We start from the raw sequence: 55134 nt of genomic DNA, 5'->3' as shown, positions 1-55134 counted from the left end.
AATCCAGGCCAGAGACGGCGGGAATGACACGGCGCACCTGAGAATAGACGGGTTCAAGCAGGCGGTTCAGACCATCCCAGAGCTGGGCCACCAGAGGCTGCCGCAGGTTCAGCACCTGAAAGTTGATCAGCCAGCTCATGATGACATGCGCCAGGATGATGAAATAGGCGATGTCCAGGACCAGCATCAGGATCTGGTAGATCGACGTCATTTCGGCCTCATGCGTGCAGGGTTGGCCGTTTCGTAACCCGCGCCCCCCGGAAGGGCAATGGCCTACGCCGGGTCAGGCTTGACGCCGGTCGCCGCACGCGGCAGGCGAGGGGCAGTTTGCCGGAGACGCCGATGTATCCCTATCTGCGGATGATCAAGGAAATCGTGAAATACCGAAACGCCCCGCCTCTGGGGGCGTTCGAGACGCATGTCAGCCACCACATCTGCTGGCCCTGGGACATTGACCCCTGGCTGGAACTGAACAACGGCCGCACGCTGACGCTGTATGATCTGGGCCGCATCCCGATGGCCACGCGCACCGGGCTGGACAAGATCGCCCGGGCCAAGGGCTGGGGGCTGGCGGTGGCCGGCGCCTCGGTCCGCTATCGCAAGCGGGTCAAGACCTTTGACCGGATCGAGATGCGGACACGGCTTATGGGGTGGGACGCGCGTTTCGTCTATATGGATCAGTCGATGTGGGTGCGCGGGGAATGCACCTCGCAGGCGCTGTTGCGGTCGGCCATCACGCAAGGCAAGCGCGGCATCGTGCCCCCGGCCGAGATGGCGGTTGCGCTGGGGCTGCCGCCGGAAAGCCCGCCCCTGCCCGGCTGGGTCAGGGCCTGGTCTGACGCCGATGCGCAAAGGCCCTGGCCGCCCGTCGCGTGACGCTTGCGCCCTTGCGCGATTGCGGCTTCACTGGCCGCAAAACCGGGGGGATGGTGAATGGTCAGCGCGAAGAAACGCATCTGGGGCTGGTACTTCTTCGACTGGGCCAGCCAGCCCTATAACACGCTGCTACTGACCTTTGTCTTCGGCCCCTATTTCGCCGAGGTGGCGCGCGGCTATTACATGGCCGGCGGCATGGATGCGGATGCCGCAGCCGCGGCCGCGCAAAGCTATTGGGGCTGGGGGCTGGCCATTGCCTCGATCTTCATCGCGGTCCTGGCACCGCTTCTGGGCGCAATCGCCGATTCAACCGGACGGCGGCTGATCTGGGTCTGGGTCTTCTCGGTCTTCTATGTCGTCGGGGCCTGGGGGCTTTGGTGGGTTGCGCCGGGCGGCGAGGGCGACATGCTGTTCTGGGCTGTCGCCAGTTTCGGGCTGGGCTTCATCGGGATGGAGTTTGCCACCATCTTCACCAATGCGCTGATGCCGTCGCTGTCCGCGCATGAAGATCTGGGCGCGATTTCCGGCAGCGGCTTTGCCTTCGGCTATCTGGGCGGGCTGGTGGCGCTGGTCATCATGCTGCTGTTCTTTGCCGAAGGGGCGGAAACCGGCCACACCTTCCTGGGGATCGAACCCATGCTTGGCCTTGACCCGGAGGCGCGCGGTTCGTGGGGCCGTTCACCGCGCTTTGGTATGCGGTGTTCATGGTGCCGTTCTTCCTGTGGGTGAAGGAACCGCGCACGGTGGCACAGCCGCTGCGGCTGGGGCGGGCCTTTGCGATGCTGACCGATCTGCTGGCGTCGCTGCGCTATCGCCGCAGCCTTTCGGCCTATCTCGCCTCATCGCTGTTCTACCGTGATGCGCTGAATGCGCTTTACGGGTTTGGCGGCGTCTATGCCTCGGGGGTGCTGGGATGGTCGATCACCCAGATCGGGATCTTCGGCATCGTCGGCGCGGTGGCGGCCATGGTGGCAAGCTGGCTGGGCGGTCGGGCAGACCGTGCCTTTGGCCCCAAGCCGGTGATCGCCTTCTCGATCGTGGTGCTGATCGTGGTCTGCGCCGTGATCGTGGGGATGACCCGCGAAAGCGTCTGGGGTCTGGCGATGGACCCGGCCTCGGGCCGACCGGACCAGATCTTCTTTGCCTGCGGGGCGCTGATCGGCGCCGCGGGCGGCATGGTGCAGGCCGCCAGCCGCACCATGATGGTGCGCCACACCACCCCGGACCGCGCAACCGAAGCCTTCGGCCTGTTCGCCCTTTCGGGCAAGGTGGCCAGCTTCATGTCGCCGGCGCTGATCGCGCTGGTCACCCAGATCAGCGGCAGTCAGCGCATCGGCATTTCACCGCTGATCGGGCTGTTCCTGATCGGTCTGATCCTGCTAGTCTGGGTCAATCCCAAAGGTGAGCAGTCCTGATGTTTTCGCGTTTTCTTCTGTGCCTGGCCTTGTGCCTTCCTGCCCCTGCCATGGCCGACCAACTGGCCAACAAGCTGTTCGGTGCGGTTGACGCCCCCAGCCGGCAGGATTCCATGCCGATCGGTTCCTACGCGCGCGGCTGTGGGGCCGGGTTGGTGGAACTGCCGCAAACCGGCCCCACCTGGCAGGCGATGCGCCTGTCGCGCGGACGCAATTTCGGTCAGCCGGTGATGGTCAACTTCCTGATCGAACTGTCGCAGGCCGCAGCCCAGATCGGCTGGGGACAGGGGCTGTATATCGGCGACATCAGCCAGCCACGCGGCGGCCCGATGACCAGCGGCCATGCCAGCCACCAGATCGGGCTGGATGCCGATATCTGGTGGCTGGCGCCGCGCCGTCTGGACCTGAGCGTGAAGGAACGCGAAAATATCAGTTCAATCCCCATGCGGTCGGCCGACCAGCGGTCGGTGACCGAGAACTGGGGCCCACGGGCGGCAGCGCTGCTGAAACTTGCGGCGTCTGACCCCCGCGTGGACCGCATCTTTGTGGCCGCCGCGATCAAGATCGAGATCTGCAAGACCGCCAAGCGCTCGGACAAGAAATGGTTGCAGAAGATCCGGCCCGTTGCCGGGCATGACACGCATTTCCATGTGCGGCTGAAATGCCCCAAAGGCGCGCGGCTGTGCGAAACGCAGAAACCGACCGTGGCCGATCTGTCGAACGGTGGGGACGGCTGTGACGATACGCTGATGTGGTGGGTGACCGATTACCTGAACCCGCCCAAGAAGGGCGGCAAGAAACCCAAGGAAGACGACGCACCCCGCAAGAAGGGGCCGCGCGAATTCACCATGGCCGATTTGCCCAAGCAATGCAGAGACGTGCTCGCCTCGGACTGACAGCGGCAGCGGTTCTGGTGACAGGGTTGCAGGGGGCCGCGAACCCTTCGGGCCCCGCCGGGTTCGTGGGTCGCCACACCTGGAAGATGGAAGATCCGCTGTTCGGCGGGTTTTCCGGTATTGAACTGTCAGACGACGGCAGCCGGTTCGTGGCCCTGTCCGACCGTGGAAGTTGGACCGAAGGCACGATCCGGCGCGATGCGACAGGGCAGATCACCGACATCGACGCCGCGCCGCCCGAGAAGCTGAAGGCGCAGGATGAGGCCCCGCTCAAAAGCAACCGGGCCGACAGCGAGGGGCTGGCGATGGCGCCGGACGGAACGCTTTATGTGTCGTTCGAAGGGGCGGCGCGCATCCTGCGCTATCCGGCTTTCGGCAGGTCTGCCGAAAACCTGCCCAGCCCACCCGAATTCCGTGACCTGCCGAAGAATGCCGCACTTGAGGCCCTTGCGGTTGATGCGCAGGGGCGGCTTTACACCCTGCCCGAAGACACGCCGCAGGGCGCCGGCGCGTTTCCGGTGTTCCGCTACGATCCTGCAACCGGCTGGAGCCAGCCTTTCCTGTTTCCGCGCGATGGCACCTTCCTGCCCGTGGGGGCCGATTTTGGCCCGGACGGCCAGCTTTACGTTCTTGAACGGCAGTTTCGCGGCCTTGGCGGCTTTGCCTCCCGCGTGCGGGTGGTTGATCCGGCATCGCAGGGCATCGCACAAACGCAGACCGTGCTGGAAACGGCGCCGGGCCAGTATGGCAATCTGGAAGGGTTGGCGGTGTGGCGCGATGCGGCGGGAGACGTCCGCCTGACGCTGATCGCCGACGACAACTTCCTGTTCCTCCTTTCGACCGAGATCGTCGAATACCGCCTGCCCCGTTGACGAAAGGCCCGGTTCCGCCGTAAGGCGGCGCGTCCCCTGACCCGGGGGCCAAGTCTCCGCGACCTTGTCAAAACGGAATGGAAATCATGAACCGCCTTCTGCCCGGCATCCTTGCCATGGCCGTCATCGTGATGGCCTCGAACATTCTTGTTCAACATCCGATGGGCGCCTACCTTACCTGGGGCGCCCTCAGCTATCCCTTCGCCTTCCTCGTTACCGATCTGACCAACCGAATCGCCGGCCCGGCGGCCGCACGACGGGTGGTTCTGGCAGGCTTCGTTACCGGCATCCTCTGCTCGTTGATTGGTACGCAGATCGTGGGCGAGTTCGGTCCCCTGGTCACGCTGCGCATCGCGCTTGGCTCGGGCTTGGCCTTCCTGTCGGCGCAGATGCTGGACGTGGCGATCTTCGATCGGTTGCGTCGCCGCAGGTGGTGGGTTGCGCCCTTTGTCTCAACCCTGGTGTCCTCGACGCTGGACACGCTGATCTTCTTCACCGTCGCCTTCTCGGGTTTTCTGGTGTTTCTGGAACCCGGCAATGATGTGTCCTGGGCCGCAGGGCCAACCCCTCTTCTGGGCTTCGGGCCGGTCTTGCCGTTCTGGGTTTCGCTGGCCGCAGCCGACTGGTGCGTGAAGATTGGCCTTGATGCCGTCGCACTTGTTCCTTTCCGCATCATTGCCGGAAAACTCATGGCACGGGTTGCGTGAATTGTTTTGACAAACACAAAATCTGTGCCACGTTTCGCCTATCGGCAACTTTTGAAAGGAGGTGATCCAGTGTCTAGAGGGATATTGGAGAGAGGTGTCGGGACAGTCAGGAGGAGTGTTTTCTAGGGGCAGCCCCCTGGTCAACAGACCACTGATTGGGCCGCTTTCCTAACTGGCCCATCTCCTTGGAACTCGGAAGGGGTCGCCTCTGCTGGCGGCCCTTTCTCTTTGGCGCTAGGGTTTTCGCCATGCTGCATGTCACCGAAACACTGGCCATCGCCGACTGGGAACTGAGCGAAAGCTTCATGCGGTCGTCGGGGCCGGGCGGGCAGAACGTGAACAAGGTTTCCACCGCCGTGGAGCTGCGGTTCGAGGCCGAACGGTCGCCGCATCTGGCGCCGCCGGTCAAGGCGCGGCTGAAGCGGCTGGCCGGGCGGAAATGGACAGCGGAAGGCGCCATCGTCATCCAGGTGGAAGATACCCGCAGCCAGGCCCGCAACCGCGAGATTGCCCGCGAACGGCTGGTCGAGATGATCCGCGCCGCGCTGGTGGCGCCGAAGCGGCGCATCGCCACCAAGCCGACGCTGGGCAGCCAGCGCCGCCGGCTGGTGGCCAAGACCGTGCGGGGCGAAGTGAAGGCGCTGCGCGGCAAGGTCGGGGACGAGGAATGATCCCCGAGGCAGCAAGCCAGGCGGCGCGGCATTGGGGCGGCATCCCGACCCGGTTGATTGCCGCGCGGGAAAACATCGTCTGCGAAATGCGCCTGCCCTCCGGTGCGCGGGCCGCGCTGCGGCTGCACCGGCCGGGCTATCAACCCGCGGCGGCAATCCGGTCAGAGCTGTGGTGGTGCGAAGCCCTGGCCAGGCGCGGCGTGCCGGTGCCCGCACCACTGCCCACATCCGGCGGCGAGATGCTGGTGATGCTACCGTCGGGCAGCATGGCCTCGGCCGTGGGCTGGCTGGACGGCGCACCGCTGGGTGTGGCGCGGGTTCCGTTTGACCGGCCGGTGCCGCAGCTTCTGGACCTGCACCACAGCCTTGGCCAACTGTTGCGGCAGGTGCATGACGTAACCGCCGGGCTGATCTTTCCCGAACATTTCACCCGCCCCCGCTGGGACTGCGACGGGTTTGTCGGTGAATCGCCGTTCTGGGGCCGCTTCTGGGATCACCCTGCCGCCAGCGCGGGGGACCGCTCGGTTCTGCTGGCAGCGCGGGGCTTTCTGGCAAGCCGGCTGGACGGGCTGAAGGCCGTGCATCCCATTCATGCCGATGTGCTGCGCGAGAATGTATTGGTGAATGATCGCTCGGTTTCCCTGATCGACTTTGACGATGCCGGCTGGGGGTTTCCCCTGTACGATCTGGGCACCGCCCTTAGCCAATCGTTGCAGGAACCGGCCTATGCCGAATTGCGCGATGCGCTGATGCAGGGCTATGGAACCACGGACCGCGCGCTGGTCGAAACGATGGTGCTGGCCCGATGCTGCGCCAGCGTGGGCTGGATGATCCCGCGATTGCAACCCGGCGATCCGGTGATTGACCTGCACATTCGCCGGGCGGTGGTGTGGGCGCGCCATGTCATGGGTTGAAGCGCCGCAGCGGAATCGGTTGCGGGAGGCAATGTGAACGGATAGTCAGCGCCGCGAATGACACTTTCGTGACGAAGGTGTCACAAGCGCATGACAGGCCAGCCCATGACCTTTGCCCCCGATCCCAAGCAGAACCGCTGGAAGACGCTGGACAAGGATTTGGGGCGGATCGAGTTATTGAAACAGGCAACGGTCGCGATCGGCCGGCCCTCGGTGGCAATCGGCATCTCGCTGGCCTTCATCCTGATCTGCGGATTGGCGGCGGCAATCCTGACCGGCCACCAGTCCGGCACGCTGATCATCGTCGCCGCTGCGGTGTTCGGGGCCTATATGGCGCTGAACATCGGCGCGAACGATGTGGCCAACAACATGGGCCCTGCCGTTGGGGCGAATGCGCTGACCATGGGCGGCGCGCTGATCATTGCCGCCATCTTCGAAACGCTTGGCTCACTGATCGCCGGGGGCGATGTGGTCAGCACCATATCGGGCGGGATCGTCGCGCCCGAGGCGGTGGCAGACCCCAACACTTTCATCTGGGCGATGATGGCGGCGCTGATCGCCTCGTCCCTGTGGCTGAACATGGCCACCTGGCTGGGCGCCCCGGTATCCACCACCCATGCCATTGTTGGCGGTGTGATGGGCGCGGGCATCGTTGCCGCCGGCTTCAGCGCCGTGAACTGGGCCACCATGGGCCAGATCGCGGCAAGCTGGGTGATTTCGCCCGTTCTGGGCGGTGTGTTCGCGGCCCTGTTTCTGGCCTTCATCAAGGGCTTCATCAACGACGTGCCCGACAAGATTGCCGCCGCCCGCCGCTGGGTGCCGCTGCTGATCGCCATCATGGCGGGCGCGTTCTCGGCCTATCTGGTGGCCAAGGGCCTCAAGAAACTGGTGGATGTCTCGCTGAACCAGGCGCTGGTTCTGGGCGTGGCGGTCGGCCTGGCCACCTATTTCATCATGCGGCCCGTGGTGCGGCGCCAGTCCGAGGGGCTGGAAAACCGCAAGCGCAGCCTGAAGAAACTGTTCGGCCTGCCGCTGATCGCCTCGGCGGCGCTGCTGTCTTTCGCACATGGGGCGAATGACGTGGCGAATGCGGTGGGGCCGCTGGCCGCCATCGTGCATGCGGTGCAGGATATGGGCACCTCGGAAAAGGTCACCATTCCGCTTTGGGTGATGATGATCGGGGCCTTCGGCATTTCCTTCGGGCTGCTGCTGTTCGGGCCCAAGCTCATTCGCATGGTGGGGCAGGAAATCACCAAGCTGAATCCGATGCGCGCCTATTGCGTGGCCCTGTCGGCGGCGATCACCGTCATCGTCGCCTCGGCGCTGGGGCTGCCAGTGTCTTCGACCCATATCGCCGTGGGGGGCGTGTTCGGGGTGGGCTTCTATCGCGAATGGCACGCCGACCGGCAGGCACGGCGGCTGAACCTGCTGAAAGGCAAACCCGTGGCCGAGGATGAGCGCGTGCGACGCAAGCTGGTGCGGCGCGCGCATGTGCTGGGCATCGGCGCGGCCTGGGTGGTGACGGTGCCGCTGACGGCGCTTTTGTCGGCCGCGATCTTCTGGGTGCTGAACGCGGTGTTCTGAGGCGCCTCAGACCACCACGTCGCGCGCCGTCTGGTCGCCCACACCGAACACCCGCTTGTAACGGGCAATCTCATCCGCCGGGCCCATGGCCTTGTTCGGGTTGTCGCTCAGCTTGACGGTGGGGCGACCATTGGCGCTGATCGCCTTGCAGACCAGGCTGAACGGCGCCAGCCCATCTTCGGGCACCAGACCGCGGAAGTCGTTGGTCAGCAGGGTGCCCCAGCCGAAGGACACCTTCACCCGGCCGTGGAAGCGGGCGTAAAGCTGTTCGATCGTGTCCACGTCCAGCCCGTCCGAGAAGATCACCAGCTTTTTCGATGGATCTTCGCCCCGCTCCTTCCACCAGCGGATCGCGGTTTCCGCGCCGGTCGCGGGATCGCCACTGTCGATGCGGATGCCGGTCCAACTGGCCAGCCAGTCTGGGGCGCGTTTCAGGAAGCCTTCGGTGCCATAGGTATCGGGCAGCATGATCCGCAGGTTTCCGTCATGCTCTTCATGCCAGTCGGCCAACACCTGATAGGGCGCCTGCGCCAGTTCGGCGTCGCTGTCGGCCAGCGCGGAATAGACCATCGGCAATTCATGGGCATTGGTGCCGATCGCCTCGATGTCGCGGCGCATGGCGATGCGGCAGTTCGAGGTGCCGGTAAACTTGCGCCCCAGGCCTTCCTGCATGGCCTGAACGCACCAGTCCTGCCACAGGAAACCATGCCGGCGACGGGTGCCGAAATCGGCGATGCGCAGGTGTTCAAGCTGGCGCAGCCGTTCGATCTTTTCCCAGATCCGCGTCATGGCGCGGGCGTAAAGAACCTGCAACTCGAACCGGCCCATGCCTTTCAGAACCGCGCGTGACCGTAGTTCCATCAGCACCGCCAGCGCCGGAATTTCCCACATCATCACTTCTGGCCAGGCGCCTTCGAAGGTCAGCTCATACTGACCATCAACCTTTTCCAGATGATAGGGCGGCAGGCGCAGGTTCTCGAACCACTGCATGAAGTCCGAGCGGAACATCTGCCGCTTGCCATAGAAGGTGTTGCCGCGCAGCCAGGTGCTTTCGCCGCGCGACAGTGACAGGCTGCGAACATGGTCCAGTTGTTCGCGCAACTCGCCCTCGTCGATCAGATCGGCCAGACGCACCTTTGTGCTGCGGTTGATCAGGCTGAAGACGACGGTCGTATCCGGCTTGTTGCGAAAGACCGACTGGCACATCAGCAACTTGTAAAAGTCGGTGTCGATCAGCGACCGGACGATCGGGTCGATCTTGAAGTTGTGGTTATAGACGCGACTCGCAATATCAACCATGGCTCAGGCCTCCAGCGCCACACCGGCGGCGCGCATCTGATCGCGTGCGGTGGCCAGCGATCCGTTCAGGTCAATGGCGCGGCAGGCACCTTCCAGCACCGTGGCACGGAAGCCAAGGCGGGCAGCATCCAGCGCCGAATAGGCAACGCAATAATCGGTCGCAAGGCCAACGAAGGTCAGCGCGCTGACACCGCGCGACCGAAGATAGCCGTCAAGTCCGGTGGTGGTGGTGTGGTCATTCTCGAAAAAGGCCGAATAGCTGTCGATCTGCGGCCGGAATCCCTTGCGGATCACCATCTGCGCCGGATCGGTGCGCAAGGCTGCATGAAAGCCCGCGCCGGGCGTTCCGATCACGCAATGCACAGGCCACAGCACCTGCGGGCCATAGGGCATTTCGGTCAGGCTGAACGGTTCGGCGCCCGGGTGATTGGCGGCAAAGGACGCGTGGTTCGCCGGGTGCCAGTCCTGCGTCAGGACGACGGTGGCGAAATCCTCCATCAGCGCATTGATGCGGGGGATGATCGCGTCGCCCCCGGCCACCGCCAGCGCACCGCCAGGGCAGAAATCATTCTGCACGTCGATCACGATCAAGGCTTCGCGCGGATCGCGCATGTCGCCCCCTCCCCTTCGGCTTCGGCCATTCCGACCTGCGTAAAGGCTTTGGCGGGATTGCGTCAAGCGAAGGTCTTGATTTCGCGGGGGGCACGGGTCAAGCAGGCGGAATGCTGACCATTGCCGCGCTGTATCACTTTACCCGCTTTCCCGACCCGGCCGCCCTGCGCGGGCCGCTGCTGCAAGCCTGTCTTGAGGGCGGGGTGAAGGGGTCGCTTCTGCTGGCGCGCGAAGGGATCAACGGCACGATTGCCGGGCCACGCGCCGGAATTGACGCGGTGCTGGCGCATATCCGCGCCCTGCCGGGCTGTGCCGGGCTGGTGTGGAAGGAATCCTTTGCCGACTCCATGCCCTTCGGCCGGATGAAGGTGAAGCTGAAGGCGGAAATCGTGACCATGGGTCAGCCGGACGTGGACCCGCTGGCCGCCGTGGGCCATTACGTCAGCCCGGCCGACTGGAACGCGCTGATTGCTGCGCCGGATGTGGCGGTGATCGACACCCGCAATGATTACGAGGTGTCCTTGGGCACCTTTCGCGGCGCGGTGGACCCCGGCACCCGCAGCTTCCGCGAGTTTCCCGCGTGGTGGGAGGCGAACCGAGAACGGTTCCACAACAAGCGTATCGCCATGTTCTGCACCGGCGGCATCCGGTGTGAAAAATCCACCAACTACCTGCTGTCGCAAGGCGTGACAGAAGTGTTCCACCTGCAAGGCGGTATCCTGAAATACCTGGAAGACATGCCCGCCGAACAGTCGCTGTGGGATGGCGAATGTTATGTGTTCGACGGGCGGGTCTCGGTCGGGCATGGGCTGGTGCCGGGCCAGAACAGCAGTTGCGGCGGTTGCCGCCGCCCGGTCAAACCCGAAGGACGGGCGCACCCGGATTATGAAGAAGGCGTATGCTGCGCGGCCTGTGTGAACGAATATTCGGAAACAGACCGCGCCCGTTTTCGCGAACGCCACCGCCAGATGCTGTTGGCCGCCAAACGTGGCACCACGCATCTGGGCGGTTAGGCCAGCATATCCCGCACCATGGGAATGACCTTCTCGCCATAAAGGCGGATGCACTCCATCAGCGCGCCATGCGGCACCGGGCCGGTGGAATACTTCATGTCGAACCGTTGCAGACCCAGGTCGCGCACCGTGGCGGCAATCTTCTTCGCCACCGTTTCGGGGCTTCCGACATACAGCGCGCCGTGCTGCACTTCGGCCAGGAACCTATCCTTGGTCACGGGTGGCCAGCCGCGTTCACGGCCCAACCGGCCGAACATGTCGGCGTAATGCGGCCAAAGCGTTTCCTGCGCCTCTTCATCCGTGGCCGCCACGAAACCGGGGGAATGTACGCCAACCGGGCGGGGCGTGCGGCCCATCTGGGCACAGGCACGCTGATACAGCTCGATATAGGGCAGGAAGCGGCGGGCATCGCCCCCGATGATGGCCAGCATCAGTTGCAGGTCATGGCGCACCACGCGCACCACGCTTTCCGGACTGCCACCGACCCCCACCCAGACCGGCAGGCCCTGCGGCCCAAGCGGCGGATAGACGGTCTGGTTCACCAGAGGGCTGCGGGTCTGCCCCGACCAGGTAACCGCCTTTTCGCGAACAAGCCGGGCGAAAAGGTCAAGTTTCTCTTCAAACAACTGATCGTAGTCGGCCATGTCATAGCCGAACAGCGGATAGCTTTCCGTGAACGACCCCCGGCCCAGGATCACCTCTGCCCGGCCGTTCGACACCGCATTCAGCGTGGAAAACCGCTGGAAGACCCGCACCGGATCATCCGATGACAGCACCGTAACCGCCGTGCCCAGATGGATGCGGCTGGTGCGCCCGGCAATCGCGGCCAGCACGATTTCGGGTGAGGAGATCGCGAAATCGGGGCGGTGGTGTTCGCCCAGGCCGATGAAATCCACGCCGGTCTGATCGGCCAGAACGGCCTGTTCCACCACATCGCGCAGGGTCTCGTCCTGCCGCTGCATCCGGCCATCGGCGGCCAGCGCCACGTCACCGAAGGTATCAAGCCCAAGACTTACCGCGTTTGTCATCTGTGTCTCCGTTTCCGGCGCCAAACATATGCCGCGGATCCCGGACAACAAAGTGCGGCGGCGCGCGGTCGATTGCGCAATCGCGCACCGATGCGGCGCGTATCAGGCCTTGTCGCGCACCAGAAGCTGGTTGCCTTCAAGCCGCACCTCGAACCGGGGCAGCTTGCGGATCAGGTCCGACAACTTGGCCGAACCATAGGTGCGGGTGTCGAAGTCTGGGTTACCCTGGGTGATGAACTGGCCGATCTGGCCCAGCGAATACCATTCACCCTCGGGGTCGATGGCGCGCATCGCGGCGGCGATCAGCGGAATGGCCTTCGCCGGCGGCTCTTTCCCGCCGGGGCGCGGGGCAACGGGTGCTGCGGGCTCGGCCTCGCCGCGGGCGGGGCGGGGAGCCGCCTCTTCCGGCTCGGTTGCCCCCAGGTTTTCAACATAGATGAACCGCTTGCAGGCCATGCGGAAGGCTTCGGGCGTCTTCTTCTCGCCGATGCCATAGACATCCAGACCCTGCTCGCGCACCCGCGCGGCAAGACGGGTGAAGTCACTGTCGGACGACACCAGAACGAACCCGTCGAACAGGCCGGAATGAAGGAAATCCATCGCGGCGATGACCAGCCCGATGTCGCTGGCGTTCTTGCCCTTGGTGTTGGAAAACTGCTGGTCCGCCACCAGACCCAACGCCGCCACCTTCTTGGCCCAGGCGTTCAGCCGCTGCGCGGACCAGTCGCCATAGATCCGGCGGACCGAGGCTTCGCCCAGCGCGGCGATCTCTTCAAAGATCGCCTCGGCATAGCCGGCGGGCACATTGTCGGCGTCGATCAGCACCGCAAGACGGGGCGCGCGGGGGTCGGGCATCTGGGCCTCCTTGATGTTGGTGCCACAATGGCAGGTTGCCACAGCCGGCGAAAGCCCGACCGTCAGGCCACCAGCGGCAGGGCGCGGGCCGACAGCACGGCCAAGGCCTTGTCTGGCGCGATTCCCAAAAGCAGCCCGCGGGCGCCGGCATTGATCCAGACTTTCGGCGCGGTGCAGGCGGTCACCTCGATCGCAGTCGGAACCGCGCGCTTCTGGCCAAAGGGGGAAATGCCGCCAACATGATACCCGGTCAGCTTCTCCGCCTTGGGGGGCGGCATCATGGCAGCGGCCTTGCCGCCAAAGGCCGCTGCCACCCGTTTCATCGAAAGCTGCCGGTCGGAAGGGATAACGCAGCAGGCGGGTTTTCCGTCCACCTCGACCATCAGGGTTTTCAGCGTCAACGCCGGGTCCAGGCCCAGCGCCTGAGCGGCGGCCAAACCAACGGCATCGGCACGGGGGTCATAGTCATAGGGGTGAAGCGTCACCTCTACCCCTTGCAACTCGAGAAACCTTAGTCCGGGGGTGGCGGCCATGTCTGCGCCCCTGCCTCATTCATCTGTCCCAGAATATCCTCGGGGGGAGACCGAAGGCCGCGCGGGGGGCAGACAACCCCCCGGCGGCCCCTGTCAGTAAATCACCACCGACCGGATCGATTCCCCCGAGTGCATCAGATCGAAGCCCTTGTTGATGTCTTCCAGCTTCAGCGTGTGGGTGATCATCGGGTCGATCTCGATCTTGCCGTCCATGTACCAGTCCACGATCTGTGGCACATCGGTCCGGCCCCGCGCGCCCCCAAAGGCGGTGCCTTTCCAGACCCGGCCGGTGACAAGCTGGAAGGGCCGCGTCTCGATGGTGGCCCCGGCGGGGGCGACACCGATGATGATCGACTGGCCCCAGCCGCGGTGGGTGCATTCCAGCGCGTCGCGCATCACCTTCACATTGCCGGTGCAATCAAAGCTGTAGTCGGCGCCGCCGATCTTGTCGAAAGGCGTTTTCGTCATGTTGACGATGTGCTGCACGACCGGGCCGTCAATCTCTTTAGGGTTCACGAAATGGGTCATGCCGAAGCGTTCGCCCCAGGCCTTCTTGTCGTTGTTGATGTCCACCCCGATGATCATGTCGGCGCCCGCCAGCCGCAGGCCCTGGATCACGTTCAGCCCGATGCCACCCAGACCGAAAACCACGGCCTTGGCGCCGATTTCCACCTTGGCGGTGTTGATCACCGCACCGATGCCGGTGGTGACGCCGCAACCGATGTAGCAAACCTTGTCGAAGGGCGCGTCGGGGCGAATCTTCGCCAGCGCGATTTCGGGCAGAACCGTGTGATTGGCGAAGGTCGAGCAGCCCATGTAGTGCAGGATCGGTGTGCCATCCAACATGCTGAACCGGCTGGTGCCATCGGGCATCAGGCCCTTGCCTTGCGTGTCGCGGATCGCCGTGCAGAGGTTCGTCTTCTGCGACAGGCAGGACGGGCATTGCCGACATTCGGGCGTGTAAAGCGGAATCACATGGTCGCCCGGCTTCAGCGACTTCACGCCCGGCCCCACCTCGACCACCACGCCCGCGCCTTCATGGCCCAGAATCGCCGGGAAGGCGCCTTCGGGATCAGCGCCCGAAAGGGTGAATTCGTCGGTGTGGCAGATGCCGGTGGCCTTGATTTCAACCAGAACCTCGCCCTCTTTCGGGCCTTCAAGGTTGACTTCCATCACCTCAAGCGGTTTTCCGGCCTGAATGGCCACGGCGGCACGGGTGCGCATGGGTGCTCTCCTTCCCTCTTTTCGCGGACCCCAAGGCTGTGCCAAGTTCCCGCCAAACGCAACGCGGAAAGCAAGACAAGATGCGCCGATTCCTTCCCCTGCTGTTCCTGGCCGCCACGGCCTGCACCATGACCAATCCCGAACCTGCGGTTCCGGTCGATGACTGGGTTCCGCCCGCCGATGTGACCAGCGGCTTCAACGAGCGTGAGCCCGACACCTGCAAGGCCAGCACGTTGCAGGCCTGGGTGGGCCAGCCGGTGGCCATGCTTGATACCTCGGGCGCGCCCGGACCGGTGCGGATCATCGCGCAGGATGAGGTGGTCGATCAGGAAGAATACCGCTCGGCCCGGATCAACCTGCATGTGGACCGCCGCGGCACCGTCCGCCTGCTGACCTGCGGCTGAAGCAACGGAAGGGGGCGGCAGGAACCTGCCGGTCACGCGGGCCTGACTGGACGGCGGGCGGCCAAGGCGGGATGCTTTGCCCGTCGGCCGACCCGAGCAGCGGCCCGAATGATGGAGGACTTGCGATGCCCCCTGTTGCCCCACGTTTCCTGTTGACCATGGCCGCGTTGGCGCCGCTGGCGCTGGCCGCCTGCGTGATTGAACAGCCCGGCACCCCGATTCCGGCAGAACAGACCTGCGGCGCCGAAGGCCTGCAAGGGCTGGTCGGGCAATACCGCAGTGTGCTGGCCTCGATGACGTTCAAGGGGCCGGTGCGGGTGATCGAACCGGGCATGGCGGTGACGATGGATTACAACGCCACCCGACTGAACGTGGAACTGGACGGCGCGGGCAAGATCACCCGTCTGACCTGCGGCTGACGCGATAAGAAAGGCCCCCGGCAGAACCGGGGGCCCCCTGACCGAAACGCTTGGTCACACCGTTACATCTTCATGGTGCGATAGGTGGTATGGCAATCCTTGCAAGCCCCCCCCAATGCGCCCATTGAAGCCTTGATCGCGTCAACCGAACCGACATCGGCCGCCCCGGCCGCCGCTTCCAGAGCGCCGGCCTTTTTCAGGAAATCGTCCCAGCCGGTCCAGATTTCGGGCTTGGCCTCCGACTCGGGGTCGGCGGCGCCTTCGGTCTTGAACGCTTCGGGAATGGCGGCGGCATCAGCCACCAGCTTGGCCTTGGCCGCTTCGGCCGCGGCGGCATCATAGGCGGTCTTGCCACCGGCCATGTCGCCCAGAACCTTCATCGCGCCCCCAATGTCCTTCATCACATTGGCGCGCAAAATCGCGTTGGGATCGGTCGGGTCGGCCTGAACAGCGGCCCCTCCGGCGCCGATCAGGGCGGCAACTATGGCAAGTCTGGCAAACTTCATCGGTCTGGCTCCCTGGCTGGCACTGTATGGAAAGTAGAGCATGTAATTCCGAATTTCAGAAAACGGATTTGCATCCCCCGCTTCACAGTGCCGTGAAACACAAAGGCCGGTTTGCGCGTCGGGGCCGGCATGATAGGGCTGACGCATGACCCAGCTTCCCTCGAAAGACCAGATCCGCCAGTGGATCGCCGAAAACCCCGGCCTGACCTCAAAGCGCGACATCGCCAAGGCCTTCGGGTTGAAGGGCGACATGCGGTCCGAGCTGCGCCGCCTGCTGCATGAGCTTGAGGCCGAGGGCACCGTCACCAAGGCCGCCCGCCGGTTCCGCCCCAAGGGCGACCTGCCGCCGGTGGCGCTGCTGCGGGTGCTGAAGCCCGATGCCGCGGGCGACCTGTTCGCCGAACCGATGGAAGATGGCGTCGACACCGATGTCGGGCGCATCCTGATCATTCCGAAAAAGGGCGACCCGGCACTGGCCGAGGGCGACCGTTTCCTGGGCCGGCTGACCAGGGTGGACCTGGACGATTACGTCTGGGAGGCACGTCTTATCCGGCGGATCGGGTCGAATCCGCTGAAACTGCTGGGGGTGTTCCGCAAGGGCAGCGAAGGCGGCCGGATCGTGCCCATCGACAAGGGGCAGGACAAGGAATGGCGTGTGGCCGCCGACAGCGACATGGGCGCCCGCGATGGCGAGCTGGTCGAGGCCGAGGCGGTGGGCAACCGCCGGCTGGGCCTGCCGCAGGCACGCATCGTGGAACGGCTGGGCGACCCGAGTGGACCACGCGCGGTGTCGCTGATCGCCATTCACCAGCATGGCATCCCCGACCAGTTCCCCGATGCCGCCATTGCCGAGGCCGACACTCCGCGCCCCGTCACGATGGACCATCGCGAAGACCTGCGCGATCTGATGCTGGTGACCATCGACCCCGCCGATGCGCGCGACCGCGACGATGCGGTGCTGGCCCTGCCCGACACCGAGCCCGGCAACCCCGGCGGCCATGTGCTGTGGGTGGCCATCGCCGATGTGGCGCATTACGTCCGCCCCGGCGGCGCACTGGACCGCGAGGCGCGGCGGCGTGGCAATTCCACCTATTTCCCCGACCGCGTGGTGCCGATGCTGCCCGACGTGCTGTCGGGCGACCTGTGCAGCCTGCACGAACATGTTGACCGGCCCTGTCTGGCCGTGCGGATGCGGATCGACGCGCAGGGCCACAAGCTGAGCCACCGCTTCCTGCGCGGGCTGATGCGGTCGAAAGGATCGCTGGAATACGTCCAGGTGCAGCGCGCCGTGGATGGCGAGCCGGACGAAAAGACCGCCCCCCTGCTGGAGACGGTGCTGAAACCGCTTTACGCCGCCTATGCCAGCCTGAAACTGGCCCGCGGCCTGCGCCAGCCGCTGGAGCTGGATCTGCCCGAACGGCAGATCGTGCTGTCGGACGAAGGCAAGGTGCTGTCGGTGGCCTTCAAGGAGCGGGTCGATGCGCACCGGCTGATCGAGGAATTCATGGTGCTGGCCAATGTCGCCGCCGCCGAGGATCTGCAACGCCTGAAACAGCCCTTCCTCTATCGCGTCCACGAAGAACCCAGCCCCGACAAGCTGGATGCGCTGCGCGAAGTGGCCGAGGCGTCGGGCTTTACCCTGGCCAAGGGGCAAGTGCTGAAGACCGCGCATCTGAACCGTCTTCTGGCGCAGGCGCAGGACAGCGAGTTTGACGAGCTGATGAACATCAGCACGCTGCGTAGCATGACCCAGGCCTATTACAACGCCGAGAATCTGGGCCATTTCGGGCTGGCGCTGCGCAACTATGCGCATTTCACCAGCCCGATCCGGCGCTATTCCGACCTGATCGTCCATCGCGCGCTGGTGCGCGGGCTGAAGGCGGGGGACGATGGATTGTCGGCCTGGGACATCGAGAATCTGGATGAAACGGCCAAGCTGATTTCCGATGCCGAACGCCGCAGCATGGCGGCGGAACGCGATACGGTGGACCGCTACCTTGCCGCCTATCTGTCCGACCGCGTCGGCAGCACCTTCTCGGGCCGGGTGTCGGGCGTGCAGCGGTTCGGGCTGTTCGTGAAGCTGGATGAAACCGGGGCGGACGGGCTGGTGCCGATCCGCAGCGTCGGACGCGAATTCTTCCACTATGACCAGAACAGCCAGACCCTGATGGGCGCCGATACCGGGCTGACCATCGGCATCGGCCAGCGTGTCACCGTGCGGCTGTCCGAGGCCGTGCCTGTGACCGGCGGGCTGATGCTGGAACTGCTGGAAATCGAAGACCGCGCTCTGCCCGGTGGCCGCAGCGGCTCGCGGGGCAAGCCACCCCGGCGCGGCGCCGCCAAGGCCGAGGTCAAGCGCCGCGTGGTGCGGAGGCGCAAGTGAGAGCGGCCGCGCTGGCGCTGCTGCTGGCGGCCGTGCCGGCCAGCGCGCAAACCATCGAAGACCCGGAGGGCACGATCTTGGGCGAAGGGCGCACGGACGGATCGGAAGCCGGTTTCCGGCAATGGGTAACGGCGTTCCGCCCCCGCGCGCTTGAGGCCGGGGTTCCGGCGGCGGTCTATGACCGCAGCCTGCGCGGCGCGACCTATCTGCCCGACGTGGTGGCGCGTGACCGCAAGCAAAGCGAATTCACCAAGACGATCTGGGACTATCTGGATGTCGCGGTGTCGGAAGACCGGGTGACACTCGGGCAGAAGGCATTGGCCGCAAACGCCGCGCTGCTCGACCGGATCGAGGCGCAATACGGTGTCGAGAAAGAGGTGGTCGCGGCGATCTGGGGGCTGGAGTCGGCCTATGGCACCTATCGCGGCAACACCGACACGATCAGCGCGCTGGCGACGCTGGCCTATGACGGCCGCCGCGCCGCCTTTTTCGAAGGACAGTTGATCCAGGCATTGAAGATTCTGGAGGACGGCCATGTCCAGCCCGACGCCCTGGTTGGCAGTTGGGCCGGCGCGATGGGACATACCCAGTTCATGCCGTCAAGCTGGGCTGAATTCGCGGTGGACTTCAACGGTGACGGTCGCCGCGACATCTGGGGCGATGATCCCGCCGACGCGCTGGCCTCGACGGCGAACTATCTTGCGCACTGGGGCTGGACCAGGGGCCAACCCTGGGGGCTGGAGGTGCGGCTGCCGCCGGATTTCGACTATGACCAGACGACCGAGCGGGTGAAGAAGCCGGTGACCGACTGGCAGGCGATGGGGGTTCGGCCGATGGCAGGGGGCGATCTGCCTGCCGGCCCGCAGGCCAGCATCCTGCTGCCCGCCGGACATACCGGCCCGGCCTTCCTGATCTTCCCGAATTTTCAGGTGATCGAGAAATACAATCTGGCTGACGCCTATGTCATCGGCATCGGTCACCTGTCCGATCGGTTGCAGGGGGGCCCACCCATTGCCGCCGCCTGGCCACGCCAGTGGCGCGCGCTGACGTTGGACGAGCGCAAGGAACTGCAGGCGCTGCTGGTCGCGCAGGGGCTGGATACCGGCGGCGTCGATGGCCGGGTGGGGCCCAAGACGATTGCGGCGGTGAAGTCCTGGCAAAAAGCCCGTGGCGATGTGCCCGACGGATATCCCAGCCCCGATGTGCTGGCTGCGCTGCGCGGTGGCTGACCGGGCACGGGGGTGCGGGGGTATGAAACCTCCGCTTGCGACGGCGCGGATCAGAGCACCAGCACCATGTCGCGGTGCGGGATGCCCGCATCCATGTATTCGGGCCCCGTGGCGGTGAAGCCCAGCCGTTCGTAGAAGCCAAGGGCGTGGGTCTGCGCGCCGAGCCTGGCCTTTACCACGCCGGGCTGGCGACGCAATTCGTCCAGCGCGGCGCGGATCAGGGCGGCGCCAAGGCCAGTGCCGCGCGCCTGCGCCAGAACACAGACACGGCCGATCTTGCCGGTCTCGCCCTGCACCAGCAGACGCGCGGTTCCGACCGGCTCGCCCACCACCCGTGCCAGCAGGTGGATCGCCACATCGTCCAGATCGTCCACCTCATCGGCCTCGCTGACGCCCTGCTCTTCGATGAACACTGTGCGCCGCAAGGCGCGGCAGGTGGCGACATCAAGGGTGGGGGCGATCTGTATCATGCGAAATAGTCGCGCAGGATGCGGCTGTAGATCGCCTTGAGCTGGCCGATCTGCGCCACCTCGACCCGTTCATCGACCTGGTGCATGGTCTTGCCGACCAGCCCGAACTCAACCACCGGGCAATGGCTTTTCACGAAGCGCGCGTCCGAGGTGCCGCCGCTGGTGGAATAGGCCGGTGCGACGCCGGTCTCGGCCTGTACCGAGCGTTTCACCAGTTCCGAAAACTCGCCCGGCGGCGTCAGGAAACTTTCGCCCGAAATCGACACGCGCATCGTGATCTGCACGCCGGTCTCGGCCTCCACCGCCGCAGCATGGCCCTGCATCCAGTCTGTCAGCGAAGCACCCGAGTGCAGGTCGTTGAAGCGGATGTTCACCGTGGCGGTGCCGCGCGCCGGGATGACGTTGGTGGCCGGGTTGCCACAGTCGATGGTGGTGATGGCCAGGGTCGAGGCATCGAAATGGTCTGACCCCTGATCCAGCGGCGCGGCTTCCAGCCGCGACATCAGCCGGACCAGCGCGCTCATCGGGTTCTTTGCCCGGTGCGGATAGGCGCTGTGGCCCTGCACGCCTTGCGCGGTGAACCAGGCTGTCAGGCTGCCACGGCGCCCGATCTTCATCATGTCGCCCATACGCTCCGGGCAGGTGGGTTCGCCCACCAGGCAATGCGTCATGCGTTCGCCGTTCGCGGCCATCCAGTCCAGCAGCGCGGTCGTGCCGTCAACCGAATCGCCCTCTTCATCGCCGGTCACGGTGATGATCACCGCGCCGTCGGGCGGGGTGTCGCGCACGAAATCCAAAGCCGCCGCGACAAAGGCCGCCACACCCGATTTCATGTCGGTCGCGCCGCGGCCATACATCCAGCCGTCCACCACGGCGGCGCCGAACGGGTCTTGCGTCCAGGCAGCAGCATCGCCCACCGGAACCACATCGGTATGGCCGTTGAAGCCGAAGCTGCGGTTGGCGCCCCGGTTACCCCAGCGGGCAAACAGGTTGGGCACGCCGTTGCGGTCAACCCGGGTGCAGGCAAAGCCGGCCTGCGAAAGCAGGTCTTCCAGCAGCACCAGCGCGCCACCTTCGACAGGGGTGACCGAGGGGCAGCGAATCAGGCGGGCGGTCAGGTCAACGGGATCGACGGGTGTCATGGCGGATTGGCTTTCAGTCAAAGAAGGGGGTCATCTGGGCAACAATGACCGAGTTTTCCTGAAGGGCCCGGTCCATGAGCGCTTCTTCCTCGGCGTCGATCTCCTCGCCCGCCTTGCGGCGTTCGTCCAGCGTGCCCAGGCCCTGCACCTCAAGCGGGGCCAGGTCGGCCTCTTTCAGGATGGCGACGGTTTCACGAACGGCCTCGGCCTCATCCACGCCACTGGCATAGCACATCAGCGCCGCGCCCTTGGCCTTGTCGGGCAGACCGTCGCCGGTCTTGCGGCCCACCTCGATGATCAGGGTATACACCTGCTGCGGGCGCTTGGGCTTGTCCGGGGTTTCGGGCGTGGTCATCGCAGGTTCCCTTTGCTGGTCTGGCCGGGCGGCGAGGCGCCCTGCCCGGTCAGTCGCGCAGCAGTTCGTTGATCGAGGTCTTGGAGCGGGTCTGCGCATCGACCTTCTTCACGATCACGGCGCAATACAGGTTGATGCCGTTCTTCGACGGCATCGAACCGGCCACCACCACCGAACCGGCCGGAACCTCGCCATACATGACATCGCCGGTTTCACGGTCGACGATCTTGGTCGATTTGCCGATGAAGACGCCCATGCCCAGAACGCTGCCCTCACGCACGATGCAGCCTTCCACCACTTCGGAGCGGGCCCCGATGAAGCAGTTGTCCTCGATGATGGTGGGGCCGGCCTGCATGGGTTCCAGCACGCCCCCGATCCCGACACCGCCGGACAGGTGCACGTTCTTGCCGATCTGGGCGCAGCTTCCCACGGTGGCCCAGGTGTCGACCATGGTGCCCTCATCGACATAGGCGCCCAGGTTCACGAAACTGGGCATCAGCACCACGCCCTTGGCGATATGGGCCGACTTGCGGACGATGCAGTTCGGCACGGCGCGGAAGCCGGCGGCGCGGAACTCGGCCTCACCCCAGCCGTGGAACTTGCTGTCCACCTTGTCCCACCAGTTGCTGCCCTGCGGGCCGCCGGATTGTAGGCCCATGTCTTGCAGACGGAACCCCAGAAGGACCGCCTTCTTCGCCCATTGGTTCACATGCCAGTCGGCGCCGCGTTTTTCCGCCACCCGCAGCGTGCCGGCCCCCAACGCGGCCAGCGTCGCCTCGATCGCGTCGCGGGTTTCGCCGCGGGTCGCGGGGGTGATGCTGTCGCGGGCGTCCCACGCGGCTTCGATGGCGGTTTCCATCGCGGCAAATGACATGTGCAAGCCTCCTGCTGGTTGTCGTCGGTTCTAGCGGCTGCAGGTGCCAAGCGCAACGCGGCCACAGGCGGCAAGTCTGGCCAAGCGCGCCGGTCGGGCCTAGATTGGCGGTTCGGTCCGGGGGATTTCCCGGTTCAAGAGTGAAAGACAGCCGACATGCCCGAGGATACCCCCCGCAGCCACCCGTTCCGCTACAGCCGGCAGGACATCGAGGCGGCGAACCGCATTCCCGATACGCCGCAGACGCGGGCGGCATCCTACCGGCTGGCCTTTGCCGACCGCGATTTCCTGATGCGCGATGAGATGCGCGCGGTGCGCCTGCAGCTTGAACTGATGAAGCCGCAGCTCATCATGGATGAGAAGGGCATCACCTCGACCGTGGTGCTGTTCGGCGGCGCGCGTATTCCGGCGCCTGAGAACGCGGAAAAGGCGACAACGCCCGAGCTGGCCGAACTGTCGCGCTATTATGATGAGGCGCGAAAGCTGGCGCAGATGCTGACCGAGCGGTCGCTGGAATCCTACGGCAAGAACTGGGTGGTCGTCACCGGCGGCGGGCCGGGCGTGATGGAGGCGGGCAATCGCGGCGCGGTCGATGCGGGCGGGCAATCGGTCGGGCTGAACATCGTGCTGCCGCACGAGCAGGCCCCGAACAGCTATGTCACGCCGGACCTGTCGTTCAACTTCCACTATTTCGCGATCCGCAAGATGCATTTCCTGATGCGGGCGGCGGCGATCTGCGTCTTCCCCGGCGGCTTTGGCACGATGGACGAACTGTTCGAAAGCCTGACCCTGATCCAGACCAAACGGATGAAGCGGATTCCGGTGGTGCTGTTCGGCTGCGACTGGTGGGAAAGCGTGGTTGACTGGAACCGGCTGGCCGAGGCCGGGGTGATTGCCCGCAGCGATCTGGAGCTGTTCCGCATGGTCGAGACCGCCGAAGAGGCGCTGGAAGCCATCGACACCTGGGAGTGAGGGCTGCCGCCCGCTGAAACGAAACGGGCCAAGCCTTTTCAGGGGCTTGGCCGCGTAGAGTTCAAACTTTGAGGCCCTTGGGCCTTGCGTCACATGTTCGGATAGTTCGGCCCACCGCCGCCTTGCGGCGTGGTCCAGGTAATGTTCTGCGACGGATCCTTGATGTCGCAGGTCTTGCAGTGCACGCAGTTCTGGAAGTTGATCTGGAACCGCGGCTCCTTGCCCTCTTCCGAAATCACCTCATACACGCCGGCCGGGCAATAGCGCTGCGCGGGTTCCGCGTATTCCGGCAGGTTGACGCGGATCGGGATGGTGGGATCGGTCAGCCGCAGGTGGGCGGGCTGGGCTTCATCGTGGTTGGTGAAGCTGTAGGCCACATTCGTCAGCCGGTCAAAGGACAGCACGCCATCGGGCTTGGGATAGTCGATCGGCTTGAAGTCCTTGGCCTTGCCGGTGTGCTGCGCGTCCGATTTCTTGTGGCGCAGCGTGCCGAATGCCGTCAGGCCAAAGGTGTTCAGCCACATGTCCAGACCGCCGCCCAGCAAGCTGGCGGTCAGTCCGTAATGCGACCACAGCGGTTTGACGTTGCGGACCTTCTTCAGATCCTTGCCGATGGCGCCGGTGCGGACCGTGGTTTCATAATCGGCCAGTTCATCGCCCGAACGACCGGCCTTGATCGCCGCGACGGCAGCTTCGGCGGCGGCGATACCCGACAGCATGGCGTTGTGGTTGCCCTTGATGCGCGGCACGTTCACCAGACCGGCGGTGCAGCCCAGCAAAGCGACACCCGGCGCCACCATCTTGGGAATGGACTGCCAGCCGCCTTCGGAAATGGCGCGCGCGCCATAGGCGATGCGCTTGCCGCCTTTCAGCAGATCAGCCACCAGCGGGTGATGCTTGAAACGCTGGAATTCCATGTAGGGGTAGAGATAGGGGTTCTCGTAGTTCAGGTGAACCACAAGGCCGATGGCGATCTGGTTGTTTTCCAGGTGGTAGATGAACGATCCGCCGCCCGCGTTGCCGCCCAGCGGCCAACCCATGGTGTGGGTGACCGTGCCTTCGCGGTGCTTCTCGGGATCAATCTCCCAGATTTCCTTCATGCCCAGCCCGAACTTCTGCGGGCACTTGCCTTTGGACAGGTCGTATTTCGCGATCACCTGCTTGGCGAGCGACCCGCGCACGCCTTCGCACAGGAAAACATACTTGCCGCGCAGTTCCATGCCGGGTTCGTAGGCGGGGCCAGGTTCGCCGGTTTCGGGATCACGGCCGAATTCGCCGGCCACCACACCGGCCACGCGGTCCCCGTCGAACACCAGTTCCGAAGCGGCCATACCCGAGAAAATCTCGACCCCCAGACCTTCGGCCACCTGTGCCAGCCAGCGGCAGACGTTCGCCATGGACACGATGTAGTTGCCATGGTTCGACATCAGCGGCGGCATCGGCCAGTTCGGGATGCGCATCTTTCCGGCCGGGCCAAGTACGACGAAACTGTCGGATTTCACCGGAGTCTTGATCGGAGCGCCCATCTCTTTCCAGTCGGGCAGCAGCGCGTTCAGGCCAACGGGGTCAAGAATGGCGCCAGACAAGATATGCGCACCGACTTCCGAGCCTTTTTCCAGCAGCAGCACGCTGAGATCGGGGTCGAGTTGCTTGATCCTGATGGCGGATGCCAGGCCGGACGGCCCCGCGCCCACGATTACAACGTCGTAGTCCATCGACTCGCGCACAATCACGGACATACGGATTCCTTCTCTTCGCACTGGACGGCTTGTGTTGCCCCATGGCCCAGGCAAGGTCAACCGTGACGCAACAGCACAATGATTATCGGGGCTGCAAACGAAATCTTATTGCCCGGCGGCGACAGATTGCGCACAGCGCCCGCCATTCTGCTTGCAATTCCCCAGGGGTTCGGGTGTCTTGGCAAGGATGTAGACAGGGGGTCATGGACCGGGAAACCGGCCCGTGGCTTCTTATTTTGACCGGAACGGTAGACCGATGGAAAAGATCCCGATGACGCGGCGCGGCTTCGATGCGCTGGATGAAGAACTGCGGCAGTTGAAATCCGTCGACCGCCCCGCGATCATCAAGGACATCGCCGAAGCCCGGGCGCATGGCGACCTTTCGGAAAATGCCGAATACCATGCCGCCCGCGAAAAACAGGGCTTCATCGAAGGCCGCATCAAGGAGCTGGAGGCCGTGATCTCGCTGGCCGAGGTGATTGACCCGACCAAGCTGTCGGGCGCGGTCAAGTTCGGCGCGACGGTGACCCTTGCCGATGAAGACAGTGGCGAGGAAAAGACCTACCAGATCGTCGGTGAGGTTGAGGCCAAGATCGAGGCGGGGCTGCTGAACGTGCGCTCGCCTCTGGCGCGGGCGCTGATCGGCAAGGAGGAAGGCGACAGCGTCGATGTCGTCACCCCGGGCGGCACCCGCAGCTATGAAGTGCTGTCGGTCAGGTTCATCTGATCGCCATGGCCCGCCCCCCGGAATTGCCCCCCGATCTGCTTGGTCTGGCCGCAAAGCCGGAAACGGGCGGATCAAGGCGATCAACCGAGGTGATCGGCGGGCTGCTGAGTGTGGTCTGGGTCGTTGCGGTTCTGGCCTATCTTCTGATTTCGCCCCCCGGCACCGACGTGCAGACGCTGGGCCTGGCCATGACCCTGCTGATCGTTTTCCTGCCGCTGGCGCTGATCTGGGTGGCCGTGATCACGCTGCGATCGCTGCGTGACCTGCGCGCGGAAGCGGCCCGGTTGCAGGCCGCGGTTGATGCGATGCGGGCCAGCTATGTGCAGACCCAGGCGCAGGTGCAGGCGGCTGCGATCAAGCCCTCGGTGGAAAAGCGGCTGGATGAGATTGCCGCGTTGACCAAGGAAACCGGCACCGTCCTGGCAACCTTCAGCACGCGGCGCGACAGCAGCCTGTCGGTGCCGTCAGCCGACCGCAAGGCCGCGCTGGCGCCACCGAAACCCGATCTTGAGGCCGAACAGCCCGGCCTGGCGCTGGGAACCCCGGCCGACGAGATGCGCCCGCCGCTCAGCGTGGCCGATTTCATCCGGGCGCTGCAGTTCCCCGAAACGCCGGAAGACAAGGAAGGCTTCCGCGCGCTGCGGCTTGCCCTTGAGGACCGGACAGTCGCCCGGCTGATCCGCGCGGCGCAGGACGTGCTGACGCTGCTCAGCCAGGAGGGCATCTATATGGATGACCTCAAGCCCGAAATGGCGCGGCCCGATCTGTGGCGGCGCTTTGCGGCAGGCGAACGCGGCCGGACGATTGCCGCGGTGGGCGGGATCCGCGACCGCGCTTCGCTGGCGCTGACGGCGGCGCGGATGCGCGAAGACGCGGTGTTCCGCGATGCGGCGCACCATTTCCTGCGCACCTTCGACAAGGTGTTCCAGATGTTTGAAAGCACCGCCAGCGATGCGGAACTGGCCGATCTGGCCGATACCCGCACCGCCCGTGCCTTCATGCTGTTCGGCCGGGTTGCAGGCGTCTTCGACTGAAGACCGTCAGGCGTCCGCCTCGGTCAGCGGGCGGACCATGGTGATGGCGGCGGTAAAGCCGAAAAATGGCCGCAGCAGGCCCAGACGGACGGTGTGCGTGGCGACGAAGCCCAGTCGTTTGTACAGCGCCCTTGCCCGCCAGTTGCTGTCGATCACCTCAAGCCGGATCTCGGGGTAGCCACGGGCGCGGCCCTCGGCGCAAAGCGCGGCGACAAGGGCGGTGCCGATGCCCTGCCCGCGGGCAGCATGGGTGACGGCGATGCCGTCGATCAGGAAGCGCCGGTTGTCCACGTCATCCAGCAGCGCCTCAAGCACAAGGCTGCGCCAATAGGCCCCGAAGCGGCCATAGATCACCCGCAGATCGGCGGGGCCGCCGCCGGCAAAGCTGCCCAGCGGCGACTTGAAGCCGGCGATGCCCAGAAGGGTGCCATCTGCGGACTGCGCGGTGAAACAGTGGTCTGCCCGGATGACGCGGGCAAGATAGGCCAGCGCCCGGTCGTCCGGGCCCATGACGGTGCCCAGCTTTGCCCCGAACGCCTCCCAGTACAGGCGGGCAGCGGCGGGGTGCTGCGCGGCGGGCAGGCCCTTGCGGATGCTGACCATGAGCCCCCCTTTCCGCGGCAACGGCGGGGTCAGTTCACCCGGTTGCCGTCCTTGTCCACCATGATGACGCCGTGGGTATTCGGCACGTCGGCATCCCGAAGATAGCGTTCGGTCACGCCCGGGATGGTGGCGAATTCGCGACGCAGCGCCTTGGGGAACCAGGTCGACTTGATGGATTCAAAGCCCGGAACCGTGCGCAGGATGCTTGAGATCGAATTGGCGCAGCCGGCCTTTGGCACGGCCCCATAGGCCTGAATCTTGTTCAGCACCAGTTCCGCGACTTCGGGCGATACGACAATCGTCTGCTCGACCACATCGAAATGATCCCGCGTGTGATAGTCGAGGAAGAACAGCAGCATCCGGTCCGTGATGCCGTAATGCACGTCATTGCGAACCGGCACCGAAGCGTGCTGCCAGGTGCCGGCCGGATCGAACAGCACGCGCTGCGAACCGTTGACCATCAGGGCGGAATGGGCGCCTGAGCCGTTCTGGGTGTTGATCCCGGTGAACAGCGTGATCGTGGCCGGAGGACCGGCAACATAGCGCGCCGCATCCACCCTTTCTTGCGAATCATAGGTCCGATCGGCACCGCAAGCCGCAAGAAACAAGGCAGCGGCAAGGGAAATCAACAGGCGCAGCATTTGGAATTTCCGGTCAGGGTGGCACAGGGTCAGGAGTTGACGAGGCCCATGAAGATCAGGATCAGGATGGCCACGGTCGCCACGAAAGTCGACATGCGGATAAATCCGGCGAAGGTCTTCTCCTGGGCGCGGATGTCCATCGAGCCGTGGACGTATTCGCTATGGGTATTGTCGGCCATCGTTGCAGAGTCCCTTTCGGTGTCACATGTGGCTTAGTTAGCCTAATCCTCTGGCCCTGTCACGCGGCGCGGCGGGGCGCAGCGCATGATCCGCACCCTGCGCCGATCCATCGCCGGATTCGCCCCCCGCCCAGCCTGCCGGCAGATGAAACCCGATCCGCCGCGGCGGTTCTTCCGGGGCCAGCTTGGGCACGGCACGCAGGATCACCGACAACTGGCTGACATGCTGCACAAGCTGGGTTTTCAGCCCGTCTTCATCACGGCCATAGAAGGTGAGGAGATCGGGATCGTAATAGCCCAGCCCTTCAATCTGCAGCACGCCGGCTTCGCTGCCGGCGAAGCCCATGGCAATTTCCTGCGTGGCATCAAGCTGGCTTTCGAAGTTGCGGATATACAGCACCAGCCGGTCGTAGGCCCATTCGGCGGGGCTTTTCTCCTTGGCCGCGGCCCTTGACCGGGCTTTCGCCGGCGCCTTCCGCGCGGTCATTCCTGCGTCTTCTGCCATGTCCAGGCCCCCGTTTCCGTCAGCGAACGGGAAATCAGGCCCCGGCGCAAGAGATGGTTGAGATGCGCCACCGCCTCGGCCAGGGCAAGGCTCAGCTCTGCCGGCCCGATGTCGCGGCGGAACAACGGCGGAAAACAGTCAACGGCGCTGCGCGGAACCGCCAGATGGTCCAGCAGCCGGGTCAACGCGGAATGGTGATTCTCGGCCATCTGCAGCAGACGGAACGGCAACCCGGTGAAGGGCAGCTTGTGGCCCGGCAGGACAAGCTGGTCATCCCGGGCATGGGCCGCCAGCCGGTCACAGCTTTCCAGCCAGTCGGCCAGCGGGTCATCATCGGGTTCAGAGGGGTAAACCCCAATATTCGCCGAGATTCCCGGCAGAAGCTGATCACCCCCCAGCACAAGGCCCTCGGTCCAGAGGGTGGCGTGATCCGGCGCGTGACCGCTGCCAAGGCGGACGGTCCAGGTTCGCCCGGCCAGGCGCAGGGTCTGGCCTTCGGTCAGGCGGGTGAACCCCACCGGCATCGGATACACCACATCGGCAAAGTTGAACGGCCGTTCCACGGCGCGACGGTCCAGATCGGCCTGCGACAGGCCGGCGCGGCGCAGGAAGGTCAGCGCCTGCGGCGTGGGCAGGGGCTGTTCGTCCAGCGTCAGCATCCGGGCGTAAAGCCAAGCGGTGCGGGTCGTCATCAGCTCTGCCCCGCGGGCCTGAAACCAACCCGCCAGACCAACATGATCGGGGTGGTGGTGGGTGACGATCAGCCGCCGCACGGGACGGCCGGCCAGCGGCCCGGCAAGCAGCGTTTCCCACAGGGCAACCGTGCGGTGGCTGTGAAGGCCGGTATCGACAATGGTCCAGCCGTCGCCATCGTCCAGCGCATAGACATTCACATGGTCCAGCGCCATCGGCAGCGGCAGGCGCATCCACAGGATGCCGGATGCAACCTCGGTCGCGGTGCCCTCGGCGGGCGGATCGGGAAAGGGATGGTAAATCGCATTGGCCATGCCGCCAGTCGTGCGACAGGCGGCGGGCAGGTGCAAGGGCGGCCACCGCTTTGGTGGCCGTGCGGCAGGTCCGTCGTCAGGCCGGGGCGCCCAGGTCGGCGGGGCTGAGGGCATAAAGATCGGCGGCGCCGGTCAGGGCCCGGTCGATCAGCGCGGCATGGGCCGGCAGCAGGCGGCGGATCATCACCGCGGCCAGCGGCGTGCGGGCAGGGTCGGCACCGGCGGCCTTGAGATGGGCATCTGCCCCCAGTACCAGCGTGAAGGCGCGCAGATAGGGCACGGCGCCGGCGAAGCGGTCCTGCGGCGCCATGGCCAGAAGGGCCTCGGTCGCTTCGCGCAGCGTTTCGGCGGCTTGCCAGACCTCACCCGCCAGATCGGGCAAGGCGGCGCGGGCGGCCTTGGCATTGGCCTCGACCTCACCGATCAGGCGGAAGGCGGCGTCGCCGTTGTCGGCCAGCTTGCGGCCGACCAGATCCATCGCCTGGATGCCGTTCGTGCCTTCGTAGATGGCGGTGATCCGGGCATCGCGCAGGTATTGGGCGGCCCCGGTCTCTTCGATGAAGCCCATGCCGCCGTGGATCTGCACGCCGGTATCGGCGACCTCGATCCCGGTGTCGGTGCCGAAAGCCTTGGCGATGGGGGTCAGCAGCGCGGCGCGGGCCTGCCATTTCGGGTCGGCGGTGGCGGTGGCCATGTCGATGGCCTTGGCGCAGGCAAGACCGATGGCGCGGGCAGCAAAGACCTGGGCGCGGGCCTCGGCCAACATGCGGCGCACGTCGGCATGACCGATGATACCGGCCTCGGCGGTGCCGGTCGGACCCTGCACGCGATCCACCGCGAAGGTGGCGGCCTTTTGCAGCGCCGCCTCGGCCACGCCAACGCCCTGCATCCCGACGCCAAGGCGGGCGTTGTTCATCATGGTGAACATGGCCGCCATGCCCTTGTGCGGCGCGCCGACCAGCCAGCCGGTGGCGCCGTCGAACTGCATCACGCAGGTCGGGCTGCCATGGATGCCCAGCTTGTGTTCCAGGCTGACCACGCGAAGGCTGTTGGCCACGCCGGGGTTGCCGGCGGCATCGGGCAGGAACTTCGGCACCATGAACAGGCTGATACCGCGCGTGCCCGGGGCGCCGTCAGGCAGACGGGCCAGGACCAGATGGCAGACATTCGACACCAGATCGCTGTCGCCCCAGGTGATGAAGATCTTTTGCCCGGTCACGGCATAACTGCCATCCCCGTTCGGTTCGGCCTTCGACTTCAGCGCCCCAACGTCGCTGCCGGCCTGCGGTTCGGTCAGGTTCATGGTGCCGGACCATTCGCCGGAAATCAGCTTGGGCAGATACAGCGCCTTGATCGTATCATCGGCATGGTGCTCCAACGCCTCGATCTGGCCCTGGGTCAGCAGCGGCTTGAGTTGCAGCGACAGGCAGGCCCCCGACAGCATTTCGTTCACGCAAGTGGCCAGCGTATGCGGCAGGCCCATGCCGCCCCATTCGGGGGCCGCTGATACGCCGATCCAGCCGCCTTCGGAAATGGCGCGATAGCCGCGATCATAGCCGGGCGAGGAGCGGACGATGCCGTTTTCCAGCCGGGCCGGGTGCTTGTCTCCATCGCGGTTCAGTGGCGCGACGACATCGTCGCACATCCGCGCGGCCTCGGTCAGGATGGCGGTCACGGTGTCGGGCGTCGCCTCGGCGAAACGGTCGGTGGCTGCAACCTCGGCAAAGCCCACGACGTGATCGAGGATGAAACGGTGATCGGCGGCGGGGGCACGGGGGGACATCGAAAAACTCCGGCTTGTGTGACGCGGACGCGTCGCTTAATCGCCAAGCTAGCCCAAGTGGCCCCCCTGCAACCCGGACGCTGCGTCAGATGGAAGAGACCAAGACCCTTGCCGCAACCGACGCGGGCATTTTGCAGGCCGCGAACCTGCTGCGGTCCGGGCGGCTGGTCGCGTTCCCGACCGAGACGGTCTATGGTCTGGGCGGTGATGCACGGCAGGATGAAACCGTGGCGCGAATCTTCGCGGCAAAGGGTCGGCCCCGGTTCAACCCGCTGATCGTGCATGTGCCATCGCTGGCCGCAGCCGAACGGGTGGCGGTATTCGATGCCCGGGCGCGCGCCGTGGCCACAGCGTTCTGGCCGGGCCCTTTGACGCTGGTCCTGCCGCAACGCAGCGGGGCGGGATTGTCTCCACTGGTCACGGCTGACCTGCCCACGGTAGCAGTTCGGGTGCCGGCGCATCCGGTGGCGCGGGCCTTGCTTGAGGCGTTTGGCGGCCCGCTGGCAGCACCTTCGGCCAACCCTTCGGGCCGGGTGTCGCCCACACGGGCGGCGCATGTGCTGGCCGGGCTGTCGGGGCAGATTGCGGCAGTGCTGGATGGCGGGGCCTGCGTGGTGGGGGTGGAAAGCACCATCCTGGGGCTGGATGGCGACAGCCCGCGCCTGCTGCGCCCCGGCGGCCTGCCGCTTGAGGCGCTGGAAGCCGCGCTGGGGCAGCAGGTCACCAGCGGTGGCAGCGCCGCCAAGCCGAACGCACCGGGGCAACTGGCCAGCCATTACGCCCCTGCGGCGGCGGTGCGGCTGAACGCCCATGCCGCGGAAACGGGCGAGATTCTGGTTGGCTTCGGCCCGGTACGGGGCGATCTGACACTCAGCGCGGCGGGCGATCTGGTGGAAGCCGCGGCCGCCCTGTTCCACCTGCTGCGCGAGGCGGATGCGCTGGCCGGCCCGGGCGGGCGCATCGCCTTTGCCCCGGTGCCGGAAACCGGCCTTGGCCGCGCGATCAATGACCGGCTGCGCCGCGCGGCGGCCCCCCGCCCCTGACATCCTTCGGAACACCGCGGCACGATTTTCCCCGTGCGAAACCAAACGGCCTTGGGCATAGTTTGCCTACCCCGGACACCGCAGAACAGCGGGCCGGTCGGCAACAACAGCGGGCAGAATAAGGGAACCGTGGAATGCTGAACGAATTCAAAGCCTTCATTTCGAAGGGCAACGTCCTGGACCTGGCGGTCGGGATCATTATCGGGGCGGCTTTCACCGCCATCGTCACCTCTCTGGTGGACGATCTGGTCAATCCGCTGATCGGCATGATCGTCGGCGGGATTGATTTCTCATCCTGGGGCTTCTCGATCGGCGAAGCGAAATTCGCCATCGGCAGCTTCGTAAATGCCGTGATCAAATTCCTGATCGTGGCATGGGTGGTGTTCCTGCTGGTGAAGTTCATCAACAAGCTGATGCCGAAGAAAGAGGCCCCCGCCACCGCGCCGGCCGGCCCTTCGGAAGCCGAGCTTCTGGCGCAGATTCTGGCCGAGCTGAAGAAGAAGTAAGCGGACCAACCATCCTTCCCAACAGAACGGCCCGCGAGAGTGATCTCGCGGGCCGTTTGCCGTTCAACAGGGGCGGGTTCAGATTTTCAGCGCCTCTTCGGCCGAAATGCTGGGCAGCCCCAGCGCAACGCCGACGGCTTCATAGGTCAGCTTGCCCGCGTGGACATTCAGACCGGCCAGAAGGTGACGGTCATCGGCGCAGGCTTTTTTCCAGCCCTTGTTCGCAAGGGCCAGCATGAAGGGCATGGTCGCGTTGCCCAGCGCCTGGGTCGAAGTGCGGGCAACGGCACCGGGCATGTTGGCCACGCAGTAATGCAGCACGCCGTCCACTTCGTAGATCGGGTCCTGGTGCGTGGTGGCGCGGCTGGTTTCGAAACAGCCGCCCTGGTCGATGGCCACGTCCACCAGCACGGCGCCGGGCTTCATGTCCCTAAGCTGGGCGCGCGAAATCAGCTTGGGTGCGGCGGCACCCGGAATCAGGACGGCACCGATCACCATGTCGGCCGTGCGGGCCAGTTCGGCCAGCGCGGCGGCGCTGGAATACTGGGTGACCAGCTTGCCGTGGAAGATGTCATCCAGATAGGACAGGCGCGGAACCGAACGATCCAGCACGGTGACGCGCGCGCCCATGCCCACGGCCACGCGGGCCGCCGCGGTGCCAACAACGCCGCCGCCAACGATCACGACATTTGCCGGGGCAACGCCGGGCACACCGCCCAGCAGAACACCGCGTCCGCCATTGGCCTTTTGCAGCGACCACGCGCCGACCTGCGGCGCCAGACGGCCGGCCACTTCGGACATCGGCGCCAGCAGCGGCAGGCCGCCACGGGCATCGGTCACGGTTTCATAGGCGATGCAGGTCGCCCCCGAGGCCAGCAGATCGGCGGTCTGTTCCGGGTCGGGCGCGAGGTGCAGATAGGTGAACAGGATCTGCCCCGGACGCAGGCGCTTGCGCTCTACCGGCTGCGGTTCCTTGACCTTCACGATCATGTCGGCCCGGGCGAAAATCTCTTCTGCGGTATCGACGATGGCCGCCCCGGCCGCGCGATAATCATCATCGGTAAAGCCGGCCCCAAGGCCGGCCTTCGTCTCGATCAGCACCTCATGGCCGGCGGCAACCGCCTCACGCGCGGCGTCGGGCGTCATGCCCACACGGAACTCCTGCGGCTTGATCTCTTTCGGGCATCCGATTTTCATGGCTCTCTCCCTGTCGGCCCGTTGCGGCCTTGTAAGGCCAGCGTCGGGCATATCGGGCGGCGATGCTTTGAAATCTGGTTGGCCCGGACACGGCTTTCCGGTAGATTCTTCGGCAGAATACCGTGGCCGCAGGAGATTTCTTCGTGTCAGACGAACTGGACGCAACCGACCGCCGTATTCTTGCTGCATTGCAGAAGGAAGGCCGCATCACCAACGCGGAACTGAGTGAACGGGTGAACCTGTCCCCCTCGGCCTGCCACCGCCGGGTGCAGCGGCTGGAGGAGGAAGGCTTCATCGCCGCCTATGTCGCGCTGCTGGATGCGCGGCGGCTGGGCAAGCCGACCACGGTTTTCGTGGAAATCACGCTGGAAAGCCAGGCCGAGGATCTGCTTGATGCCTTTGAACGCGAAGTGGCGCGGGTGCCCGACATTCTGGAATGTCACCTGATGGCAGGAACGGCGGACTATCTGCTGAAGATCGTGGCCGAGGACACCGAGGATTTCGCCCGCATCCACCGCCAGCGGCTAAGCCGGTTGCCGGGCGTGCGGCAGATGCAATCCAGCTTCGCGCTGCGCGAGGTGCTGAAGACAACGGCGCTGCCCGTGTAGCAACCGACGCTTGCTCTTGCAGGAAACGCCCGTCAGGATGCGATCCCGCTGCGGTGTGCAGGTAAGCGTTTCAAGACAGGTGACACAGAATGGCAGACCCGGTTTCCCACGCAGCAGAATCCGCCCACCATGGGTTTGACCTGCTGCCGATCGTGGTGCTGCTTGCCGCGGCCGTGATCGCGGTGCCGGTCTTCCGCCGCATCGGCCTTGGGTCGGTTCTGGGCTATCTGGCCGCCGGCCTTGCCATCGGGCCGTTCGGCCTGGGGTTCTTTGATGACCCACAGGCCATCATCCATGTGGCCGAACTGGGTGTGGTGCTGTTCCTGTTCATCATCGGGCTGGAAATGCAGCCCAGCCGCCTGTGGGCCATGCGGGGCGAAATCTTCGGTATCGGGCTGGCGCAGGTGGCGCTGGCGATGTTTGCCTTGGTCTGGGTGGGCATCCTCCTGGGCTATCCGCCCGAGGCCAGTTTCGTGGCCGGCACCGGCTTTGTGCTGACATCAACCGCCATCGTGATGCAGATGCTGGAAGAGCGCGGTCAGATGGGCCTGCCCAAGGGGCGGCGGATCGTGGCGATCCTGCTGCTTGAGGATCTGGCCATCGTTCCCCTGCTGGCGCTGGTGGCCTTTCTGGCGCCGGGTGGGCAAGAGGCCACGCTGGCGGACCGTCTGCAAGGCGTGGCGATCGGGCTGGCGGCGATTGTCGTGCTGGTGCTGGCCGGGCGCTATCTTCTGAACCCGATGTTCCGCCTGCTGGCGCGGTTCGGCGCGCGCGAGGTGATGACGGCCGCCGCCCTGCTGGTGGTGCTGGGGGCCGCCGTGCTGATGCAGGCGGGCGGGCTGTCGATGGCGATGGGGGCGTTTCTTGCCGGCGTGCTGCTGTCGGAATCCAGCTTCCGCCACCAGCTTGAGGCCGATGTCGAACCCTTCCGGGGCCTGCTTCTGGGCCTGTTCTTCCTGGGCGTCGGCATGGCACTGGACCTGAATGTCATTGCCGCCAACTGGGTGGTGATCGCGATTTCCGTGCCCGCCTTCATCATCCTGAAGATGCTGGTGATCTATGGCGTAGCGCGGCTGTTCAAGGCGGATCGGGCCGAATCGCTGGAACGTGCGGTGCTGATGGCGCAGGGGGGCGAGTTCGCCTTCGTCCTTTATGCCGCCGCCACGCAGTTCGGGATTCTGGAACCCGAATGGAACGCCAACCTGGCCGCGATCATCATCCTGTCGATGGTGCTGACACCCCTGATGATCCTCCTGCATGACCGGCTGCGGCCGAAGGCCAGCGTGAACATGGACGGGGTCGAGGATGTCACGGGGGCAGGCGGGCTGCGCGGCAACGTGCTGCTGATCGGCTTTGGCCGCGTGGGGCAGATCGTTGGCCAACCGCTGCTGGCGCGGGGGCACAGCATCTCGGCCATCGACAATGATACCGAGATGATCCAGGCGGCGGCCTCGTTCGGGTTCAAGGTCTGGTATGGTGACGGGGCGCGGCTGGACATTCTGCATGCCGCAGGGGCCGGAAGCGCCGATCTGGTGGTGGTGGCCACCGACAAGGCCGAGACGACGACGCGGATCGTCGAGATGCTGAAACATGAATTCCCGCTTGTGCCGGTTCTGGCCCGCGCCTTTGACCGGGGCCATGCGATCGAGCTGATCGCCAAGGGGGCCGACTACCAGATCCGCGAAACCTATGAGAGCGCCGTTGCCATGGGCCGCGAAGCGGTGCTGCGGCTGGGCGCCACCGAGGAAGAGGCGGACGAGCTGATCGCCGATGCCCGCGCGCGCGACCGAGACCGGCTGGCGCTGCAATCGGTGGACGGCATCTATGCCGGGCGCGACCTGCTGCTTGGCAACCGGGACATGCCGGCAACCGGGCACTGACCCCGGAAATGGAAAACCCCCGGCCTCACGGACGGGGGCTGACCTTTTCGGACCGTTGCCGGCCCCAGTGTCGCTGACGTCTTAGAGACCGCCTTCGCGCTGGGCTTTCTTGCGGGCGAGTTTACGGGCCCGGCGGATTGCCTCGGCCTGTTCGCGCGCTTTCTTGACCGACGGTTTCTCGAAATGTTGCTTGAGCTTCATTTCGCGGAACACGCCTTCGCGCTGCAGCTTCTTCTTCAGGGCCCGAAGGGCCTGTTCGACGTTGTTGTCGCGGACGCTGACCTGCATGTGGTTGTCACCACCTTCCTAAGTTAGAGTTGCACAAGATGTGCAGGCCGGCGCCCTATAGCAAAGGGGGGCGGGTGTGTCTACCTTTGCGGCAGCAACGGAGGGAACGATGGGCGAAGACGAGCGGAAAGAGCGGATTCTGGACGCGGCGCTGGTGCATGTGCCCTTTGACGGCTGGTCTGACGCCACGCTGCGGGCGGCTGCAGGCGATTCGGGGGTGCCGCTGGCGCTGGCCCGCGCGCTTTATCCGCGCGGCGGGGTCGATCTGGCGCTGGCCTACCACCAGCGCGGCGACCGCGAGATGATACAGGCGCTGGCGGTGGCCGATCTGTCGGCGCTGCGGTTCCGCGACAAGGTGGCCCAGGCGGTGCGGCTGCGGCTGGAAGGCGCCGACCGGGAACTGGTACGGCGCGGCAGCACGCTGTTTTCCCTGCCCCACCACGCTGCCGACGGAGCGCGGGCCATCTGGGGCACGGCGGATGCGATCTGGACAGCCCTTGGCGACACGTCGGACGATCTGAACTGGTATTCCAAGCGCGCCAGCCTGTCGGCGGTCTATGGGTCGACCGTGCTGTTCTGGCTGGGCGACGACAGCCCCGACCATCAGGGCACCTGGGATTTCCTTGACCGCCGGATCGAAGGCGTGATGCGCTTTGAAAAGGCCAAGGCGGCATTCCGGGAAAATCCGCTGGGCAAGGCGATGATGGCAGGGCCGTTCAAGATTCTGGAAAGGATTCGCGCGCCCAAGATGCCCGAGGATCTGCCCGGCGCCCGCCCGAACTGAAAGGCCGCAAGAAATGAACCTGTCGCATTCCATGCTGGCGATGGAAATCGTCGCCCCCGGCGGGCCGGATGTGTTGAAGCCCTGTTCGGTGCCGGTGCCGGTGCCCAGCCATGGCCAGATCGTGATCCGGCTGGCCTGGGCCGGGGTGAACCGGCCTGATGCGCTGCAACGCGCCGGGGCCTATGCGCCGCCGCCCGGCGCCTCGGCCCTGCCGGGGCTTGAGGGATCGGGGACCGTGGTCGAACTGGGGCCGGGCGTCACCCGCTGGTCAATCGGTGACAAGGTTTGCGCGCTGCTGCCAGGCGGGGGATATGCGGAATACGCAGTCTGCCATGAAAGCCACGCCCTGCCGGTGCCGGCGGGCATGGGTCTGCGCGATGCGGCTTGCCTGCCGGAAACCTGTTTCACCGTCTGGTCGAACGTGGTGATGCGCGGCGGGCTGAAGGCCGGCGACCGGCTTCTGGTGCATGGTGGCACCAGCGGCATCGGCACCACGGCCATCCAGATTGCCCGGGCACTTGGCGCGCGGGTCTTCGCCACCGCCGGATCAGAGGAAAAATGCAAGGTCTGCACCGACCTTGGGGCCGAAGCCGCCTGGAACTACCGAACTCAGGACTGGTCGCGCCTGATGCAGGCCGAAGGCGGGGCCCATGTCATTCTTGACATGGTGGGGGGCGCCTATATCCCGCGCAACATCAAGGCGCTGGCCGATGAGGGGCGTCTGGTGCAGATCGCCTTCCTGCAAGGGGCCAAGGCCGAGGTGAACTTTGCCGAGGTGATGATGCGGCGGCTGACCGTCACCGGATCAACCCTGCGCGCGCAAAGCGATCTGTCGAAGGCTCGCATCGCGGCCGAAGTCGAGGCGAATGTCTGGCCCATGATCGCGCGCGGCGCGTTCAAGGTGGTGATGGACAGCGAATACCGGCTGGACCAGGCCCCGCAGGCGCACTGGAGGATCGAGACACCGGGCCATGTGGGCAAGATCGTGCTGAAGATCGAGGATCAGCCGACCGGCCACGGCCCCTGACAATGCGCCGCCAGCATCGGCGCCAAGAAGCTGCCCGCTGGCTGATCCCGCCGCGTTCCGCCGGTTACACCTCAAGCGCCACGCGAAGCGAGGCTGACATTTCGGCCGCCGCGTCGCGCAGGGCTGCAACGAACTTGTCAGCCTGCACGGTGCGGACGCTTCGCGCGGGGCGCCAGACGGCAAGCAGGTAAGGCACGGAAACCTGCAACCGGCGGAACACCACGTTGCGCCCGGTGTGGCTGGCTGCCGTCAGCGGGTTGATGATGGATATGCCCACCCCCGCCGCCACCATGGCGCAAACGCTGGCCGCGGTTGTGGTCTCGGCCGCGTAACTGCGCACGACATCGCCCGCGAAGAACACCTCATCCAGCTTGTGGCGATAGGGGTCGTTCTGACCGAAGTAGATGAATGGCTGGCCGGAAAAATCCTCGGGCGCCAGCGCGGCCTTTCGCGCCAATGGATGCCCGACTGGCAGAACGCAGACCATGTCTCCTGCGGGGATCGTCTCGGTCGTGGCCCCTTCGCGTTCAAACCTGTTCTCGGTCAGCCCCAGATCGAAGACCTGGGTCGTCATCTCATGGCGCAGCGAAGGCTCTTCATGTGAATGAACCGAGAAATGGATCGCCGGCCGCGCCTTCAGGAACCGCTGGATCACGCGCGGAATGATCGATTCCGCATGGGCCGGGATGCTGGCGATGCGGAAATTTGCGGCATTCCGCGTGCGGATTGAAGATGCGGCGCGGCTGATTTCATCCATCCCGACAAACGACCTTCGCACCACTTCGTGCAGCAGGGCCGCCTGGTCGGTCGGGGTCAGGCGCTTGCCGAAGCGCAGGAACAGCTCAAACCCGATCCGCTGCTCCATCTCACGGATTTCACGGCTGATTGTTGGTTGTGACGTGCCCAAAGCAGCCGCCGCGGCGGTCATGCTCTTGTGAACCATGATCGCGTTGAAGATGTCGATCTGACGCTGATTGAGCTTCATGTGGTCCTCTTGGAAACCGGCCTCCGGCTGCACATCCATATCAGAAACGAATAAGATGTGCGTATCAAATATTTAATCCGCATAAATTCGTCTGGAATGGTCACAGAGCCATCACAACACAGCGATATGTCATGCCGGAAGCCCTTGCCCTCTCCTCCGCCCCCCCTGCGATTGCGCCCCTGTCCACGCCCGGACAGCCGCGCTGGCTGTCGCGGCAAGACGGCGTTCTGCACGCGGAAGGTGTCAGCCTGGCCGACATTGCCCAGGCTGTGGGAACGCCTTTCTACTGCTATTCGGCATCAGAGCTGCGCCGCGGCTATGCCGAGTTGACCAGTGCCGTCGGACCGCTGGGGGTTGCGGTCTGTTTTGCCGTCAAGGCGAACAGCAACCTCAATGTCCTGACCGAATTCGCGCGGCTTGGCTGTGGCATGGACATCGTCTCAGGCGGCGAGATGGACCGGGCGCTGGCGGCAGGTACCCCGGCTTCGCGCATCATCTTCTCGGGCGTCGGCAAGACGCGCGATGAAATCGGTCGCGCCCTTGAAGCGGGGCTTCACCAGATCAACGTCGAATCCGCGGCCGAGCTTGATGTAGTGGCCGAGGTGGCGCAATCGCTGGGCCGCCGCGCGACGGTGGCGCTGCGGGTGAACCCCGATGTCGATGCGGGAACCCACGCCAAGATCACCACCGCCCGCAAGGACAGCAAGTTCGGCATCGCCATCGGCGATGTTCCCGCGCTTTATGCGCGCGCGGCCCAAATGCCCTGGGTCGAATGTCTGGGGCTTGCCGTTCATATCGGTTCACAGGTGCAGAACCTTTCGCCGTTCCGCCATGCCTGGGCCGCGCTGGCCGGGCTGGTGCGGCAGCTTCGTGCAGAGGGGCTGACAGTTACGCGGCTGGATCTGGGCGGCGGCCTTGGCATCGGTTCGGGGGCAGAGCCCGGGCCCGACCTTGCGGAATACGCCCGGATCATTGCCGAAACCGTGGGCGATCTGGGCTGCGAGGTGAATGTCGAACCGGGCCGCTGGCTAAGTGCGCGGGCGGGCATATTGGTGACCGAGGTGCTTTATCTCAAGCAAGGGGATGGCGCCGGCTTTGCCGTGGTTGATGCCGCGATGAATGATCTGATGCGCCCCGCGCTTTACGACGCGCGCCATCCGGTGCTGACGGTCCATGCGCCGCGCAGCGCGGCCCCCCTGCCGTGCCGCCTGGTTGGGCCGATCTGCGAAAGCTCTGACGATTTTGGCAGTTACGCCGATCTTGGAGAGCTGAAATCGGGTGATCTTCTGGCCTTCGACAATGCGGGTGCCTACGGCGCCAGCATGTCCTCAACCTACAACTCAAGGGCACTGGTTCCCGAGGTTCTGGTCGATGGCGACCGCTTCCGCGTGATCCGCCAGCGCACGGGCACCGACAGGCTGCTGCAACTGGAACAGCCCGGCCCCTGGACCGGGGCGCCTTCGGCCGGCTGAGGCGGGGGGCACGGAAAACTGGCGGCCATGCGACGGGCCGGATGCCAGAGCCAAGATCGAGTCGCATTGACAGTCGTGCCTTGACCGGGGGGCCGCTGCAAAGGAAACCCGGTAACCGACAACGAGGTAAGCCATGAAGAACAAAATGAAACTCCTGCTCGCGTCCGGTCTTGCAAGCCTTGTGCTGATGACGCCGGGCCTGGCAGAACAGATGCTGCGGATTTCCTATCCCGAAGATCCCAAGACCGCCGATGTCCAGAAGACATCGGATGCCTACATGCTGCCGCTGAACGTGTTCGACCGGCTGATCGAAGCCGAAACCACCAGCCCCGGCCAATCGGCGCTGGTGCCGGGTCTGGCCGAGAAGTGGGACGTTTCGGCCGATGGTCTGGTCTATACCTTCCACCTCCGTCAGGGGGTGCTGTTCCACGACGGCGCGGAACTGACGGCCGATGACGTGGTCTATACCTTCGACCGGATGCTGAACCCGGCCACCAAGGCGCTTGGCACCGACATTCTGGATTTCGTGGCCGGCGCGCATGAACGGCTCGACGGCACGGCGGACAGCGTGGCCGGCCTCAAGGCGCTGGACAAGTATACGGTTCAGATCACCCTGTCGCAGCCCTACGCGGCCTTCCTTGCGCTGATGGCCAGCCCGCAGGCCTCGATCTTCAACCGCGCCTTCACCGAAGCCGCGGGCGATCAGTTCGGCCTGTCTCCGGAAACCACCAACGGCACCGGCCCGTTCAAGCTGGAAAGCTATGAGCTGAATGACAGCCAGCGGCTGGTGGCGAACGAATCCTACTTCCGCGGCCGCCCCAAGCTGGACAGCATCCTTGTGCGCGTGGTGTCGGATTCCGAAACGCTGCGGCTCTTGTTCGAAACCGATGAGCTGGATGTCTTCGATCTGGATTACGCGGTGTCGCAGACGCCCTACTTCTATGGCAGCGACCAGTGGAAAGACCTGATCCGCACCGGCCCGCGCGTGGGGATGTACTATTACCACATCAACCAGGCGAACAAGCCGTTCGACGATGTGCGCGTGCGCAAGGCCTTCCAGATGGCGATCAACCGTCAGGAAATCCTGGACAAGAACTTCTACGGCAAGGGCGTGCTTGAAAACGGCGTCATGCCGCGCGGCCTGACCTGCTATGAACCGGCCACGCCGATCGAGTTCAACCCCGCCAAGGCCAAGGAACTGCTGGCTGAAGCCGGCTATCCCGACGGTGTCGAGATCAAGCTGGCGCAGGTGTCGAGCTGGTCGTCGAAATGGTCGGACATGAACCAGATCATTCAGGCCCAGGCCGCCGAAGCCGGCTTCAAGGTCAGCATCGACACGATGGACGAAGCCGCCTATTTCGACAAGCGCAAGGCCGGCGTGATCGACAACTATACCCAAAGCTGGTCGGCCGACTTCAACGACCCCGACAACTTCTTCTACACCTTCTTCTCGAAGTCGGGGACGGCCGTCCGCGCCTTCAACAACAACGACCCGGTGGTGTTCGAGGCGCTGGACAAGGCGCGCGGCATGTCCGACGCGGAAGCGCGCTGTGCACTTTACCGCGAGATGGGCGAGAAGATCGTGCAGGAAGATGCGGCCTGGGTGCCGATGTTCAGCCTGGACCACAGCTATGTGGTGCAGCCGCGCGTCAAGAACTTCGTCGTTCCGTGGAACGGCTGGAGCGACATGAACTACTACAAGATGGAAATCGCGGAATAATCCCCGATGGCGGCGGGCCTGTCCCGCCGCCCCCTTCGCACGCCCAGTCACGCCGCCCTATGGCGCCGCCACAAGAGCATTTTGCCCATGTTGATGTTCACGGTAAGACGGATTCTGGTCTCGATCCCGGTCTTGATCGGGATCACGGCCATTCTTTTCGTCATGCTGAACGTGGTTCCCGGCGACCCGATCGCCCTGCTGATGAAGGAACACGCCAGCCCTGATGTGATTGAGCGCGTCCGCGCCCAGATGCACCTCGATGATCCGCTGATCACCCGCTACTTCCGGTTCCTGTTCGCGGCACTTCAGGGCGATCTGGGCACCTCGATCAAGCTGAACCGCAGCGTGACCACGCTGATCATGAACGCCTTTCCGAACACGCTGTATCTGGCCGGGTGTGCGGCCCTGGTCTCCTGGGTGATCGGTATTCCGGCCGGCATCCTGTCGGCGGTTCGGCGCGATTCCTTTGTTGATCACTTCTTCATGGGCTTTTCGCTTCTTGGCGTGTCGATGCCGATCTTCTGGTCGGCGCTGCTGATGCAGTACATCTTCGCCGTGCAGTTGAAGTGGCTGCCGGTCGCCGGGTTCTACGGTTTCGAATACGTCATCCTGCCGGCAATCGTGCTGGGGTGGAGTTCGGCCGGCGTCATTGCCCGGCTGACACGGTCCAGCCTGCTGGAAGTGATGCGTCACGATTACATTCGCACCGCCCGCGCCAAGGGGGCGCGCGAAATCAGCGTGATCTCGCGCCATGCGCTGAAGAACGCCCTGATCCCGGTGGTCACGATCATGGCGATTCAGGTCGCCAGCCTGCTGTCGGGCGCCGTCATCACCGAAGCGATCTTCGGCATCCCCGGTGTCGGCCGCATCTCGATCAACGCAATCCAGGCCCGCGACATGCCGCTTCTGCAAGGATCGGTGCTGTTCGCCACGGTTCTGGTGATCCTTGGAAATCTGGTGGCTGACATTCTTTACTCGGTCCTCGACCCCCGTATCCGTTCCCAGATGAGAAAGGACGCGCGATGAGCCAGTCCGCCGCTGTCACCAACGACCTGCCCGAGGTGATCGAGGAAGCCAGCTTCCTGCGCGATACCATGCGCGGCTTCCGCAAGAACCGCATGGCCATGGTGGGGCTGGTCTTCGTCTGCCTGCTGGTGTTCCTGGCCATTTTCGCGCCGATCATCAGCCCGCATGACCCCTATCGTGTGGCGCTGGATGAACAGTTGCTGCCGGCGTCCACCACCTATTGGCTGGGAACCGACAATTTCGGCCGCGACGTGCTGACACGCATCCTTTACGGCGCCCGGATCTCGCTGGTGGTGGGAACCGTGCCCAGCCTGATTTCGCTGCTGATCGGCACCTTCATGGGCATCCTCAGCGGCTATATGGGCGGCAAGACCGATTTCGTCATCATGCGGCTGGCCGACACGATGATCGCCTTCCCCTCGCTCTTGCTGGCGATGGTGGTGATGTACACGCTGGGCGCAAACCTCTTCAACATCTTCATCGCGCTGGCCCTTGTCGGCTGGGCCGGGGTGGCGCGGGTGGTGCGGTCGCAGACGCTGGCGCTGAAGGAAAAAGAATTCATCGAGGCCGCCCGCGCAAACGGAACCTCGCGCGTGCGGATCATGTTCAGCCACATCTTCCCCAATGTGACGCCAACGCTGATCGTGCTGTTCTCGCTGTCGATCCCCGAGGCGATCATGTGGGAATCCAGCCTGAGCTTCCTGGGCGTCGGTGTGCAGCCGCCCGAGGCAAGCTGGGGCCTGTTGGTGGCAAAGGGCAAGGAATACCTGTTTCAGGCGCCTCTGGTGGCAATCATGCCGGGGGTGGCGATCCTGATGACGGTGCTTGCCTTCAATTTCATCGGTGACGGGCTGCGTGATGCGCTTGACCCTTCCATGAAGGACTGAGCAATGGCAAACCCTTCGGGCAATGTGCTGAGCGTGCGCGAACTGCGCACCGAATTTCGCGGCGGCCGTGGCAATGTGCGGGTGCTGGACGACATTTCGTTCGATGTCGGACGCGGGCGGATCGTCGGTCTGGTCGGGGAATCCGGCTCGGGCAAAAGCATGACGGCGCTTTCGTTGATGGGGCTGGTGCCCAAACCGCAGGGCCAGGTCAGCGCCAAGAGCATCAATCTTGACGGGATCGAGCTTGCCTCGATCAGCCCGGACGGGCTGCGCCAGATCCGTGGCCGCGACATGGCCATGGTGTTCCAGGAACCGATGACCTCGCTGAACCCCGTGCGCAAGGTGTGGGAACAGGTGGGCGAACCGCTGCGCATCCATCAGGGCCTTGGGCGGCGGGCCATCCGCGACCGTGTGCTTGAAATGTTCGAACTGGTTGGCATCCCCGAACCGAAGGCCCGGCTTGACGCCTATCCGCACCAGCTTTCGGGCGGTCTGCGGCAGCGGGCGATGATCGCGATGGGGCTGATCTGCGAACCGAAGCTGCTGATCGCGGACGAACCCACCACGGCGCTGGATGTGACGACGCAGGCGCAGATCCTGCGCCTGATGCAGGAACTGCGCGACCGCGTGGGAACCTCGATCATCATGATCACCCATGACCTGGGGATCATCGCCGAGATGTGCGACGAGGTGAACGTGATGTATGCGGGCCAGATTGTCGAACAGGCCAATGTCTTTGACCTGTTCGAGAACCCGTCGCATCCCTATACGCGCGGCCTGCTGGCCTCGATCCCGAAATCGACCGAAAGCCGGATTGCACGGCGTATGCCCAGTATTCCGGGCATGGTGCCCAATCTGGCAAGGCTGCCGTCAGGCTGCCGCTTCCGCCCCCGCTGCACCGATGCCATGGCCATCTGCCAGACCCGGGAACCCGCCGTCACCGATCTGGAGAAGGATCATCGCGCCCGCTGCTGGCTGCACGCCCGGCAGGATGCGATCAGCCAGGGAGAGCCCTTGTGAACGAGATCGTCATTTCAGCCCGCAATCTGACCAAGCATTACCGCGTGGGCGGCGGAACGCTTGCGGGGCAAGGCAAGGTGGTGCGGGCCGTCGATGGGGTCACACTGGACATCCGCGAACGGGAAACCTTTGCCCTGGTCGGTGAATCCGGCTGCGGCAAGACCACCCTTGGCCGCATCATGCTGCGTCTTCAGGAACCGTCTGGCGGCCAGATTTCGTATCGCGGGCAGGACATCACCGCGCTGGACGATGCCGGAATGCGCGCCCTGCGCAAGAAGTTGCAGATCGTCTTTCAAGACCCCTACGCCTCGCTCAACCCGCGGATGCGGATCGAGGACATTCTGGCCGAACCGCTGCGCACCCACGGCTATGGTTCGGCCGAGGTGATCCGTGACCGCTGCGCCGAATTGCTGGACATGGTTGGCCTGCGCCACACCTACCTGCGCAACTACCCGCACCAGTTTTCCGGCGGTCAGCGCCAGCGCATCGGGATCGCCCGCGCGCTGGCCAACAAGCCTGATTTCGTGGTCTGCGACGAATCCGTGTCGGCGCTGGATGTCTCGATCCAGGCGCAGGTGCTGAACCTGCTGAGCGACCTGCAGGATGAACTGAAGCTGACCTATTTCTTCATCACCCACGATCTTTCGGTCGTGCGCCAGTTCGCCGATCGGGTGGGGGTGATGTTCCTTGGCCGTCTGGTCGAGGTGGGCCGCACCGAAGACATTTTCGCCGGGCCGCTGCATCCCTATACGATGCTGCTGATTTCGGCCGTGCCCCGGGCCGATCCGCGCCAGCGCACCCGCGAACGGCCGCTGATGACGGGCGAGATTCCCAGCCCGATGAACCTGCCGCCGGGGTGTCGGTTCCACACGCGCTGCCCCTTTGCCAAGGACATCTGCCGCACCCATGACCCGGACCTGCAAGACATGGGTCAGGGCCGCGCCGTTGCCTGCCACTTTCCGCTGAATTCCTGAAGGGAGCCTGTCTTGGATCTGATCGTGACACCGCATGGCGACGGCTATCAGGCCAGCTATGGGAACAAGACCTGGCGCGCCGCCGTGGGCCGGGGCGGCATTGCCGTGAAGGGGGGCGAAGGCGATGGCATCAGCCCGATCGGCTGCTGGCCGATCCGCCGGGTGTTCTACCGCGCCGACCGGCTGGCTGGCCCGCCGACCTCCGCCTTTCCCTGCACCCCGATCGACCCGGCGGATGGCTGGTGCGACGCGCCGGATCACCCCGAGTATAACCGGCTTGTCCGCCGGCCCTTTGCCGCCAGCCATGAAGAGATGTGGCGCGAAGATCACCTGTATGACATCGTTGTCGTGCTGGGGCAGAATGATGATCCGGTGGTGGCGGGTGCCGGCAGCGCGATCTTTCTGCATGTGGCCCGGGCCGAATATTCCCCGACCGCCGGCTGCGCCGCCCTGTCCCTGACCGATCTGCAAGACTTCCTGTCGGAGGCAACGCCCGACACCCGGCTGTGCTTCAAGGCGCAGTAACGACCATGACCAAACTGGATCTTGCCGCGCTGGACCATGCGCTGAACCTGCTTCCGGGCCAGCATCGCGGGCCGGCCGGGGTGGCGGGTGTCGTCAAGGACGGACAGGTGATTGCCCGGCGCGCCTGGGGCTTTGCAGACATGTATCGGCACCTGCCGATGACCACTCAGACGCGGCTGCCGATCTGTTCGATCTCGAAGCACATGACCTGCGCCCTGCTTCTGGACCTGTTCGATGACCCCGAGGTTCTGGCCCCGCTGCTGCCCGATCTGCTGCCGAACCACGCCGCGCCGCTGCCGACAGTGGCGCATCTGTGCCATAACCAGTCTGGCCTGCGGGATTACTGGGCGCTGACCGTCCTGCACGGGGCAGAGCCGGAAGGCATTTTCACGGAAGAGGATGGCCTGACCCTTCTGACGCAGGCCAAGGGCGGGCATTTCCCGCCGGGTCAGCATTACGCCTATTGCAACGGAAACTTCCGCCTGCTGGCAGACCTGATCCGCCGCGCCACGGGGCGCGACTTCGGCGATCTGCTGCGCGAACGCATCTTCCGGCCCGCGAACATGGCCACCGCCGCGCTTGCCCCCGACACGCGCAAACCGCTGGATGATGTGGTTGGCTATGAGGGCAATGACGAAGTTGGCTTCCTGCCGGCCAAAAGCGGTTTGCACTGGTTCGGAGATGCCGGCATCTCGGCCTCGCTTGACGATATGCTGGCCTGGGAATGCCATATCGACGCCACACGGGATAACCCCGACAGCCTGTATAACCGCATCTCCGGTCCGGTCAGCTTCACCGATGGCACGCCGGCGGCCTATGGCTACGGGCTGCGCCGCGACGTGCTGGCCGGATATGGGGTCACCAGCCACGGCGGCGGTCTACGGGGGTTCTGCTCGTTCCGGCTGCATGTTGCGGCCGAACGACTGTCGGTCGTGGTGATCTTCAACCACGAAGCCAGCGCCATGCGCGCCGCCTGGTCCCTGATGGGGGCGGCCCTGGGGTGCCGGGTTGGGGAACCGGCCCTGGCTGCCAGCGGGTGGAACGGGCTGTGGTTCGACGACGAACAGAAACTTCTGGTCAGGACGGGCGATCATCCGGCCGGCGTCCGCCTGCATTACGCCCCGTCCCCCACGGTTCTGCCGCTGCTGTCGGGCGATGTGGCCCAGGGCTATGGCATTGAGCTGTGCCGTGAGGATGGCGTTCTGCGGATGGACCGCAAGGCCGAGAACCTGCGGGTTGTGGCCCGGGCCGTCACGCCGCTTGACTGGGCAGACGGAACCGAGCTGGCGGGACACTACCAGTCGGATGAGCTGGGAACCTCGCTTGAGATCCGCTTCCGCGACGGGGCCGCCTACGTCACCTTCACCGGGATGCTGGGAACCGGCCCGATGGAGCGGATGTATCCGCTTGGCCGCGACCTGTGGACCATCACCAGCCGGCGCGCCATGGATGCCGCCCCCCCGGGGGAATGGACAGTGCTGATCGAGCGGGACGGCGAAGGCGGTGTCCGCGGTCTGGTAATCGGATGCTGGCTTGCCAGAAAGATCAGCTATCGCCGAACCGGGGCACCGTCGGGGGCCTGACCGGCACAGCGCGGGTTTACCCCGGCAATCAGGTGCGCGGCGTCAGCGCGCGCCCCAGGTATCGCTCAGCCGGTATCCTTCGGGCCAGGGGTCCGAGGGATCAAGCAGATGCTGATGGATGCCGGTAATCCAGCCCCTGCCGGAAATCTCGGGCAGGATGGCGGGCAGGTCGCCGACCCGCGTTGTTCCAAGGATGCGCCCGGCAAAGGTGGAGTCAATCAGCGAAACCGCCGTCAGACGATCCCCGACCGCCATTTCGCCGCGCGCGTGCAACACGGCCATGCGCGCCGACAGTGCGGTGCCTGTGGGGGAGCGGTCCACCTTTCCGGGCCGGATGGCCACGGCAGACCGGGCGCGCAGTTCGGTGCCGTCGCGGCTGACAGGGCCGGCGAACAGGCAGAACGAGAAATGCCGCCAATCCGGGTTTTCGGGGTGGTGGAAGCCAAGCTGTTCGGTGCCCGCACGGGTGATCCGGGTTCCCAGCCGGGCGATGTCATGCGCCTCATCCGGGGTCAGCGCAAACCCAAGCGCCCGGGCATCGACAAACACGAAGCTGTCACCGCCATAGGCGGTGTCAACGGTCAGCGTGCCAAGCCCCTCGACCTCGAGCCGGGCATCCAGACGGGTCGCGAAACTGGGCAGGTTCTGCACGAAGATACGTTCGGCCTTGCCATTGCGACATTCCGCACGCACGCGCACAAGACCGCCCGGCGCTTCAAGCGTGATCTGCGTCTCGGGTTCCGTCATCGGCAGGATGCCACTGTCCAGCAGGACGGTTGCCACGCAGATCGAGTTCGAGCCGGACATCGGGGGGGTGTCTTCGGGCTCCATGATGATGAAACCCGCGTCGGCCTGGGGGTGCTTGGGTGGCACCAGCAGATTGACATGACGGAAGACGCCCCCGCGCGGTTCGTTCAGGACGAAGTTCCGCAATGTCTGATCCCGGGCAATCCAGCGCGATTGTTCCCAAAGGGTTGCGCCGGGCGGCGGGGTGACGCCACCCACGATCACATCGCCCACCTCGCCCTCGGCATGGGCGGAGATCACATGAATGGTCTTGCTTGACCGCATCGCGTTCCCCTTACATCAGCCAGTCGGGCAGTTTCCGCGGCGCGTGGCCCGTGACGGCGGCGGCGGCACAGGCGGCAAGGCTGCCGAAGCGCACGGCGCGGCCGGAAAGACCCGGCCCATAATGGGCGTATTTGCCCGAATTCGTCATCACCGTGCGCGTGGCCGGCGGGAAGACCGGCTCGGAGATGGAGCACCAGCACAGATCGGGCAGCACCTGGACACCGGCCTGCTGCAACCGTTCCAGCGTGCCGTCGGCGCGGGCCAGGGCAATGACGGCACGCCCTGCGGTGACGATGGTGGACACCTGGACGCGGCGCCCTTGCAGGGCATCGGCCAGCGCGCGACATTCATCCAATGAGGCATGTGGGCTGCCGATGGCGATCAGTTCCACCGCTTCGGGCCCGTCGTTCAGAAGCTGCCAGCCGGCCACCAGATCGGACCGGGCAAGCCGGACCAGATCGGCGTCCGGGGCAATCCGGTCGGCCTCGGGCGTGATGCAGTCAACGTGCAGCATGGGTGCAGCGGAGGTAGTACCAAAAGCTGCACACAGCGCCTTGAGGTTTTCCGGCACCGGACCGGCCGGCGCCAGACCTTTCAGGACAGGAATCCGGTCTGGCGCGATCTTGCCCGCCAGATAGCCGACGAGCGGCCAGAAGGAATCATCCACCCCGGCGGGCAACTCGACCTCGATGATCCGCCGCGCCTGACGGTCTGCATCGCGATAGACCCCGGACAGGGGCGCGCGTCCGGTCAGGGCGATGCACAGATCCAGAAAGTCGGGGTGCTTGGCGGTGCGGGCTCCCAGAACGCTGTTGGCATAGATCACCGCATTCGATTCAGACCAGGCGATGGCCTCGCCCTCGGTGGGTGCGGTGTCCAGCAGATAGGGCGAACAGGTGAAGGTCGGCTGGCACCCCATGCGGACATAGGCATCGGCGAGCCGCTGCGCGGGGCCGCCAAAGGACGGCGGCACACCCTGTTGCCGCCAGTTCGCATGATCGACCGAAATGGCGTTCATCGTGGTGGGTATCCGCACGCGGGCGCCCATGTCGGCCATCTTCTCGGCGAAGGTCAGGTTGGCGGGGCTGGCGTAGATGCAGCCGTCAATATGGCCCTGGCTGACGGGGATCAGCCGTTCCGCCCCCTGGTTGGCCGCCATGCCACACAGGATGCGCATGGCCTGCGCCACCGCTTCGCCTTGCGAGCCGTCCAGCATGGCGCGGTCTTCGGCAGACAGGGCGGGGCCGACCACGGTGCCGGACACCGCGGGGATGGTCAGCCCGTCTGCCACGATTCCGCTTTCGTCGATGCGGGCCGACTGCGCGGCGGAAAGCGCATCAAAGGCGTCCTGCGTCAGACGCAGCACGGGCAGGGTCTTGCCGAACATGCCGGCGGCAACCATCGCGCCCAGGGTCACCACATCTTCGGGTTCGGCAAAGACCAGCGCGGCCGGGGCGCGGCCGTTCAGCACCATGTCGAGAAGAACGCCAGAGCCGGTGCAAGACCCCCGCGTTCCCGGAATGACCAGAATGCGCCCGACCAGGCTTTGGCCGGCCAGCGGGTGATGCACGTCGATCACGCGGCCGGTTGCCGGGTCAACCCCGCCCCAGAAGCTGATCGGTTCGCGACAGGCCAGAATGGCCCCCTCAGCCAGCCCCGGCAGGATGATCTGCGCCTGCCTCGTCACCGGACCACAAACCCATGCGCGAAGGGATCGCGGTCATCAATGAAGATGGTGTTGTACCCTGTCATCCGGGCCCAGCCTGCGATTGACGGAATGATGGCCGGGCGATCCCCGACACGGGAGGCATCTTCCACCCGGCCCTTGAAGATGGAGCCGATGATGGATTCATGCCAGAATTCATCGCCCACCTTCAGCTTGCCCTTAGCGGCAAGCTGCGCCATGCGCGCCGACGTGCCGGTTCCGCAGGGGCTGCGGTCAATGGCCTTGTCGCCATAGAACACCGCGTTGCGGGCATGGGCGCCCTGAACCGTGGGCTGGCCCGTCCATTGAATATGGCTGAGACCGTTGATCGCCGGATGCTCGGGGTGGACGAATTCATACTTGGCATTCAGCGCGGCCCGAAGCCGGGGCGAGAAGCCGACAAGTTCGCCCGCGGTGAAATCGGCCATGTCGCGGAAGTTCTTCTGCGGTTCGACGATGGCATAGAAATTGCCGCCATAGGCCACATCGACCACGATTTCGCCCAGACCCTCGACCTCGGCCGTCAGGCCCTCGGCATAAAGGAACGAGGGCACGTTGGTCAGGCGCACTTCTTCGACAAAGCGCCCCTCTTGCCGATAGGCAATGTCGACCCGGCCCGCCGGCGCCTCGATGGCCAGGCGGCCGGGCGCGCGGGGCGTGATCAGGCCGTTCTCGATGCCCATCGTGATGGTTCCGATGGTGCCGTGCCCGCACATCGGCAGGCAGCCCGAGGTTTCGATGAACAGCACCGCGACATCGCAATCGGGGCGGGTCGGCGGGTAAAGGATCGAGCCCGACATCATGTCATGGCCGCGCGGTTCGAACATCAGGCCGGTGCGAATCCAGTCATAGTCGCGCAGGAAATGGGCGCGACGCTCCAGCATGTTCGCCCCTTCCAGCCGCGGACCGCCGCCCGCCACCAGCCGGACGGGGTTGCCGCAGGTATGACCATCAATGCAGGAGAAGGTATGCGTTGCCATGGGGGCCTCAGAACCGTTGGGGCGAGAAGGGGGCAAGATCAAGGGCGGCGGGTCTGCCGGTCAGCAGGTCGGCCACGATCCGCGCCGTTCCGGCGGATTGGGTCAGGCCAAGATGGCCGTGACCAAAGGCATAAAGGACGCGCGGCGTTGCCCGCGATGCACCGATGGCGGGCAGGCTGTCGGGCAGCGAGGGGCGGAAGCCCATCCATTGCGTTCCCCCCGTGGCCCTGAGACCGGGAAGGAAGCCCTGCGCCTTTTTCAGCATCACCTCGGCGCGGCGATAGTTCGGCGGCCGCTTCAGCCCGCCAAGTTCGACCGCGCCGCCAACCCGGATGCCGGTTGACAGGCGGGTAACCACAAACCCGTGGCCGCCAAAGGTGATCTGCGTCCGCAGGTCAAAGGCATCGGGCGGAAGCGTGGTGTTGTAGCCGCGTTCGGTTTCCAGCGGAATCCGGTCGCCAAGGCTGCGGGCAATCAGATGCGAATGGGCGCCGGCGGCCAGCACCACCTTGCCGGCCCGCAGCGCAGGCCCGCCCACGACCGCGATTTCCACCCCGTCGCCCTGCGGGGCCAGCGCCCCGACCTGCGCCAGCACGATGCGGCCGCCCCGGCCACGGAACCGTTCGGCCAGCGCAAGGGTGTAAAGGCGCGGATCGGCGATGGAATACCAGCCCGGCGTGAAGGTGCCGCGCACAAAGCGGGGGGACAGGCCGGGTTGCAGCTCGGCCATTTCTTCGGCGCCCATGTGCCGGAAGGCGATGCCATGCGCGGCGCGGACCTGCCAGCCCGGACGCGCGGCCTCGAACTCGGCCTCGGATTCATAGACCTGAAGGTTGCCGTCCTTGCGCAGCATCGGCAGGGTGCCGGTTGCCTGCAGGAAGGGTTCAAGCTCGGCCTTCGACAGATCCATCAGCGCGGTCTGCGCCACCGTGGAGGCCGCCACCTGCGCGGGCCGGCAGGCCCGCCAGAACCGGAACAGCCAGGGCGCGATGGCCGGCGCATAGGCCGGCGGAATGGTCAGCGGGCCGGTTGCATCCAGCAGCCAGCGGGGCGCCTTGCGCAACATGCCCGGCGAGGCCAGCGGCAGGATGTCGGTAAAGGCGAAGGCCCCCGCGTTTCCGGCCGATGCCCCGGCGGCGGGGCCTTCCCGGTCAACGACCGTGACGGTCAGGCCACGGTCCTGCAAGGCCAGCGCGATGGAGAGGCCCACCACGCCGGCCCCGATCACAAGGGCATCGGTGGCATCGGATTCGGTTTGCATCATGGTTCAGTGCGTGGCGGCCAGGAACTTTTGCAGTTCCGGGTCTTTCGGCGCGCCGAACAGTTGTTCGGGCGGCGCGATTTCCGCCATCACCCCCTTGTGGAAGAAGGCCACGCGGTCGGACACTTCGCGCGCGAATTTCATTTCGTGGGTGACGCAGATCATCGTCATGCCTTCCGAGGCCAGCATCCGCAGCGTATCCAGCACTTCGCCCACCAGTTGCGGGTCCAGCGCGGAAGTCACCTCGTCGAACAGCATGTAGTCGGGCGACATGGCCAGCGCGCGGGCGATGGCCATCCGCTGCTGCTGCCCGCCCGACAGGCGCGAGGGATAGACGGCCAGCTTGTCGCCCAGGCCGACGTGCTTCAACTGGCGCACGGCTTCCGCCTCGGCTTCGGATTTCGGGCGTTTCAGCACCTTGACCTGCGCCAGCATCACGTTTTCCAGCACGGTCAGGTGCGGAAAGGCGTTCCACTGCTGGAACACGATGCCGATCTTCTGACGCAGCCGGTTCAGATCGGTGGACTTGGCGTGAACCTCGACCCCGTCAACGACGATGCGCCCGGCGTCGATGGGTTCCAGTCCGTTGATGCAGGTCAGCAGGGTGGATTTGCCCGAGCCCGAGCCGCCGATCACGGTCAGCACCTCTCCTTTGGCGACGTTCAGGTTGATGCCTTTCAGCACCTCGAGCGAGCCGAAGGATTTGCGGACATTCTCGATCTCAATCATTGGACCACCGTTTTTCCAGGTAACCGCCCAGCCGGGCGATCGGGAAGGAGATGACGAAGTAGAACAGGCCGCAGATCATCAGCAGGAACAGCGGTTCCTGAAGGCGGGTGATCAGGATCTGGGTGGATTTCAGCAGCTCCACCACCTGCACGACATAGACGAGGGCCGAGTCCTTCATCACGCCCAGCGCAAGGCCGATCCAGGACGGCAGGGCGACGCGGGTCGCCAGCGGCATCACGATGTTGCGCATGTCCTGCGCCCAGGTCATGCCCAGCGACCGGGCGGCGCGGCGCAGGGTGGGCGGCACCGCCTCGATCGCGCCGCGCACGATTTCGGCGCAATAGGCGGCGGTGTAGAACGACAGCACCGCGCAGGCCACCGAGAAGCCCGAG

The 55134-nt window shown here is 65.2% G+C and carries 57 protein-coding genes and 1 pseudogene (2 of these 58 running past the window's edge); 30 read left to right on the top strand and 28 right to left on the bottom strand.

Annotation, left to right across the window (positions count from 1 at the left end):
- Nucleotides 1-211, bottom strand: partial view of a YggT family protein gene (locus tag B6K69_RS11410; protein ID WP_107671566.1) — the 5' portion only. 77 nt of this gene lie to the left of the window's left edge; the window shows 211 of its 288 coding nt (coding positions 1-211); its start codon is at nt 209-211; its stop codon lies beyond the left edge, outside the window.
- Between the two features lie 131 nt (nt 212-342).
- Here B6K69_RS11410 and B6K69_RS11405 point away from each other — a divergent pair, with 131 nt between their 5' ends.
- The 8 genes and pseudogenes from B6K69_RS11405 to B6K69_RS11370 all read left to right on the top strand — a co-directional run bounded on the left by B6K69_RS11405 (nt 343) and on the right by B6K69_RS11370 (nt 7935).
- Entirely contained in the window at nt 343-876 is a 534-nt protein-coding gene (locus tag B6K69_RS11405) for an acyl-CoA thioesterase (protein ID WP_108643864.1), read from the top strand.
- Between the two features lie 57 nt (nt 877-933).
- Nucleotides 934-2291: pseudogene (locus B6K69_RS11400) on the top strand (MFS transporter).
- Nucleotides 2291-3187, top strand: a complete 897-nt coding sequence (mepA, locus tag B6K69_RS11395) for a penicillin-insensitive murein endopeptidase (protein ID WP_108643863.1) — start codon at nt 2291-2293, stop codon at nt 3185-3187. Before B6K69_RS11400 ends, mepA begins: the two are co-directional and overlap by 1 nt.
- 17 nt (nt 3188-3204) lie before the next feature.
- Nucleotides 3205-4059: an esterase-like activity of phytase family protein gene (locus B6K69_RS11390; protein WP_228156717.1), complete on the top strand. Its 855-nt coding sequence runs from the start codon at nt 3205-3207 to the stop codon at nt 4057-4059.
- An 83-nt stretch (nt 4060-4142) separates the two neighbouring features.
- Nucleotides 4143-4766 (top strand): queuosine precursor transporter, encoded by a 624-nt coding sequence (locus B6K69_RS11385; protein WP_206340567.1) that lies wholly within the window; start codon nt 4143-4145, stop codon nt 4764-4766.
- Between the two features lie 248 nt (nt 4767-5014).
- Nucleotides 5015-5437: an alternative ribosome rescue aminoacyl-tRNA hydrolase ArfB gene (arfB, locus tag B6K69_RS11380; protein WP_107671571.1), complete on the top strand. Its 423-nt coding sequence runs from the start codon at nt 5015-5017 to the stop codon at nt 5435-5437.
- Nucleotides 5434-6351: a phosphotransferase enzyme family protein gene (locus B6K69_RS11375; RefSeq protein WP_108643861.1), complete on the top strand. Its 918-nt coding sequence runs from the start codon at nt 5434-5436 to the stop codon at nt 6349-6351. The genes arfB and B6K69_RS11375 overlap by 4 nt, the downstream gene beginning before the upstream one ends.
- Before the next feature lie 90 nt (nt 6352-6441).
- Nucleotides 6442-7935, top strand: coding sequence for an inorganic phosphate transporter (locus B6K69_RS11370; protein ID WP_228156716.1), 1494 nt, complete (start codon nt 6442-6444; stop codon nt 7933-7935).
- Nucleotides 7936-7941: 6 nt separating this feature from the next.
- On the opposite strand, the gene pncB is transcribed toward B6K69_RS11370, so the two are convergent.
- On the bottom strand, nt 7942-9234 hold the full coding sequence (gene pncB / locus B6K69_RS11365) for a nicotinate phosphoribosyltransferase (protein ID WP_108643860.1): 1293 nt from the start codon (nt 9232-9234) through the stop codon (nt 7942-7944).
- Nucleotides 9235-9237: 3 nt separating this feature from the next.
- Nucleotides 9238-9846 carry a bifunctional nicotinamidase/pyrazinamidase gene (pncA, locus tag B6K69_RS11360; protein WP_108643859.1) on the bottom strand — a complete coding sequence of 203 codons (609 nt, stop codon included), beginning with the start codon at nt 9844-9846 and terminating at the stop codon, nt 9238-9240.
- A 110-nt stretch (nt 9847-9956) separates the two neighbouring features.
- Between pncA and trhO the strand changes: the two genes are divergently transcribed.
- Entirely contained in the window at nt 9957-10859 is a 903-nt protein-coding gene (gene trhO / locus B6K69_RS11355; RefSeq protein WP_108643858.1) for an oxygen-dependent tRNA uridine(34) hydroxylase TrhO, read from the top strand.
- On the opposite strand, the gene B6K69_RS11350 is transcribed toward trhO, so the two are convergent.
- The 4 genes from B6K69_RS11350 to B6K69_RS11335 form a co-directional block, all read right to left on the bottom strand.
- Nucleotides 10856-11887, bottom strand: a complete 1032-nt coding sequence (locus B6K69_RS11350) for an LLM class flavin-dependent oxidoreductase (RefSeq protein WP_108643857.1) — start codon at nt 11885-11887, stop codon at nt 10856-10858. The two genes, trhO and B6K69_RS11350, sit on opposite strands and share 4 nt — an antisense overlap.
- 102 nt (nt 11888-11989) lie before the next feature.
- The gene (locus B6K69_RS11345; RefSeq protein ID WP_107671821.1) at nt 11990-12742 is read right to left on the bottom strand and encodes an NYN domain-containing protein; all 753 of its coding nucleotides are present in this window, start codon (nt 12740-12742) and stop codon (nt 11990-11992) included.
- Between the two features lie 62 nt (nt 12743-12804).
- A complete protein-coding gene (locus B6K69_RS11340; protein ID WP_108643856.1) occupies nt 12805-13275 on the bottom strand; it encodes a YbaK/EbsC family protein in 471 nt (156 codons plus the stop codon).
- Nucleotides 13276-13368: 93 nt separating this feature from the next.
- The gene (locus tag B6K69_RS11335; RefSeq protein WP_108643855.1) at nt 13369-14499 is read right to left on the bottom strand and encodes an S-(hydroxymethyl)glutathione dehydrogenase/class III alcohol dehydrogenase; all 1131 of its coding nucleotides are present in this window, start codon (nt 14497-14499) and stop codon (nt 13369-13371) included.
- Between the two features lie 80 nt (nt 14500-14579).
- On the opposite strand from B6K69_RS11335, the gene B6K69_RS11330 reads away from it, so the two are divergent.
- The gene (locus tag B6K69_RS11330; protein WP_107671579.1) at nt 14580-14903 is read left to right on the top strand and encodes an I78 family peptidase inhibitor; all 324 of its coding nucleotides are present in this window, start codon (nt 14580-14582) and stop codon (nt 14901-14903) included.
- 125 nt (nt 14904-15028) lie between these two features.
- On the top strand, nt 15029-15322 hold the full coding sequence (locus tag B6K69_RS11325) for an I78 family peptidase inhibitor (protein ID WP_228156715.1): 294 nt from the start codon (nt 15029-15031) through the stop codon (nt 15320-15322).
- A gap of 62 nt (nt 15323-15384) precedes the next feature.
- On the opposite strand, the gene B6K69_RS11320 is transcribed toward B6K69_RS11325, so the two are convergent.
- Entirely contained in the window at nt 15385-15975 is a 591-nt protein-coding gene (locus B6K69_RS11320; RefSeq protein WP_164681945.1) for a c-type cytochrome, read from the bottom strand.
- Here B6K69_RS11320 and rnr point away from each other — a divergent pair.
- Together rnr and B6K69_RS11310 are read left to right on the top strand one after the other, a co-directional pair.
- On the top strand, nt 15974-18211 hold the full coding sequence (rnr, locus tag B6K69_RS11315; RefSeq protein WP_108643854.1) for a ribonuclease R: 2238 nt from the start codon (nt 15974-15976) through the stop codon (nt 18209-18211). The two genes, B6K69_RS11320 and rnr, sit on opposite strands and share 2 nt — an antisense overlap.
- Nucleotides 18208-19440 (top strand): lytic murein transglycosylase, encoded by a 1233-nt coding sequence (locus B6K69_RS11310; RefSeq protein ID WP_108643853.1) that lies wholly within the window; start codon nt 18208-18210, stop codon nt 19438-19440. The genes rnr and B6K69_RS11310 overlap by 4 nt, the downstream gene beginning before the upstream one ends.
- Before the next feature lie 50 nt (nt 19441-19490).
- Here B6K69_RS11310 and B6K69_RS11305 read toward each other — a convergent pair whose 3' ends face one another.
- From B6K69_RS11305 to dapD, 4 genes are read right to left on the bottom strand one after another with little or no spacing between them, the layout of a single operon-like run.
- Nucleotides 19491-19910 (bottom strand): GNAT family N-acetyltransferase, encoded by a 420-nt coding sequence (locus B6K69_RS11305; RefSeq protein ID WP_108643852.1) that lies wholly within the window; start codon nt 19908-19910, stop codon nt 19491-19493.
- The gene (dapE, locus tag B6K69_RS11300) at nt 19907-21052 is read right to left on the bottom strand and encodes a succinyl-diaminopimelate desuccinylase (RefSeq protein WP_108643851.1); all 1146 of its coding nucleotides are present in this window, start codon (nt 21050-21052) and stop codon (nt 19907-19909) included. The genes B6K69_RS11305 and dapE overlap by 4 nt, the downstream gene beginning before the upstream one ends.
- Nucleotides 21053-21065: 13 nt before the next feature.
- A complete protein-coding gene (locus B6K69_RS11295) occupies nt 21066-21407 on the bottom strand; it encodes a hypothetical protein (RefSeq protein ID WP_108643850.1) in 342 nt (113 codons plus the stop codon).
- Nucleotides 21408-21456: 49 nt separating this feature from the next.
- Complete coding sequence (dapD, locus tag B6K69_RS11290) at nt 21457-22281, bottom strand: 2,3,4,5-tetrahydropyridine-2,6-dicarboxylate N-succinyltransferase (RefSeq protein ID WP_108643849.1); 825 nt, start codon at nt 22279-22281, stop codon at nt 21457-21459.
- Nucleotides 22282-22437: 156 nt separating this feature from the next.
- Here dapD and B6K69_RS11285 point away from each other — a divergent pair, with 156 nt between their 5' ends.
- A complete protein-coding gene (locus tag B6K69_RS11285; RefSeq protein WP_107671587.1) occupies nt 22438-23253 on the top strand; it encodes an LOG family protein in 816 nt (271 codons plus the stop codon).
- 89 nt (nt 23254-23342) lie between these two features.
- On the opposite strand, the gene B6K69_RS11280 is transcribed toward B6K69_RS11285, so the two are convergent.
- A complete protein-coding gene (locus B6K69_RS11280; protein ID WP_108643848.1) occupies nt 23343-24992 on the bottom strand; it encodes an electron transfer flavoprotein-ubiquinone oxidoreductase in 1650 nt (549 codons plus the stop codon).
- Between the two features lie 256 nt (nt 24993-25248).
- Between B6K69_RS11280 and greA the strand changes: the two genes are divergently transcribed.
- On the top strand, nt 25249-25719 hold the full coding sequence (greA, locus tag B6K69_RS11275) for a transcription elongation factor GreA (protein WP_164681944.1): 471 nt from the start codon (nt 25249-25251) through the stop codon (nt 25717-25719).
- A gap of 5 nt (nt 25720-25724) precedes the next feature.
- Nucleotides 25725-26753 (top strand): hypothetical protein, encoded by a 1029-nt coding sequence (locus B6K69_RS11270; protein WP_108643847.1) that lies wholly within the window; start codon nt 25725-25727, stop codon nt 26751-26753.
- Between the two features lie 6 nt (nt 26754-26759).
- On the opposite strand, the gene B6K69_RS11265 is transcribed toward B6K69_RS11270, so the two are convergent.
- The 6 genes from B6K69_RS11265 to B6K69_RS11240 form a co-directional block, all read right to left on the bottom strand.
- Nucleotides 26760-27356, bottom strand: coding sequence for a GNAT family N-acetyltransferase (locus B6K69_RS11265; protein ID WP_108643846.1), 597 nt, complete (start codon nt 27354-27356; stop codon nt 26760-26762).
- 29 nt (nt 27357-27385) lie between these two features.
- Entirely contained in the window at nt 27386-27997 is a 612-nt protein-coding gene (locus B6K69_RS11260) for a hypothetical protein (protein ID WP_108643845.1), read from the bottom strand.
- A 29-nt stretch (nt 27998-28026) separates the two neighbouring features.
- Nucleotides 28027-28176, bottom strand: a complete 150-nt coding sequence (locus B6K69_RS11255; protein ID WP_108643844.1) for an aa3-type cytochrome c oxidase subunit IV — start codon at nt 28174-28176, stop codon at nt 28027-28029.
- 37 nt (nt 28177-28213) lie between these two features.
- On the bottom strand, nt 28214-28663 hold the full coding sequence (locus B6K69_RS18320; protein WP_206340514.1) for a DUF6173 family protein: 450 nt from the start codon (nt 28661-28663) through the stop codon (nt 28214-28216).
- Entirely contained in the window at nt 28660-29688 is a 1029-nt protein-coding gene (locus B6K69_RS11245; protein WP_108643843.1) for an MBL fold metallo-hydrolase, read from the bottom strand. Before B6K69_RS11245 ends, B6K69_RS18320 begins: the two co-directional genes overlap by 4 nt.
- A gap of 76 nt (nt 29689-29764) precedes the next feature.
- Nucleotides 29765-31471, bottom strand: a complete 1707-nt coding sequence (locus B6K69_RS11240; RefSeq protein ID WP_108643842.1) for an acyl-CoA dehydrogenase — start codon at nt 31469-31471, stop codon at nt 29765-29767.
- 89 nt (nt 31472-31560) lie between these two features.
- Between B6K69_RS11240 and B6K69_RS11235 the strand changes: the two genes are divergently transcribed.
- Nucleotides 31561-32514: an L-threonylcarbamoyladenylate synthase gene (locus B6K69_RS11235; protein ID WP_108643841.1), complete on the top strand. Its 954-nt coding sequence runs from the start codon at nt 31561-31563 to the stop codon at nt 32512-32514.
- Nucleotides 32515-32648: 134 nt separating this feature from the next.
- A complete protein-coding gene (mscL, locus tag B6K69_RS11230; protein WP_108643840.1) occupies nt 32649-33020 on the top strand; it encodes a large conductance mechanosensitive channel protein MscL in 372 nt (123 codons plus the stop codon).
- A gap of 78 nt (nt 33021-33098) precedes the next feature.
- Here mscL and ald read toward each other — a convergent pair whose 3' ends face one another.
- Nucleotides 33099-34217, bottom strand: a complete 1119-nt coding sequence (gene ald, locus B6K69_RS11225; protein WP_107671596.1) for an alanine dehydrogenase — start codon at nt 34215-34217, stop codon at nt 33099-33101.
- A 143-nt stretch (nt 34218-34360) separates the two neighbouring features.
- Between ald and B6K69_RS11220 the strand changes: the two genes are divergently transcribed.
- Both B6K69_RS11220 and B6K69_RS11215 read left to right on the top strand, forming a co-directional pair.
- The gene (locus tag B6K69_RS11220) at nt 34361-34825 is read left to right on the top strand and encodes an Lrp/AsnC family transcriptional regulator (protein ID WP_107671825.1); all 465 of its coding nucleotides are present in this window, start codon (nt 34361-34363) and stop codon (nt 34823-34825) included.
- A gap of 89 nt (nt 34826-34914) precedes the next feature.
- On the top strand, nt 34915-36705 hold the full coding sequence (locus tag B6K69_RS11215; RefSeq protein ID WP_108643839.1) for a monovalent cation:proton antiporter-2 (CPA2) family protein: 1791 nt from the start codon (nt 34915-34917) through the stop codon (nt 36703-36705).
- Between the two features lie 81 nt (nt 36706-36786).
- Here B6K69_RS11215 and rpsU read toward each other — a convergent pair whose 3' ends face one another.
- A complete protein-coding gene (gene rpsU / locus B6K69_RS11210; protein ID WP_096519594.1) occupies nt 36787-36993 on the bottom strand; it encodes a 30S ribosomal protein S21 in 207 nt (68 codons plus the stop codon).
- A 109-nt stretch (nt 36994-37102) separates the two neighbouring features.
- On the opposite strand from rpsU, the gene B6K69_RS11205 reads away from it, so the two are divergent.
- A complete protein-coding gene (locus tag B6K69_RS11205; RefSeq protein WP_108643838.1) occupies nt 37103-37777 on the top strand; it encodes a COQ9 family protein in 675 nt (224 codons plus the stop codon).
- Between the two features lie 13 nt (nt 37778-37790).
- Nucleotides 37791-38804 carry an NAD(P)H-quinone oxidoreductase gene (locus B6K69_RS11200; RefSeq protein ID WP_108643837.1) on the top strand — a complete coding sequence of 338 codons (1014 nt, stop codon included), beginning with the start codon at nt 37791-37793 and terminating at the stop codon, nt 38802-38804.
- Nucleotides 38805-38868: 64 nt separating this feature from the next.
- On the opposite strand, the gene B6K69_RS11195 is transcribed toward B6K69_RS11200, so the two are convergent.
- Nucleotides 38869-39789, bottom strand: coding sequence for a LysR family transcriptional regulator (locus tag B6K69_RS11195; protein ID WP_107671826.1), 921 nt, complete (start codon nt 39787-39789; stop codon nt 38869-38871).
- A gap of 131 nt (nt 39790-39920) precedes the next feature.
- Here B6K69_RS11195 and lysA point away from each other — a divergent pair, with 131 nt between their 5' ends.
- The 8 genes from lysA (at nt 39921) to B6K69_RS11155 (ending at nt 48996) form a co-directional block, all read left to right on the top strand.
- Nucleotides 39921-41261, top strand: a complete 1341-nt coding sequence (gene lysA, locus B6K69_RS11190; RefSeq protein WP_108643836.1) for a diaminopimelate decarboxylase — start codon at nt 39921-39923, stop codon at nt 41259-41261.
- Between the two features lie 145 nt (nt 41262-41406).
- Nucleotides 41407-42981: an ABC transporter substrate-binding protein gene (locus tag B6K69_RS11185; protein ID WP_206340513.1), complete on the top strand. Its 1575-nt coding sequence runs from the start codon at nt 41407-41409 to the stop codon at nt 42979-42981.
- A gap of 87 nt (nt 42982-43068) precedes the next feature.
- The gene (locus tag B6K69_RS11180; protein WP_107671602.1) at nt 43069-44007 is read left to right on the top strand and encodes an ABC transporter permease; all 939 of its coding nucleotides are present in this window, start codon (nt 43069-43071) and stop codon (nt 44005-44007) included.
- On the top strand, nt 44004-44894 hold the full coding sequence (locus tag B6K69_RS11175) for an ABC transporter permease (protein ID WP_107671603.1): 891 nt from the start codon (nt 44004-44006) through the stop codon (nt 44892-44894). The genes B6K69_RS11180 and B6K69_RS11175 overlap by 4 nt, the downstream gene beginning before the upstream one ends.
- Nucleotides 44895-44897: 3 nt before the next feature.
- The gene (locus tag B6K69_RS11170) at nt 44898-45914 is read left to right on the top strand and encodes an ABC transporter ATP-binding protein (protein WP_107671604.1); all 1017 of its coding nucleotides are present in this window, start codon (nt 44898-44900) and stop codon (nt 45912-45914) included.
- The gene (locus B6K69_RS11165) at nt 45911-46888 is read left to right on the top strand and encodes an ABC transporter ATP-binding protein (RefSeq protein ID WP_107671605.1); all 978 of its coding nucleotides are present in this window, start codon (nt 45911-45913) and stop codon (nt 46886-46888) included. Before B6K69_RS11170 ends, B6K69_RS11165 begins: the two co-directional genes overlap by 4 nt.
- Before the next feature lie 12 nt (nt 46889-46900).
- Nucleotides 46901-47413: a L,D-transpeptidase family protein gene (locus B6K69_RS11160; RefSeq protein ID WP_108643834.1), complete on the top strand. Its 513-nt coding sequence runs from the start codon at nt 46901-46903 to the stop codon at nt 47411-47413.
- A 5-nt stretch (nt 47414-47418) separates the two neighbouring features.
- Complete coding sequence (locus tag B6K69_RS11155) at nt 47419-48996, top strand: D-aminopeptidase (protein ID WP_108643833.1); 1578 nt, start codon at nt 47419-47421, stop codon at nt 48994-48996.
- Nucleotides 48997-49038: 42 nt separating this feature from the next.
- On the opposite strand, the gene B6K69_RS11150 is transcribed toward B6K69_RS11155, so the two are convergent.
- The 6 genes in view from B6K69_RS11150 to B6K69_RS11125 are tightly spaced (at most 10 nt apart) and all read right to left on the bottom strand, a layout consistent with a single transcriptional unit that may run on beyond the window.
- The gene (locus tag B6K69_RS11150; RefSeq protein ID WP_108643832.1) at nt 49039-50067 is read right to left on the bottom strand and encodes a trans-3-hydroxy-L-proline dehydratase; all 1029 of its coding nucleotides are present in this window, start codon (nt 50065-50067) and stop codon (nt 49039-49041) included.
- A gap of 10 nt (nt 50068-50077) precedes the next feature.
- Nucleotides 50078-51754: a cis-3-hydroxy-L-proline dehydratase gene (gene lhpI / locus B6K69_RS11145; protein ID WP_108643831.1), complete on the bottom strand. Its 1677-nt coding sequence runs from the start codon at nt 51752-51754 to the stop codon at nt 50078-50080.
- Nucleotides 51751-52752, bottom strand: coding sequence for a 4-hydroxyproline epimerase (locus B6K69_RS11140; protein ID WP_107671610.1), 1002 nt, complete (start codon nt 52750-52752; stop codon nt 51751-51753). Before B6K69_RS11140 ends, lhpI begins: the two co-directional genes overlap by 4 nt.
- Nucleotides 52753-52759: 7 nt before the next feature.
- Nucleotides 52760-54016 (bottom strand): NAD(P)/FAD-dependent oxidoreductase, encoded by a 1257-nt coding sequence (locus B6K69_RS11135; RefSeq protein ID WP_418259821.1) that lies wholly within the window; start codon nt 54014-54016, stop codon nt 52760-52762.
- Nucleotides 54017-54019: 3 nt separating this feature from the next.
- Nucleotides 54020-54742, bottom strand: coding sequence for an amino acid ABC transporter ATP-binding protein (locus tag B6K69_RS11130; RefSeq protein ID WP_108643830.1), 723 nt, complete (start codon nt 54740-54742; stop codon nt 54020-54022).
- Nucleotides 54735-55134, bottom strand: partial view of an amino acid ABC transporter permease gene (locus tag B6K69_RS11125; protein ID WP_107671612.1) — the 3' portion only. Its footprint extends 254 nt past the window's final position; only the last 400 of its 654 coding nucleotides appear in the window; its start codon lies beyond the right edge, outside the window; the stop codon is at nt 54735-54737. The genes B6K69_RS11130 and B6K69_RS11125 overlap by 8 nt, the downstream gene beginning before the upstream one ends.

The sequence above is a fragment of the Pseudogemmobacter blasticus genome (assembly GCF_003071405.1).
Classification (GTDB): domain Bacteria; phylum Pseudomonadota; class Alphaproteobacteria; order Rhodobacterales; family Rhodobacteraceae; genus Pseudogemmobacter; species Pseudogemmobacter blasticus.
Note: the sequence above shows the minus strand (reverse complement) of the source record. Positions and strands in the feature narration are given on the sequence as shown.

Bases quoted from the DNA above. Each gene is read 5' to 3' on its own strand.
- B6K69_RS11330 (WP_107671579.1), top strand. From the start codon at position 14,580: ATGCGCCGATTCCTTCCCCTGCTGTTCCTGGCCGCCACGGCCTGCACC.
- dapE (WP_108643851.1), bottom strand. From the start codon at position 21,052: ATGACACCCGTCGATCCCGTTGACCTGACCGCCCGCCTGATTCGCTGC.
- B6K69_RS11140 (WP_107671610.1), bottom strand. From the start codon at position 52,752: ATGGCAACGCATACCTTCTCCTGCATTGATGGTCATACCTGCGGCAAC.
- rnr (WP_108643854.1), top strand. From the start codon at position 15,974: ATGACCCAGCTTCCCTCGAAAGACCAGATCCGCCAGTGGATCGCCGAA.
- B6K69_RS11240 (WP_108643842.1), bottom strand. From the start codon at position 31,471: ATGTCCCCCCGTGCCCCCGCCGCCGATCACCGTTTCATCCTCGATCAC.
- B6K69_RS18320 (WP_206340514.1), bottom strand. From the start codon at position 28,663: ATGACCGCGCGGAAGGCGCCGGCGAAAGCCCGGTCAAGGGCCGCGGCC.
- B6K69_RS11180 (WP_107671602.1), top strand. From the start codon at position 43,069: ATGTTGATGTTCACGGTAAGACGGATTCTGGTCTCGATCCCGGTCTTG.
- lysA (WP_108643836.1), top strand. From the start codon at position 39,921: ATGCCGGAAGCCCTTGCCCTCTCCTCCGCCCCCCCTGCGATTGCGCCC.
- B6K69_RS11175 (WP_107671603.1), top strand. From the start codon at position 44,004: ATGAGCCAGTCCGCCGCTGTCACCAACGACCTGCCCGAGGTGATCGAG.
- B6K69_RS11255 (WP_108643844.1), bottom strand. From the start codon at position 28,176: ATGGCCGACAATACCCATAGCGAATACGTCCACGGCTCGATGGACATC.
- pncB (WP_108643860.1), bottom strand. From the start codon at position 9,234: ATGGTTGATATTGCGAGTCGCGTCTATAACCACAACTTCAAGATCGAC.
- B6K69_RS11295 (WP_108643850.1), bottom strand. From the start codon at position 21,407: ATGACCACGCCCGAAACCCCGGACAAGCCCAAGCGCCCGCAGCAGGTG.
- B6K69_RS11260 (WP_108643845.1), bottom strand. From the start codon at position 27,997: ATGCTGCGCCTGTTGATTTCCCTTGCCGCTGCCTTGTTTCTTGCGGCT.
- B6K69_RS11155 (WP_108643833.1), top strand. From the start codon at position 47,419: ATGACCAAACTGGATCTTGCCGCGCTGGACCATGCGCTGAACCTGCTT.
- rpsU (WP_096519594.1), bottom strand. From the start codon at position 36,993: ATGCAGGTCAGCGTCCGCGACAACAACGTCGAACAGGCCCTTCGGGCC.
- dapD (WP_108643849.1), bottom strand. From the start codon at position 22,281: ATGTCATTTGCCGCGATGGAAACCGCCATCGAAGCCGCGTGGGACGCC.
- ald (WP_107671596.1), bottom strand. From the start codon at position 34,217: ATGAAAATCGGATGCCCGAAAGAGATCAAGCCGCAGGAGTTCCGTGTG.
- B6K69_RS11340 (WP_108643856.1), bottom strand. From the start codon at position 13,275: ATGGCCGCCACCCCCGGACTAAGGTTTCTCGAGTTGCAAGGGGTAGAG.
- mepA (WP_108643863.1), top strand. From the start codon at position 2,291: ATGTTTTCGCGTTTTCTTCTGTGCCTGGCCTTGTGCCTTCCTGCCCCT.
- B6K69_RS11195 (WP_107671826.1), bottom strand. From the start codon at position 39,789: ATGAAGCTCAATCAGCGTCAGATCGACATCTTCAACGCGATCATGGTT.
- B6K69_RS11130 (WP_108643830.1), bottom strand. From the start codon at position 54,742: ATGATTGAGATCGAGAATGTCCGCAAATCCTTCGGCTCGCTCGAGGTG.
- B6K69_RS11335 (WP_108643855.1), bottom strand. From the start codon at position 14,499: ATGCGCACCCGTGCCGCCGTGGCCATTCAGGCCGGAAAACCGCTTGAG.
- greA (WP_164681944.1), top strand. From the start codon at position 25,249: ATGGAAAAGATCCCGATGACGCGGCGCGGCTTCGATGCGCTGGATGAA.
- B6K69_RS11370 (WP_228156716.1), top strand. From the start codon at position 6,442: ATGACAGGCCAGCCCATGACCTTTGCCCCCGATCCCAAGCAGAACCGC.
- B6K69_RS11265 (WP_108643846.1), bottom strand. From the start codon at position 27,356: ATGGTCAGCATCCGCAAGGGCCTGCCCGCCGCGCAGCACCCCGCCGCT.
- B6K69_RS11205 (WP_108643838.1), top strand. From the start codon at position 37,103: ATGGGCGAAGACGAGCGGAAAGAGCGGATTCTGGACGCGGCGCTGGTG.
- B6K69_RS11170 (WP_107671604.1), top strand. From the start codon at position 44,898: ATGGCAAACCCTTCGGGCAATGTGCTGAGCGTGCGCGAACTGCGCACC.
- B6K69_RS11305 (WP_108643852.1), bottom strand. From the start codon at position 19,910: ATGATACAGATCGCCCCCACCCTTGATGTCGCCACCTGCCGCGCCTTG.
- B6K69_RS11185 (WP_206340513.1), top strand. From the start codon at position 41,407: ATGAAACTCCTGCTCGCGTCCGGTCTTGCAAGCCTTGTGCTGATGACG.
- B6K69_RS11215 (WP_108643839.1), top strand. From the start codon at position 34,915: ATGGCAGACCCGGTTTCCCACGCAGCAGAATCCGCCCACCATGGGTTT.
- B6K69_RS11345 (WP_107671821.1), bottom strand. From the start codon at position 12,742: ATGCCCGACCCCCGCGCGCCCCGTCTTGCGGTGCTGATCGACGCCGAC.
- B6K69_RS11235 (WP_108643841.1), top strand. From the start codon at position 31,561: ATGGAAGAGACCAAGACCCTTGCCGCAACCGACGCGGGCATTTTGCAG.
- B6K69_RS11320 (WP_164681945.1), bottom strand. From the start codon at position 15,975: ATGCGTCAGCCCTATCATGCCGGCCCCGACGCGCAAACCGGCCTTTGT.
- pncA (WP_108643859.1), bottom strand. From the start codon at position 9,846: ATGCGCGATCCGCGCGAAGCCTTGATCGTGATCGACGTGCAGAATGAT.
- B6K69_RS11280 (WP_108643848.1), bottom strand. From the start codon at position 24,992: ATGTCCGTGATTGTGCGCGAGTCGATGGACTACGACGTTGTAATCGTG.
- B6K69_RS11325 (WP_228156715.1), top strand. From the start codon at position 15,029: ATGCCCCCTGTTGCCCCACGTTTCCTGTTGACCATGGCCGCGTTGGCG.
- B6K69_RS11285 (WP_107671587.1), top strand. From the start codon at position 22,438: ATGCCCGAGGATACCCCCCGCAGCCACCCGTTCCGCTACAGCCGGCAG.
- B6K69_RS11375 (WP_108643861.1), top strand. From the start codon at position 5,434: ATGATCCCCGAGGCAGCAAGCCAGGCGGCGCGGCATTGGGGCGGCATC.
- B6K69_RS11270 (WP_108643847.1), top strand. From the start codon at position 25,725: ATGGCCCGCCCCCCGGAATTGCCCCCCGATCTGCTTGGTCTGGCCGCA.
- arfB (WP_107671571.1), top strand. From the start codon at position 5,015: ATGCTGCATGTCACCGAAACACTGGCCATCGCCGACTGGGAACTGAGC.
- B6K69_RS11200 (WP_108643837.1), top strand. From the start codon at position 37,791: ATGAACCTGTCGCATTCCATGCTGGCGATGGAAATCGTCGCCCCCGGC.
- B6K69_RS11405 (WP_108643864.1), top strand. From the start codon at position 343: ATGTATCCCTATCTGCGGATGATCAAGGAAATCGTGAAATACCGAAAC.
- mscL (WP_108643840.1), top strand. From the start codon at position 32,649: ATGCTGAACGAATTCAAAGCCTTCATTTCGAAGGGCAACGTCCTGGAC.
- B6K69_RS11135 (WP_418259821.1), bottom strand. From the start codon at position 54,016: ATGATGCAAACCGAATCCGATGCCACCGATGCCCTTGTGATCGGGGCC.
- B6K69_RS11150 (WP_108643832.1), bottom strand. From the start codon at position 50,067: ATGCGGTCAAGCAAGACCATTCATGTGATCTCCGCCCATGCCGAGGGC.
- B6K69_RS11350 (WP_108643857.1), bottom strand. From the start codon at position 11,887: ATGACAAACGCGGTAAGTCTTGGGCTTGATACCTTCGGTGACGTGGCG.
- trhO (WP_108643858.1), top strand. From the start codon at position 9,957: ATGCTGACCATTGCCGCGCTGTATCACTTTACCCGCTTTCCCGACCCG.
- B6K69_RS11245 (WP_108643843.1), bottom strand. From the start codon at position 29,688: ATGGCCAATGCGATTTACCATCCCTTTCCCGATCCGCCCGCCGAGGGC.